Genomic DNA, 56,539 nt, shown 5'->3' with positions numbered 1-56,539 from the left:
GTATAGCGGCAACGCCCGCGGGGCTTGCCGGAGGGCCTGCCGACTGGCCGATAAATGGGGGCGGGGGGTAACCGATTCCAGCCAATGCTGGTTCATCTACATGGCGCAATATTGCAGCCGTGACACCAACGAGCCTTGGAGCCGCCATGAAACCGATCCGTCTGATTGCCCTTGCCCTGACGTCCGTGTTGGCGCTGGGCGCCGTAGCGCCTGCCGCGATGGCCGACGGTCGCGGCCATGGCTGGGACCGCGGCTGGGATCGCGGCGACCGCGACTACGACCGCCACGACCGTCATGACCGCCGGGATCGCTACGACCGTTACGAGCGCTACCAGGGGCGCCGCGACGCCTACTACCGCGGTTACTACGACGGCCGCCGCGACGACCGCTACTACCGGCCGGCGCCGGTGTACCGCGCAGGCCCCCCGTACGGCTGGGCCGTGGGCCGCCGCTACTACGATTCCTACCGCGGCCCGATCTACGTGGTGGACGACTACCCGCGCTACTACCTGCGCCGCCCGCCCCGCGGCTACCACTGGGTCCGCGACGACACGGGCAACTTCCTGATGGTGGCCATCGCCACCGGCATCATCGCCGACCTGGTGCTCAACCACTGACCGGCCCGCCGCAGGCGACGGGAGAAGGGCGCACGGCGACGTGCGCCCTTTTTCGTGGGCCCGCGCGGGCGGCGCCGGCTTTTTGCGGACCGCGTACCGGTATGGGGGTCCCCGGCGGGCGCGAATTGGTCACAAGCCCGCATGGGGCTTACAATTTCCGGCTCCAACCGCCCCCTTCAGCTGCCCCGGAGAGCCGATGTTCCCGCGCGACGCCCGTATCGAAACCTACGATCCCGAACTGGCCAAGGCCATCGCCGACGAGGCCCGCCGCCAGGAGGATCACGTCGAGCTGATCGCCAGCGAGAACTACGCCAGCCCGCGCGTGATGGAGGCGCAGGGCAGCCAGCTGACCAACAAGTACGCCGAAGGCTACCCGGGCAAGCGCTACTACGGCGGCTGCGAGTACGTGGACGTCGCCGAGCAGCTGGCGATCGACCGGGTCAAGCAGCTGTTCGGCGCCGACTACGCCAACGTGCAGCCGCACAGCGGCTCGCAGGCCAACCAGGCGGTGTACTTCGCGCTGCTGCAGCCGGGCGACACCATCCTGGGCATGAGCCTGGCGCATGGCGGCCACCTGACCCACGGCGCCAAGGTCAACGCTTCCGGCAAGCTGTTCAACGCCGTGCAGTACGGGGTGAACGACCAGGGCCTGATCGACTACGACGAGGTCGAGCGGCTGGCGCTGGAGCACAAGCCGAAGATGGTGGTGGCCGGCTTCTCGGCCTACTCGCAGCAGATCGACTGGGCGCGCTTCCGCGCCATCGCCGACAAGGTCGGCGCCTATCTCTTCGTCGACATGGCGCACGTGGCCGGCCTGGTCGCGGCCGGGGTCTACCCGAACCCGCTGCCGCACGCGCACGTGGTCACCTCGACCACCCACAAGACCCTGCGCGGCCCGCGTGGCGGCATCATCCTGGCCAAGGGCGCCGGCGAGGAGCTGATCAAGAAGCTGCAGTCGATCGTGTTCCCGGGCATCCAGGGCGGCCCGCTGATGCACGTGATCGCGGCCAAGGCGGTGGCCTTCAAGGAGGCGCTGGAGCCGGAGTTCAAGAGCTACCAGCAGCAGGTGGTGAAGAACGCCCAGGCGATGGCGGATACGCTGATCGCGCGCGGCTACAAGATCGTCTCCGGCGGCACCCAGAACCACCTGATGCTGGTCGACATGATCGGCAAGGACGTGTCCGGCAAGGACGCGGAGGCGGCGCTGGGCAAGGCCCACATCACCGTCAACAAGAACTCGGTGCCGAACGATCCGCGCTCGCCGTTCGTGACCTCGGGCCTGCGCCTGGGCACGCCGGCGATCACCACGCGCGGCTACCTGGAGCAGGACTGCGTGGACCTGGCCAACTGGATCGCCGACGTGCTCGATGCGCCGGCCGACGAGGCGGTCATCGCCGCGGTGCGCGAGAAGGTGACCGCGCAGTGCAGGAAGTATCCGGTGTATGGTTGAGGAGCCGGGATTCGTGATTCGTGATTGGTGATTCGGAAATGCAAGTGCACGAACCGAGTTGCCGCACGTTTTCGCGGAGCGAGGCGTTCAGCGCTTTTGCCAATCACGAATCACCAATTACCAATCACGGCCCCTGATGCACTGCCCCTTCTGCCAGCACAACGACACCCGCGTGATCGACTCGCGCGTGTCCGAAGACGGCGCCACGATCCGGCGGCGCCGCGAGTGCGAGGCTTGCGGCGAGCGTTTCAGCACGCTCGAGACGATCGAGCTCAAGCTGCCCACCGTGATCAAGAGCGACGGCGGCCGCGAGGCGTTCGACGCGCGCAAGCTGCGCACCAGTTTCGATCGCGCGCTGCAGAAGCGGCCGGTGTCGGAAGAGCAGATCGAGGCGGCGGTGCGCGCGGTGGTGCACCAGCTGCGCATGAGCGGCGAGCGCGAGGTGCCCTCGATCCGGGTCGGCGAGTACGTGATGGCCGAGCTGCGCAAGCTCGACCACGTCGGCTACGTGCGCTTCGCCTCGGTGTACCGCAGTTTCCAGGACGTGGCCGACTTCCGCGAGGAGATCGAGAAGCTGGAGCGCGAGCTGCCGGTCGGCAGCGACCAGCTGCCGTTGCTGGAAGCGGCGCTGGAGCAGGTCGGCAAGACCGGCAAGCGGTGAACGCGCCGCGCATCGTGCGTCTTGCGCAGGTGCCCGGATGCATCGGTGCGCTGGCCCGGGCGCACGTCGAGGCCTTCGGCGCGCTGCAGCCCGGCTGGAGCGTCGAGCAGGCCGCGGCCGAGTTGGCCTCCCATGGCAACGACGGCATTCCCGCCACCTGGGTGATGCTGGACGACAACGATCCGCGGGCAGGCGCTGGGCAGGCGATGGCCTGGCTGGGTTCGGTGAGCCTGCTGCACGACGACCATCCTTCGATCGGCGGCTACTCGCCGTGGCTGGCCTCGCTGTACGTGCGTCCGCGGGCGCGCGGGCGGGCGCGGGCGAAGCGCTGGTCGCGCATTGCGTCGCGGCGGCGCGGCAGTCGGGCATCGCGCGCCTGTTCCTGTACTGCGAATCGTCCTTGGTCGCGTACTACGCGCGGCTGGGCTGGTCGGTGGAGACGCGCGTCGAGCTGCCGCACCTGCCTGCCGTGGCGGTGATGGCGATCGATACCGCGGCCGGGGCCTGATGCCGCACACTGTGCCGCACCGCGTCCCACGGATACCGACGATGAGCAGCGCATCCACCGCTCCCCTTTTCAGCGGCGAAGACCATCGCTGGATGGCACTGGCGCTGCGCCTGGCCGAGCAGGGGGCGTTCACCACGCAACCGAATCCCAGGGTCGGCTGCGTGATCGTGCGCGACGGGGAGGTGGTCGGGCAGGGCTTCCACCGGCGCGCCGGCGGGCCGCACGCGGAGGTGTTCGCGCTGCGCGAGGCGGGCGAGCGGGCACGCGGCGCGACCGCCTACGTGACGCTGGAGCCGTGCGCGCACTACGGGCGCACGCCACCGTGCGCGCTGGCGCTGGTCGAGGCCGGCGTGGCGAAGGTGGTTGCGGCGATGCGCGATCCGTTCCCGCAGGTCAACGGGGGCGGTTTCGAGCGGCTGCGCGAGGCGGGGATCGAGGTCGCCTGGGGGCTGATGGAGGCCCAGGCGCGCGCGCTGAACCAGGGATTCCTGTCGAGGGTGGAGCGCGGCCGGCCCTGGCTGCGCCTGAAGTACGGCGCGAGCCTGGACGGGCGCACCGCGCTGGCCAGCGGGGAGTCGAAATGGATCACCGGCGAGGCCGCGCGCGCCGACGTGCAACGCTGGCGCGCGCGCGCTTCGGCGATCCTGACCGGCGCAGGCACGGTGCTGGCGGACGATCCGTCGTTGACCGTGCGGCTGCCGGCGCCTGCCGAGTTCGTGCCGCCGTTGCGGGTCGTGTTCGACACCCGCCTGCGCTCGCTCGGGCAGGCGAAGGTGCGCGACGGTGCGGCGCCGACGCTGTACCTGCACGCGGCCGGCCTAGTGCCGCCGGCGCTGGACGGCGTGGAGTTCGCCGGCGTGCCGTTGCGCGAGGGGCGGCTCGACCTGCATGCGGCGCTGGCGCTGCTGGGCGAGCGCGGCATCAACGAGGTGCAGGTCGAGTCCGGCGCGGAACTCGGCGGCGCGCTGCTGAAGGCCGGGCTGGTCGACGAACTGCTGCTGTACGTGGCGCCGGTGCTGCTCGGCGGCGACGCGCGTCCGCTGCTGTCGGGGCTGGGGATCGAGACGATGGCGCAGCGCTTGGCGTTCAGGCCGGCCGACGTGCGCCAGGTGGGGGATGACCTGCGCCTGTTGCTGCGCCCGGATGGCGCATGAGGCCGTCGCGGCCGCCGAGGGAGGATTGCTGTGGGAGGGACTTCAGTCCCGACAGGCTTGTGCAGATCTCCTTGCAAGGCCTTCACCTCCCCATGCGCGGGGATTCAAGTGCAAGAGCCGCCGGGACTGAAGTCCCTCCCGCAAGCTGGCGAAGAAGAAGGGCTCCTTGCGGAGCCCTTCGTTCGCGGTGCCGGTCAGAAGCTGGCGCGGACGCCGAGCGACAGCTGGGTGGTGTCGTCGATGAACTGCGCTTCGCCGACCAGGCCCCAGGTGCGGTTGAAGTTGACCTGGCCGCCGAGGTTGCCGACGAATTCGCCCTTGTCGAAGTCGCTGCCGTCCATGTAGCCGGCCTTGATCCACGCTTCGGTGCGCGGCGAGGGCTTGCCGCGCACGCCCACGGTGGCGCGGCCGGCGTTGACGTGCTCCTTGTAGCTGCCGTCGATGCCGACGACGTCGAAGTAGTCGTCGTAGCCGCTCAGCTTCACCTTGGCGTTGAGGCGCAGGTAGGCGATGTCGGCGATGAAGTCGACGCGCTCGGTCCACTCCTGGCGGAAGCCGATGCCGATCTCGGGCTGGCTCAGGGTGTACTTGTCGCGCACGCCTTCGTCGTAGTGGTAGGTCTTCTCGACCTGGGCGAACGAGGCGAAGACGTAGGCCGGCTGGGCGATCTGCCAGGAGCCGCGGATGTAGCCGCCGTTGCCGTGCTCGTTGCCGTCGCCGATGTCCACGCTCAGGCGGGTCCAGCCGGCCTCGACGTAGTTGTAGCTCAGGCCGTCGGCGGCGGAGGCGGCGAAGGGCGCGGCCGCCAGCATGGCAGCCAGGATCAGGGTGTTGCGCATCAGGGGTTTCTCTCCGAATTGATGTCCGTGTCGCCGTCCCGTTGCGGGCCGGCATGCGACAGTCCTGTCGCCGGCGCATTCTAGGTGCCGGCGCGTTCCCTGAACAGGCCGCCGACCGCGGAAAGGCGACATTCCGCCCGCGGAACGCTGCGTGGCGGCAGGCGTTCGTCCCGGGCTGGTAGAATGCCGCGGCCGGTTCGCCGGCATTCCACGAACGTCTTCAGGGCGGGGTGAGATTCCCCACCGGCGGTAGGTGCGGCGCCCTTGCGGCGAGGCACGAGCCCGCGAGCGCTTTCGATGGCATGCGATCACGCCCCGCCGCGTGGGTCCGTGCCTTGGAAGGTCAGCAGATCCGGTCAGATGCCGGAGCCGACGGTCGGCAGGGCCCGGGGCCATGCCGGAAAGTCCGGATGAAAGAAGACGGTACCTGCACGGCGTCCGCGTCGTGCGGTGCCTGTTTGCCTTGTGGCGTTTTTCGCTTACCCCAACGCGAGAAACGTATATGCAGCTCCTCCAGCAACTGCCCGCAGGCGCGGGCACTCCGATAAACGCCCTCTCCCGGGCCGCGATCGCCGCGGCCGGTTATCGGGAGGTGCGCTGATGTTCACCGGCATCATCGAGGGCGTCGGCCGGCTGGCCGCGCGCGAGCCGCGCGGCGGCGACGTCCGTTTCACGTTCGAGGTCGGCACGCTGCCGTTCGAGGACGTGCAGCTCGGCGAGAGCATCGCGGTCAACGGCGTGTGCCTGACCGTGATCGCGTTCGACTCGCGCTCGTTCCAGGCCGATGCCTCCACCGAGACGCTGGCGCTCACCACGCTCGGCAGCCTGGCCGAAGGCGCGGCGCTGAACCTGGAACGCGCGATGCGCCCCACCGACCGCCTCGGCGGCCACCTGGTCAGCGGCCATGTCGATGGCCTGGGCTCGGTGCTGTCCATCCACGACGACGCGCGCGCGCAGCGCTGGCGCATCGAAGCGCCGGCCGCGCTGCTGAAGTACGTGGCCAAGAAGGGCTCGATCTGCGTGGATGGCGTCAGCCTCACCGTCAACGAGGTGGACGAAGCGGGCTTCGAGGTCGCGCTGATCCCGCACACGGTCGCGCACACGCGCTTCGCGCACACGGCGGTCGGCGACGCGGTGAACCTGGAGATCGACCTGGTGGCCCGTTACGTCGAACGCCTGCTCGGCGAGCGGGGGCAGGCATGAACTTCGCCCCCGTTCCCGAGTTGCTGGAGGAGATCCGCGCCGGCCGCATGGTGGTGATCGTCGACGACGAGGACCGCGAGAACGAAGGCGACCTGATCATGGCCGCCGAACTGGTCAAGCCGTCGGACATCAACTTCATGGTCACCCACGGCCGCGGCCTGGTATGCCTGCCGTTGACCCGCGAGCGCGCGGGCCAGCTCGGGCTGGCGCCGATGGTGCGCGCCAATACCGCGCAGTTCCAGACCAATTTCACGGTCAGCATCGAGGCCGCCGAGGGCGTGACCACCGGCATCTCCGCCTACGACCGCGCGCATACCATCCGTACCGCGGTGAAGCCGGACGCCAAGCCGTCCGACCTGCACCAGCCCGGCCACATCTTTCCCTTGATCGCCCAGCCGGGCGGCGTGCTGACCCGCGCCGGGCATACCGAGGCGGGCGTCGACCTGGCGATGCTGGCCGGCCTGGAGCCGGCCGGCGTGCTGGTCGAGATCCTCAACCCCGACGGCACCATGGCGCGGCGGCCGGAGCTGGAGGCGTTCGCGCGCGAGCACGGGCTGAAGATGGGCTCGATCGCCGACCTGATCGCCTACCGCCTGGCGACCGAGCACACCGTCGAGCGCGTGGACGAACGCGAGATCGACACCGAGTTCGGTCCGTTCAAGCTGCTGACCTACCGCGACCGCATCGCCCACGACCTGCACTTCGCGCTGGTCAAGGGCGCCCCGGACGCGGCCACGCCGACGCTGGTGCGGGTACAGGTCGAGAACCCGCTGGCCGACCTGCTGCACTGGCGGCGCGACGACTTCGGCATCGCCGGCACCGATGCCTTGCGCGCGATCGCCGCCGAAGGGCAGGGCGTGATGGTGGTGCTGTCGGCGCCGCGCGACAGCGACGCGCTGCTGGCCCGGCTGCGCCGCGAGCCCGTGGTGCGTCCGGCCGGCAAGGACAAGGACGTGGGCCAATGGCGGCGCAACGGTGCCGGCGCGCAGATCCTGGCCGACCTCGGCCTGGGCAAGTTGCGCGTGCTCGGCACGCCGCGCCGGCAGGTCGCGCTGGCGGGGTATGGACTGGAGGTCGTGGAGTACCTGGACGGGGCCGGGACCCGGGACCCGGACGCCGGGATTCGCAAAAGCGTTCCCGATGCCCCCGTCCAATAGCGCGGCCGGCTTTCCGCCGGCCCCTTGCCTGGCCGGCGGAGGACCGCGAGTCTTTCCCGAGTCCCGAGTCCCCGCTGTTAAACTGACCCACCTTTTGGATCCCCGCCCCGCATGAGCCACTACGAAGGCGACCTCCGCCCCACCAGCGCGCGCTTCGCGATCATCGCCAGCCGCTGGAACGCCCGCATCACCGACGTGCTGGTCGCCGGTGCCCGCCAGAGCCTGGCCGGCAACGGCATTCCCGACGACGCGGTGGACGTCGTGCGCGTGCCCGGCGCCTGGGAGATCCCGATGGCCGCCAATCGCGTGGCCCAGGGCGGCCAGCACGCGGCGATCATCGCGCTGGGCTGCGTGATCCGCGGCGACACCCGCCACTACGAGCACGTCGCCGACCTGTGCGCGGAGGGCCTGATGAGCGTGCAACTGCAGACCGGCGTGCCGGTGCTGAACGGCGTGCTCGCGGTCGAGCGCGTCGAGGATGCCGAGGCGCGCGCCGGCGGCACCCACGGCAACAAGGGCGAGGAGGCCGCGATCGCGGCGCTGGAGATGGTCAACCTGCTGGAGCAACTGCCATGAACAAGCCCGGCGGCCATCACAGGCACGTCCGCCGCGACGGCATCGACCCGGTGCTGCGTTCGCGCGCGCGCCGCCGCGCATTGCAGGCGGTCTACGCCTGGCAGATTTCCGGCGGCAACGCCAAGCAGGTGATCGCGCAGTTCGCCCACGAGCAGGCGCACGAAGTGGCCGACCTGGGCTATTTCGAGAACCTGGTCGAGGGCGTGCTGGCGCATCACGCCGAGCTGGACGAGGCGCTGGCGCCGTACCTGGACCGCAGCGTGGCCGAGGTCGACGCGATCGAGCGCGCGGTGCTGCGCCTGGCCGCCTACGAGCTGCTGTATCGCCAGGACGTGCCGTATCGCGTCGTGATCAACGAGGCGATCGAGACTGCCAAGCGCTTCGGTTCCGAGCACGGCCACACCTACGTCAACGGCGTGCTGGACCGCGCCGCGCTGGTCTGGCGCAAGGTCGAGTCGGGCGGCGGCGCGTAGCGCCGGCGCGGAATTGGGGATTCGGGATCGGGGATTCGCAAAAGCGCCCCTGCTTCTCACGAATCTCCGATCCCGAATCCCCAATCCCGCCTTATGCACGAATTCGCCCTGATCGACCATCTCCGTGCCCGCAGCCGCGGGCGCGGCGATATCGCGCTCGGCATCGGCGACGACGCCGCGCTGCTGCGGGTGCCGCCGGGCGAGGAACTGGTGGTGACGATGGACACGCTCAACGACGGCGTGCATTTCCCGCCGGAGAGCGCGCCGTTCGACATCGGCTGGAAGACGCTGGCGGTGAACCTGTCCGACCTGGCCGCGATGGGCGCGCAGCCGGCCTGGTGCACGTTGTCGCTGTCGTTGCCGCAGGTGGACGCGCGTTGGCTGGACGGCTTCGCCGAAGGTTTCTTCGCGCTGGCCGATCGCCATGGCGTCGCGCTGATTGGCGGCGATACCACGCGCGGGCCGCTGTCGCTGTCGGTCACGGCGATGGGGCGGGTGGCGGCCGGCAGCGCGTTGCGCCGCGATGCGGCGCGGGCCGGCGACGATATCTGGGTGACCGGTTCGCTCGGCGATGCGGCGGCCGCCCTGAGGCTTTGGCAGGCCGGCACGCTGGCGGTGGCCGGCGCGGCCGATGCGGCGATCGAGCCGTTGCGGCAGCGCCTGCAGCGGCCGGCGCCGCGGGTGCAGGCCGGGTTGCGGCTGGTGGGCCTGGCGCATGCGGCGATCGACGTATCCGATGGCCTGCTGGCCGATCTCGGCCATGTCTGCGCGCGCAGCCGGGTCGGCGCGCAGGTGTACCTGGAGGCCCTCCCCGCATCCGCGGCGTTGCGCGCTGCGTTCGAGGGCGATGAGCGGTACGCGCTGCAGTGCGCGGGCGGCGACGATTACGAATTGTGCTTCACGGCGCCGCGCCAGCATCGCGACGCGGTGGAGCAGGCGATGCTGTTCGCGGACGTGCCGGTGGCGCGGGTCGGGCGGATCGTCGAGGGGGAGGGGGTGGTGGTGTTGGATCCGGCGGGGCGGGCTTGGGTGCCGCCGAGGACCGGATACCAGCACTTCGCGGGATAGCGGAGGACCTGCCCGAGCGCGTCGTGGGCGTTCGCGCAGCATCACCTTCTTGTCGTCCCCGCGCAAGGCGGGGACCCAGGGACTTCCAAACGATGTCCCCGATCCGCGGCTCCCCAGGCTTGGCTGTAACCATACTTGATGGTACGGTCTGGCCGCTGGCTCCCCCGTCGGGTTCCACCTTGTCGTGCCTTCCGCCGGTCCATCCCGGTCCGGCGGGTTTGCCTGGGAGGAGCCGTTACATGAGCAGGATCGTCGCCCGCTGGCTCGCGCTGGTCGCGTTGCTGGCCTTTTCCGCCGCTGCGTCCGCGGCCGGTTTCAGCAAGACCTATCAACGCATACCGGGCTGGGACGGCACCCCCCTCGGCGCCCTGGTGCTGGTGCCGCAAGGGCAGGGCGACGGGCCCTTCCCGCTGGTGGTGATGCCGGCCAGCTGGTCGCTGCCGAACCTGGAATACCTCGGCCGCGCGACCCAGCTCGCCGGCAGCGGCTACGTGGTGGTCAGCTACACCTCGCGCGGGTTCTGGGATTCGGCCGGGCTGATCGACATCGCCGGCGCGCCGACCGTGGAGGACGTCAGCGCGGTGATCGACTGGGCGCTGGCGAACACCCCGGCCGACCCGGATGCGATCGGCGCCTCCGGCATTTCCTACGGCGCCGGCACCAGCCTGCTCGCGGCCGCGCGCGACCCGCGTATCAAGGTGGTCGCCGCGCTGAGCGGCTGGGCCGACCTGGAAGCCTCGCTGTACGCGAACCGGACCGTCAGCCAGCAGGGCGTGGCGCTGCTGGTGGCGGCCGGCGCGCTGACCGGCCGCCCCGGCCCGGAGCTGGCGCAGATCACCGCAAAGGTCGCGCTCGGCGACTACGACGGCGCGGTGCAAGGCTTCCTGCCGCAGGCCGCCAGCCGCGGGGTGGTGCACGAGGCCGACGCGCTCAACCGCAACGGGACCGCGGTGCTGCTGGCCAATGCGTTCAACGACGGGCTGTTCCCGCCCAACCAGTACGTCGACTTCTACCAGCGCCTGCACGGGCCCAAGCAGTTGCTGCTCAGCCAGGGCGACCACGCCACCGCCGAGCTGCCCGGTGCGCTGGGCCTGCCGAACGCGGTCTACGACGCGGCGGTGCGCTGGTTCGACCGCTACCTCAAGGGCGCCGCGAACGGGGTCGAGGACGAACCGGCGGTGCGGCTGGCGACGCTGGACGGGCAGTGGCTCGACTACCCGGACTGGAGCGCGGTGCAGGCCGCGCCCACGACCTACGGGCTGGACAAGCCGGCCGGGCTGCTGCTGCCGACCGGGCGTTTGCTGGCCGGCGACGCCACCGGCTGGTCGCACCGCATCGTCACCGCGGTGCCGACCGTGGCCGATTCGGGCGTGGTGCTGGTCAGCGGACTGCTGCAGGGCCTGGGCCAGCCGGCGGTCGCCTCGATCCCGCTGGTCGCGCGCGCCGGCGCCGGGGTGTGGATGGGTCCGGTGTATTCCAGCGAGCACACGCTGGCCGGATCGCCGACGCTGCGGATCACGGTGACGCCGAGCCAGCCGGACGTGTCGCTTTTCGCTTACCTCTACAGCGTCGATGCGCTGGGGGTCGGCCAACTGCTCAGCCACAAGCCCTACAGCCTGCGCGGGGCGACGCCGGGCGCGGCGCGGACCGTGAACATCGTGCTGGAGGCGAGCGCGGCCAGGATCGCGGCCGGCCGCCGGCTGGTGTTGGTCGTCGACACCCTCGACCCGCGTTATGCCGACGCGACCACCGCCGGCGGTACGGTCACGTTCGGCTCGCCGACGGCGGCGCCATCGCGGTTGAGCGTGCCGCTGCACTGAGCCGGTGACGGCGGCGCCGGTCAGGCGCCGCCGTCCGATCGAAGTTACGCAGAATTTATGGTCTCTCGCAGCGTCCGCCATGGAGACTTTATGGGGGGCAGGAACAGACTGGCTGCGTCGGCGGAGGGGTTCCGCCCATGGATCGTGTTTCATGAAATTGCAGTCTGGTCTTCCGTCGTGCCTGCCGGGTGCGATGTTCCTGGGCCTGTGCACGGCGATGCCGTCCGCGCAGGCCGTTACGTTCGGCGGCAGCGCCGCGTTCACCAGCGACTATGTCTGGCGAGGCTCCAGCCAGAACCAGGGCAACGCCGCGGTGCAGGGCGGGTTGAAGGCTTCGGCCGACAACGGCCTCTACGGTTCGCTGTGGGGTTCGTCGGTCGATTTCGGCGATGCGGCCGGCGCCAGTACCGAAGTGGACTTCGTCGCCGGCTGGAGCGGCAGCCTGGCGCCGGACTGGGCGCTGGACGTCAACTTCACCCGCTACCAGTACCCGGGCAGCAAGGCCGACCTCGACTGGAACGAGGTCGGCGCCACCGTGACCTGGAAGCGGAATTACTGGCTGCAGCTGGCCGTGTCCGACGATGCGCTCGCCAGCGGCCGCGCCGGCAGCTACGCGCAAATCGGCGCGCGCCTGCCGGTGAACGATGCGCTGCGCTTCGAAGCGCTGGCGGGGCGTTACTGGCTCGACAGCGCCTATTCCGACGACTACACGCACGGGCAGGTCAGCGCGGTATGGGCCTTCGCCCGGCCGTGCGAGCTGCGCGTGAGCGGCCATTTCACCGATGACGCCGCGCGCCGCCTGTTCCCCGGGCAGGCCGGCTCGCGGCTGGAAGTCGCACTGCAAGCGTCCTTTTGACAGGAGAGAGCAATGAGCGGCTGGCTTTCGTTCGTCTGCGGTGTCGCCGTGCTGGTCGCGGCGGCCTACCTGCTGTACGTGGTCCTGCGCCCGGAAGAGTTCTGAGGACGCCGACATGACCGAAACCTTTCTCGTCTACGCGCTGGCGATCGTGCTGGCATGGCCGCTCGGCCGCTACCTGGCGGCCGTGATGCGCGGTGCGCCGATGCGCGGCGACGCGCTGTTCGGCTGGGTCGAGCGGCCGCTGTACGCGCTGCTCGGCGTGCGGCCGCGGCACGGCATGTCCTGGCGCGGCTACGTGCGCGCGTTCCTGGCCAGCAACCTCGTGGTGGGTCTGCTGGTCTGGGCGGTGTTCATGACCCAGGCCTGGCTGCCGTTCAATCCGGACGGCATCGCCAACCTGCGCTGGGATACCGCGCTGCACACGATGGTGTCGTTCCTGACCAACACCAACCAGCAGCATTACTCCGGGCAGGCGCAGCTGTCGTACCTGTCGCAGATGACCGGCATCGTGGGTTTGCAGGTGGCCACGCCGATGATGGGCCTGGCGCTGGTGGTGGCGACGTTGCGGGCTTTGTTCGGTGGGCGGGCGGTCGCGCCTCCGGCCGATGCCCTGCCGGCACCGGCCGCGACCGGGCCATACGATCGGGATGCGGCCATGCTGCCCCAGGAACGGTCGCGCGATGTCGCCGGGGAAGGCCGCGCGGATGCGGTCGATGTCGGCAACTACTGGGCCGACGTGATCCGCCCGAGCGTGCGCTTCCTGCTGCCGCTGTGCCTGCTGTGGACGCTGCTGCTGGGCTGGCAGGGCGTTCCCTCGACGCTGCACGGCGCCGCCGTCGCGCATCCGCTGGATGCGAGTGCCGGGATGGCCGAGCAGAAGATCCCGGTGGGCCCGGTCGCGGCGATGGTCGCGGTCAAGCAGCTGGGCACGAACGGCGGCGGCTGGTACGGGCCCAACAGCACGGTGGCGCTGGAGAACCCGACGCCGCTGGCGAACCTGCTGGAGACGCTGGCGCTGGTGCTGATCCCGGTCTCGGTGGTGTTCATGGTCGGCTTCTTCACCGGACGCAAGCGGCTGGCCGCGCTGGTGTTCGGCACGATGCTGCTGATGTCGGCCGCCTCCACCTCGCTGCTGCTGTGGTCCGAGGCGCATTCGGCCAGTGCCGCCTCGGCGGCGCTGATGGAAGGCAAGGAGGTGCGCATCGGCGCCGACGCGTCCGCGCTGTGGGCGGCGTTGACCACGCAGACGTCCAACGGCTCGGTCAACGCGATGCACGATTCGCTCGCGCCGCTGAGCGGGCTGGTGACGCTGGTGGACATGCTGATCAACGCGATCTGGGGCGGCATCGGCTGCGGCCTGCAGCAGTTCATCGTCTACCTGATGCTGGGCGTGTTCCTGGCCGGGCTGATGACCGGGCGCACGCCGGAGCTGTTCGGGCGCAAGATCGAGGCGCGCGAAGTGCAACTGCTGGCGCTGCTGATCCTGCTGCAGCCGCTGGTGCTGCTGGGGCTGACCGCGTTGGCGCTGGCGCTGCCGCAGTTCACCGGCAACTCCAATCCGGGCTTCCACGGCATCAGCCAGGTGTTCTACGAGTACACCTCGGCCTTCGCCAACAACGGTTCCGGCTTCGAGGGACTGGGCGACGGCACCTACTGGTGGAACCTGAGCTGCGCATTGGTGCTGGCGCTAGGCCGCTATCCGGCGCTGGTCGTGCCGCTGGTCGTCGCCGCGCGCCTGGCCGCCAAGCGCCGCGCGCCGGAATCGGCCGGCAGCCTGCAGATCGAAACCCCGACTTTCGCGCTGACGCTGGTCGCGGTGATCGTGGTCCTCACCGTGCTGCAGTTCATGCCGGCGCTGGTGCTGGGACCGATCGCCGAACACCTGGCAATGCACTGAGGATCACCCCATGAATGCTCCTGTTTCCACGGAAAAGCGCATCCGCACGCAGCCGCGCCTGTTCGATGGCGCGGCGCTCGCCGCGGCCAGCCGCGATGCCTTCCTCAAGCTCTCCCCGCGCCACCTGCTGCGCAGCCCGGTGATGGCGGTGGTGATGGCCGGCACGCTGCTGGCCGCGTTGATCGCCGCCACCGGCCAGGCTTCGCCAGGCTTCGCCTGGGCGGTCACCGCGATCCTGTTCGTCACCGTGCTGTTCGGCAACTTCGCCGAGGCGATCGCCGAAGCGCGCGGGCGCGGCCAGGCCGCCTCGTTGCGGCGCGCGCGCAAGGACCTGGTCGCCCGCCGCCTCGGCGGCGAGCACGACGCGCGCGAGACCCGCGTGCCGGCGGTCGAGCTGCGCCCGGGCGACTACGTGGTCGTGTCCGAGGGCGAGTTCATCCCGGCCGACGGCGAGATCGTGCGCGGCCTGGCGACCATCAACGAGGCCGCCGTGACCGGCGAATCCGCGCCGGTGCTGCGCGAGGCCGGCACCGATCGCAGCGGCGTGATCGGCGGCACCCGCGTGCTGTCCGACGAGATCGTGTTCAAGGTCACCGCCGAGCCGGGGCAGAGCTTCCTCGACCGCATGATCGCGCTGGTCGAGGGCGCCAACCGCCAGAAGACGCCCAACGAGATCGCGCTGACGTTGCTGCTGGCGGCGATGACGCTGACCTTCCTGATCGTGGTGGCGACGCTGCCGGCGATCGCCGGCTTCGTCGGCGTCAAGCTCGATCCGCTGCTGCTGATCGCGCTGCTGGTGTGCCTGATCCCGACCACCATCGGCGGCCTGCTGCCGGCGATCGGCATCGCCGGCATGAACCGCGCGCTGGCCGCCAACGTGCTGGCCAAGTCCGGCAAGGCGGTGGAAGTGGCCGGCGACGTGGACGTGCTGCTGCTCGACAAGACCGGCACCATCACCCACGGCGACCGCCAGGCCACCGCGTTCCATCCGCTGGCCGGGATAGACCGCGGCCAGTTGCGCGACGCCGCGATGCTGGCCTCGCTGGCCGACCCGACCCCGGAAGGCAAGTCGATCGTGAAGCTGGCGCGCGAACAGGGCGCGGCGATGCGGGAGCCGGACGACGCGCATTTCATCGCCTTCACCGCGCAGACGCGCATGTCCGGCGTGGACGTGGACGGCCGCAGCATCCGCAAGGGCGCCGGCGACGCGATCACCGCCTGGGTGCAGGCGCAGGGCGGCGTGGCGTCGCCGGAACTGGCCGGCCGCATCGAGCAGGTCGCGCGCGGCGGCGCCACGCCGCTGGTGGTGGCCGAAGGCAAGCACGTGCTCGGCGTGGTCGAGCTGAGCGACGTGGTCAAGCACGGCATCAAGGAGAAGTTCGCGCAGTTGCGCGCGATGGGCATCAAGACGGTGATGATCACCGGCGACAACCCGCTCACCGCCGCCGCCATCGCCGCCGAGGCCGGCGTCGACGACTACATCGCGCAGGCGCGCCCGGAGGACAAGCTGGCGCGCATCCGCAGCGAGCAGGCCGGAGGCCGGCTGGTGGCGATGGTCGGCGACGGCACCAACGACGCGCCGGCGCTGGCGCAGGCCGACGTGGGCCTGGCGATGAACTCCGGCACGCAGGCGGCCAAGGAGGCCGGCAACATGGTCGACCTGGATTCGGACCCAGCCAAGCTGCTGGCGGTGGTGGAAGTGGGCAAGCAGCAGCTGATCACCCGCGGCGCGCTGACCACCTTCTCGCTGGCCAACGACGTGTCCAAGTACTTCGCGATCCTGCCGGCGCTGTTCGCCGCGGCGATTCCCTCGATGGCGGCGCTGAACGTGATGCAGCTGTCGAGCCCGCGCAACGCGGTGCTGGCGGCGCTGGTGTTCAACGCGCTGATCATCCCCGCGCTGATCCCGCTCGCCCTGCGCGGCGTGCGCTTCCGTCCGGCCGGGGCGACCGCGCTGTTGCGCCGGAACATGCTGGCCTACGGCGTCGGCGGCGTACTGCTGCCGTTCGCCGGCATCAAACTGATCGACATGGCGCTGGCCGCGCTGGTCGGCGCCTGAGGAGAATCCCATGCCTGTTTCCGATGTTTCTTCCGGTTCCCGGCCGCTGCGCGACACGGGCGCCTGGCGTGCCTCGCTGGCGATGGCACTGGTCATACTGCTCGGCTTCGGCCTGGCGTATTCGCTGGTCGCCACGGGCATCGTCGGGGCTGCGTTCCCGCGGCAGGCCACCGGTTCGCTGATCGAGCGCGATGGCCGGGTGGTCGGCTCGGCGCTGGTGGCGCAGCCGTTCGCCGACGCCAAGTATTTCCAGCCTAGGCCCTCGGCCGCCAAGTACGACCCGATGTCCGCGGCCGGCAGCAACCAGGCGCGTTCCAATCCCGAACTGGTCCAGCGCATCGCCGATACCCGCAAGGCCGTGGCCGCACGCGACGGCGTCGCCGAGGCCGAGGTCGCGACGGACCTGCTGACCCAGTCCGGCAGCGGCCTGGACCCGCACATCTCGGTGGCCGCCGCGCGCCAGCAGGTGGCGAGGGTGGCGCGGGCGCGCGGCTGGCCCGAGGCGCGCGTGCGCGCGCTGCTCGACGCACAGGCCGAGCAGCGCCAGTTCGGTGTGCTCGGCCAGCCGCGGGTCAACGTGCTGGCGCTGAACCTGGCGCTGGACGCGGTACGGTGAGTCCCTTTCCCTCACCCCCGCCCCCTCTCCCGCATGCGGGAGAGGGGAGATGCCCAGCGCCTCTCCCGCGGGCGGGAGGGGTGAGGCGTCCACTGCCTCTCCCGCGGGCAGGAGGGGAGAGGCGCTCATGCCTTCTCCCGCTTGCGGGAGAAGGTGCCCGCAGGGCGGATGAGGGCAGCCTCTCCAGCGTTCGGCGACAATCCATCTCATGACCGATGCCCGCACCCAACAGGCCGATGCGCTGATCGGCGAACTGCAACGCGAACGCGGCGGCCGGCTGACCGTGTTCCTCGGCGCGGCGCCGGGCGTGGGCAAGACCTACGCGATGCTGTCGCGCGCGCGCGAGCGCATGCGCCAGGGCGTGGACGTGGTGGCCGGGATCGTCGAGACCCATGGCCGCGCCGAGACCGCCGCGCTGCTCGAAGGGCTGGCGCTGCTGCCGCGCAAGCGCGTGAGCTACCAGGGGCGCACGCTCGAGGAACTGGACCTCGACGCCCTGCTCGCGCGCAAGCCGCAGCTGGCCCTGGTCGACGAACTGGCCCACCGCAACGTGCCGGGCAGCCGCCACGAGCGGCGCTGGCAGGACGTGGACGAACTGCTCGACGCCGGCATCGACGTCTACACCACGGTCAACATCCAGCACCTGGAGAGCCTCAACGACCTGGTCCATCGCATCACCGGCGTGCGCGTGTCCGAGACCGTGCCGGACGCGGTGTTCGACCGCCTGCGCGACATCGTGCTGGTCGACCTGCCGCCGCGCGAGCTGATCGAACGTCTGCAGCAGGGCAAGGTCTACCTGCCCGAACAGGCGGCGCAGGCGTTGCAGGCGTTCTTCTCGCCGTCGAACCTGGCGGCGCTGCGCGAACTGGCGATGCAGACCGCCGCCGACCGCGTCGACAGCGACCTGCGCGATGCCCAGGCCGCGCGCGGCCTGCCCGGCACCGCGGCGCTGCGCCGCCGCGTGCTGGTGGCGATCGACGGGCGAGGCGGTTCCGAGTACCTGGTGCGGGTGGCGCGCCGCCTGTCCGAGCGCCGCGACGCGCCTTGGACCGTGGTGACCGTGCAGACGCGCACCGTCGCCGAGGACGACTGGCAGCTGGAGATCGACCGCGCGTTCGCGCTGGCGCGCCGGCTCGGCGGCGACACCGCGCTGCTGCACGGCACCGGCATCGCCGATGCGCTGCTGGACTTCGCCGCGCAGAACGGCGTGTCCACGCTGGTGCTCGGGCGCACCCGCGAACGGCCGTTGGCGCGGATGTTCAACCGCACCTTGACCCAGCAGCTGCTGCAGCGCGGCGCGCACTACGAACTGGTGATCGTCAGTTCCGCCGATGCGCGCGCGCGCGCGCGCCGGCGCTGGCGGCGCCCGGGGCAATGGCTGCGCCGCTACGACCTGGCCTATGCCGCGCTCGCCGCGGCCGGTGCGGTCGGCGTGGCCTGGCTGCTGCAGCGCTGGACCGACATCGACGACCTGTCGATGGTGTTCATCGTCGCGGTGGTGCTGGTGGCCGCGCGCACGCGCATGGCGGCGGCGGTGCTGGCGGCCTTGCTGAGCTTCGTCGCCTACAACTTCTTCTTCATCGAGCCGCGCTTCACCCTCAACATCAGCGCGCGCCAGGGCGTGGTCACGGTATGCCTGTTCCTGATCGCCGCACTGGTCGCCGGCCGCCTGGCCTCGCGCCTGCGCGGCCAGGTGCTGGCGCTGCGCGCGGCCAACGCGCACGCCAATGCACTGCAGGCGCTGGGCCGCCGGCTCGGCGCCGCGGCCGACCTGGGGCAGGTGCTGGATGCCGGCCGACGCGCCTTGTCCAGCGCGCTTGGCGCCGAGGCCTGGCTGCGGCTGGAGCAGCGCGAGAGCGACCCCGGCGCCGGATTGGCCGCGCTGGACCGCGATGCCGCGGATTGGGCGCAGCGCCACGGCCAGCCGGCCGGGCGCTATACCGATACGCTGGCCGGGGCGAGCTGGTGGTGCCTGCCGGTGCGCGCCGAGCAGGGCACGCTGGGCGTGGCCGCGCTGCGCTTCGACGCGCGCCAGGCGCGCCCGACCCTGGAGCAGCGCCGCCTGGCCGAAGCCATGGTCGAGGACATCGGCCAGGCCGCATTGCGCACGCGCCTGGTCGCCGACCTGGAGAGCGCGCGCGTGACCGGCGAGACCGAGCGCCTGCGTTCGGCGTTGCTGTCGTCGGTCTCGCACGACCTGCGCTCGCCGCTGGCCTCGATGATCGGTTCGGCCAGCAGCCTGGCCAGCTACGGCGACCGCATGGACGCCGCCGACCGCCGCAGCCTGCTGGAAACCATCCAGCTGGAAGGCGAGCGCCTGGACCGCTACATCCAGAACCTGCTCGACATGACCCGGCTCGGCCACACCGGCCTGACCTTGAACCGCGACTGGATCGGCGTGGACGAACTGCTCGGCTCGGCGCGGCGGCGCCTGCAGCGCTACCAGCCGCAGGCCAGGGTCGAGCTGGCGCTGGCGCCCGGCCTGCCGCCGATCTGGGTGCATCCGGCGCTGGTGGAGCAGGCGGTGTTCAACGTGCTGGAGAACGCCGCCAAGTTCTCCCCGCCGGACGAGGCGGTGACGATGAGCGCATCGCTGCACGACGGCGCGCTGCGCATCGACGTCGCCGACCGCGGCCCGGGCATACCCGAGGACGAGCGCGCGCGCATCTTCGACATGTTCTACAGCGTCGAGCGCGGCGACCGCGGCCGCCACGGCACCGGGCTCGGCCTGACCATCTGCCAGGGCATGATCGGCGCGCATGGCGGCAGCGTGGAGGCGCTGGCCGGCCCGGACGGGCGCGGCACCGTGATCCGCATTACCCTTCCGCTGTTGCAACCCGCCCCCTCCGCGCGTGCCGATGACGACTGACCCCGCCTCCGCGATTCCGGCCCCGCGCGTGCTCGTGGTCGACGACGAGCCGCAGATCCGCCGCTTCCTCGACATCAGCCTGCGCGCGCAGGGCTACCGCGTGCTGCAGGCCGCCACCGGCGAGGAAGGGTTGGCGACGCTGGCCGCACAGGGCGCGGAGCTGGTGGTGCTCGACATCGGCCTGCCCGACCGCGACGGCCACGAGGTGCTGCGCGCGATCCGCGAATGGTCGGCGGTGCCGGTGATCATGCTGACGGTGCGCGCCGGCGAGGCCGAGAAGGTGGCCGCGCTCGACGCCGGGGCCAACGACTACGTCACCAAGCCGTTCGGCGTGCAGGAACTGATGGCGCGCATCCGCGTGCTGCTGCGCCAGGCCGGCGCGGCGGCGGCGAGCATGGAGGAGGTGGTGTTCGACGACGGCCACCTGCACGTGCACCTGGGCCTGCGCGAGGTGGCGCTCGATGGCGAGCCGCTGGCGTTGAGCCGCAAGGAATACGCCTTGCTGGCGCTGTTGCTGCGCCATGCCGGCCGCGTGGTGACGCAGCCGCAACTGCTGCGCGAGCTGTGGGGACCGACCCACGAAGGCGATACGCACTACCTGCGCATCCTGGTCGGCAAGCTGCGCCAGAAGCTGCACGACGATGCCGCGGCGCCGCGCTACATCGTGACCGAGCCGGGGGTGGGGTTGCGCTTCATCGGGGTGCAGCGGGCGGGGTGATGCGGTGCTTTTGTTGGCGTGAGGTTTGATGCGCCATGGGTGGTTGAGGTCGTAGCAATCCCTCCTCGTCGTCTCCGCGTAGGCACCAGCGACTTTTCCGCCATCTATCTGCTCTTGTTGTTCGTCCTCGGCTATCCATCTACCGTCATCCCCGCGAAGGCGGGATCCAGGAACGTTGCTTTGCCTTTTCTGTTTGGAGCAACAGCAAAAAGCTTTCGCCTTACGGCGAGTCACTTTTCTTTGCTTGCGCAAAGAAAAGTGACCAAAAGAAGCGCTTCACAGCAGCCGAATGGCTGATCAAGCACACCCCGCCTGCGCGCCCGCAGCCTTGCTGCGGGTTCGCGGAGCCGGCGAAAAACGGCGCACATCCTTGTGCGCCGCCCTTCGGGTTTTACCCGCCGTCGCCGCCGCTACGGAGGGGCCCCGGTAAGTCAAAGTCAAAGGCGGGAAGCCGAAGCGAAATCACGAGCAACGGCAACGGCAACGGCAATGGCAATGGCAATGGCAACAAGTACTCCTTGCTGCTTCATCCTGACCAGTCGGTCGATGCACCGTAGGAGCGGCTTCAGCCGCGAGGGCCTTTCATGCGGTCTCTCCGCAAAAGCCAACATCACGGTGCGGGAGCGCGACGAAGCAAGGCTTGCCGAGGCTCATGCCGCTCCTGCAAAGGCCGCGTTTGCTACGCCGGCAGCACTTTCCCCGGGTTGAGGATGCCGTCCGGGTCCAGCGCGGCCTTGATCGCGCGCATCGCCGCGAGCGTCTCGGGCGAGAACGCCTGCGCCATGTAGTCGCGCTTGGCCACGCCGATGCCGTGTTCTCCCGAGAGCGTGCCTTCCAGGGCCAGCACCAGCGCGAACACGCGCGGCAACGCCGCCTGCGCGCGCGCGGTTTCGGCGGCGTCGCCGTCGTCGTACATGATGTTGACGTGCAGGTTGCCGTTGCCGGCATGGCCGAACGCCACGATCGGCAGGTCGAACTCGGCGGCCAGCGCCTCCACGCCGGCCACCAGGTCGGGAATGCGCGATACCGGCACCACCACGTCCTCGTTGATCTTGCCCGGCTTGATCGTGCGCAGCGCCGGCGACAGCGCCTTGCGCGCCGCCCACAACCGGTCGCGCGCGGCACCGTCGGCGGCGACGTCGAGCGATACGAGGCCGTCGCCCTCGGCGGCATCGGCCAGCGCCTGCAGCGCATAGGGGAGCGTGTCGTGGTCGCCGTCGGCCTCGATCAGCAACATCGCCCCGGCGTCGGGCACGTCGCTGCCGTTGCGCCGCAGCAGCGCGATCGCGCTGCGGTCCATGAACTCCAGCATCGCCGGCGTCGCCGGCCGCGCCATGATCCGCGATACCGCGGCCGCCGCGCTGGCCGCGTCGCGGTAGAACGCGCGCAGCCCGGCCTGCGCCTGCGGGCGCGGCGCCAGCTTCAGCGTCGCCTCGACGATGATCGCGAGCGTGCCCTCGCTGCCGACGATCAGGTGGGCGAGGTCGTAGCCGGTCGCATCCTTGGTGTAGGCGCCGCCGCAGCGGATCACCTCGCCGGCGCCGGTCACCGCGACCAGTCCGAGCACGTTGTCGCGGGTCGCTCCGTACTTCACCGCGCGCGGTCCGCCCGCGTTCGTGGCGAGATTGCCGCCGATGCTGCACAGCGCCGCGCTCGACGGATCCGGCGGCCAGAACAGCCCGTGCGGCGCCAGTGCGTGCTGCAGCGCCTCGTTGAGCACGCCCGGCTCGACGATCGCACAGCGATCGGCCGGGCGCAGCGCGACGATCCGGTTCATGCGCGCCAGCGACAGCACGACGCCGCCGTCGAACGGCACCGATGCCGCGGTGGTCGCGGTCCCCGCGCCGCGCGCGATCAGCGGCACCTTGTGCGCGCGGCAGGCACGCACGACCGCGACCACCTCGTCGACCGTCCGGGGCAGGGCGACGGCGTCGGCCAGCGCCCAGCGCCGCGAATCGTCCTCGCCGTAGCGGCGGCGGCTGTCGGCGTCGGTGAGCCAGCCGTCGGGGCCGAGCCGTTGCGCCAGGGTTTGCTGCAGGTCGAAGGGAAGGTCGCGCATCGCCGCATTATCGCGCGGGCCCGGCCGCTCGGGCCGGATCCGGTTCAGACTTCGTCCGCGCGGAAGGCGTCGCGGATCCACTGCAACTGCGGCGGGTCGCCGTGCGCGTCGACCACGTCGAAACGGCAGGGGGCCTGCGCCAGCGCCGGATGCGAGGCGAGGAACATCTGCGCGGCCAGCGCCAGCTTGCGGCGCTTGCGCAGGTCCACCGAGGCCGCGCCGCCGCCGAACGCGGCATCGCGGCGATAGCGCACCTCGACGAACACGACGCTGTCGCCGTCGCGCATCACCAGGTCGAGTTCGCCGCCGCGGTAGCGCGCGTTGCCGGCCAGCGTGCGCAGGCCGGCGCGTTCCAGCAAGCGGCGCGCGGCCGCCTCGACCGCGTCGCCGCGCGCGCGCCGGTCGTCCACCCTCAGCGGTCGGACGACACCGGCGTCGGCACGCCGGACTGGAAGGTCGACCACGCCGGCGTGCGCATCACGTTGCCGAAGCCGTCCAGGTGCAGCGTGCCGGTGGCGCCGGCCAGGCCGCCGCCGGTGCCGGTGGCGAGCTTCTCCAGGTAGGCGGTGATCGTCCAGGCGTCGTAGCCGAACGCGAACAGGCGCGAGGCCGGCCCGCGCGCGGTCGGCAGCAGGTTGGCGGTGCTCGACGCCGACGGCAGGCCGGCCACGCCGCGCGCACTCCAGGCCTCGGTCGGGAACACGATGCCGTCCAGCGACACGTCGTCCTCGGCCTTGCCGGTGCCGAGCATCAATTGCGAGGTGCCCACCCGGCTCTTGCCGGCGAACCCGGCCAGCGCGAGCTGCGGGGCCAGGGCGCGCGCGGTGTTGCCGCGCACGGCGAGGAACACCGCGTCGGCGGTGCCGTGGTTGCGCAGCTGCGCGCCGATGTCGCCCGGCGCCTCGGCGACGCTGATCACGCCGGCCACCTGGCCGCCGCGCTCGGTGAAGCGCTGCCGGAACGCATCCACCGCGCGCCGGCCGTTGTCGTCGCTGCTGCCGATCACCAGCACGTTGCGGCGCTCGCGCGCGAGCAGGTATTCGGCGGCGATGATGCCGTCGTCCTCCGGCGCCAGCGAGAACCCGGCGCTGCCCGGCGGCGGGGCCTTGCCGTCGGCGGGACGGTTGAGCGCCAGCACCGGCACCTTCAGTTCCTGCCGCGCGAACAGCGCGCTGACCTCGTCGCGGCCGAGCGGGCCGACCACGAAATCGGCACCGGCATCGACGGCCCGGTCGTAGGCCGCCTTCGCGCCGGCCGCCGTGCCGGCGGTATCGAAGAAGTCGATCTCGGGGCGGCGCCGGTGCTCGGCGTAGTAGCCGGCGAGCAGGCCGTCGCGGACCGGCGCGGCGGCGGTGGCGAGATTGCCGGTCAACGGCAGCAGCACCGCCAGCTTGACCGGCGGCCGGTAGCCGTCGCGATCGGCGGGCGGGCGCTTGCTGGTGTCCAGCCCCCACTGCGCGTCGCGGTCGAACGGGCGCGGCAGCGGCAGGCCGCGGCTGATCAATGCGCGGCCGGCGAAGTTGTAGAGCGGGTCGCCGGCGGCCAGCGCGGCGGTGCGGCTGGCGAGGGTGGCATCGTCGAGCGAGGCGAGCAGGCGGGCGATCGCGCGCTGGTTGTCGCTGCGCGCCGCGCCGCTCAACGCGATGTCGGCGCTGGCGCGGTCGCCGGCCGCGCCGAACGCGTCGCCGGTGGCCTCGCGGCCCTGCGCCCGCGCCAGGTGCCAGCGCGCCTGCAGGTCCTGCGGCAGGCCCTGCGAGGATTCGCCCAGCGCCGCCAGCGCCTGCGCCGGCTGCTTGTCGACGATCGCCAGTTCCGCGTTCAGCAGGCCGAAGCGGGCCCGGGTCTCGCCGCCGAGATGGCGCGGGTTGACCTGCGGGATCAGGCTGCGCGCGCGCGCGTCGTCCTTGGCCTCGTGCCAGGCGAAGGCGGCATCGGCCAGCAATCGGCTGCGCTGTGCGCCGCTGGCGGTGGCGGCCTGCGCCTCGAGCTGCTGCGCGGCATCGCGCGGCTTGCCCTGGGCGAGCAAGGCAAGGGCGGCCGACTGCTCCGGCGTATTGGTCTGGGTGAGGCTGCCGGTGGCGCACCCGGCAGCCAGCAGCACGACGAGCGACAGGGCGGAAATCCTTGCGAAGCGCTGGTTCATTCTCAGGTCCATTCGGCGGACGTGCCGGTGAAAACGCTACGATTCTACCCTTGACCCCGGAATGCCCGCTGATGACCGTCCCTGGAATCCTGCACGTGGTTGCCACCCCGATCGGCAACCTTGCCGACCTGTCGCCGCGCGCCCAGGAGGTGCTGCGCGGCGTGGACGCGGTCTGCGCCGAGGACACCCGCCACAGCAAGCAACTGCTGGCGCACTTCGGCATCGAGCGGCCGCTGCTGGCGCTGCACGAGCACAACGAGGACGCCATCGCGCAGAAGATCGTCGCGCGCCTGCTGGACGGGCAGGCGCTGGCGCTGGTGTCCGACGCCGGCACCCCGCTGGTCAGCGATCCGGGTTTCCGGCTGGTGCGCGCGGCGCGTGCGGCGGGCGTGAAGGTGAGCCCGGTGCCGGGGCCGAGCGCGGCGATCGCCGCGCTCAGCGTGGCCGGCCTGCCGAGCGACCGCTTCGCCTTCGAGGGCTTCCTGCCGGCCAAGGCGTCGGCGCGGCGCGAGCGGCTGGCGCGCCTGGCCGGCGAGGCGCGCACGCTGGTGTTCTACGAATCCTCGCACCGCATCGCCGAGTCGCTGGCCGACCTGGGCGAGGCGTTCGGCACGGACCGTCCGGCGGTGGTCGCGCGCGAGCTGACCAAGCTGTTCGAGACCGTGCTCGACGGCACACTGGGCGAACTGCGGGCGCGGGTCGAGGCCGATCCGGACCAGCGCAAGGGCGAGTTCGTGGTGATGGTGCAGGGAGCTGGCGAGGACGAATCGGCCAAGATCGCCGAGGGCCGCCGCGTCTACGCCTTGCTCAACGCGCACCTGCCCCCCTCGGCGGCCGCCAAGCTGGCCGCGGAGATCACCGGCGCGCCGCGCAAGGCGCTGTATGGGCAGCCGGGCTGAAGGACCGCCGCGCGCGCGCGGGCCGGGCGCCTGGGAGGTGTTCCGGGTGTTCCTGCGGCTGGGATTGACCAGCTTCGGCGGCCCGATCGCGCACCTGGGGTACTTCCGCGAGGAACTGGTGCTGCGCCGGCGCTGGCTGGACGAGCCGGCCTACGCCGGGCTGGTCGCGCTGTGCCAGTTCCTGCCGGGGCCGGCCAGCAGCCAGGTCGGGATGGCGATCGGGCTGTCCCGGGCCGGCCTGCGCGGAGCGCTGGCGGCGTGGTGCGGGTTCACGCTGCCGTCCGCCGTGGCCATGATCCTCATCGCGATCACCTTGCCGGCCTGGGATCCCGGCACCCTGGACGCACTGGTGCATGGACTGAAGCTGGTCGCCGTGGCCGTGGTGGCGCATGCGGTGTGGGGCATGGCCAGGGCGTTCTGCCGCGACTGGGCGCACGCGGCGCTGGCGTTGGCGGCCGCCGCGTGCGTGCTGGTCCGCGACCAGCCCTGGGTCCAGGTCGCGGTGATCGCGGCCGCCGGGCTGGTCGCGCAGGCCTGCTTCCGGCGGCCTGCGGGCGGCGGCGGGACGGCGCTGCCGCCCGCGCCGGTCTCGCGCGCCGGCGCCTTCGCGGCGCTGGCGCTGTTCTTCGTCCTGCTGGGGGTGCTGCCGCTGCTGGCGGCCTGGTGGCCCGGGGCGGCGATCGCGGACACGTTCTACCGCACCGGCGCGCTGGTGTTCGGCGGCGGCCACGTGGTCCTGCCGCTGTTGCAGTCGGGCACGGTCGGCGCGGGCTGGATCGGGCAGGACACGTTCCTGGCCGGCTACGGCGCGGCGCAGGCGATGCCCGGGCCGTTGTTCACGTTCGCCGCCTTCCTCGGCGCCGCGATGGCGGAAGGACCGGGCGGCTGGGCGGGCGGCGCGCTGTGCCTGGCGGCGATCTTCCTGCCGTCGTTGCTGCTGGTGCTGGGCGTGTTGCCGTTCTGGAACGCGCTCCAACAACGGCCGCGCATCCAGGCCGCGCTCGGCGGCATCAACGCCGCGGTGGTCGGCCTGCTCGCGGCGGCCCTGTACCGGCCGGCGTGGACCGGCTCGGTGCAAGGCGCCACGGACGTGCTGTGGGTGGCGTCCGGCATCGCCATGCTGGCCTGGTTCAAGTGGCCCGCCTGGCTGGTCGTGCTGGTGGTGGGCGGCGCGGGATTCCTGTCCGCGCGGTGATCGCGCGCGGCGGGCGCGAACGGCCGCGGCATGCGACAATGCGCGCGGCGGAGTCGGCCAGGCAGTCGCGTCATCCGAAAGGATGCCGAGGAAAGTCCGGGCTCCACAGGGCAAGGTGCCAGGTAACGCCTGGGCGGCGCGAGCCGACGGAAAGTGCAACAGAAAGATACCGCCTACGTTCCTTCCGAGGAGCCGGCAAGGGTGAAATGGTGCGGTAAGAGCGCACCGCGAGTCCGGTAACGGACCGGCACGGCAAACCCCACCTGGAGCAAGACCAAATAGGGATCCGATGGCGTGGCCCGCGCCGGATCCGGGTAGGTTGCTCGAGCGTCGCGGTGACGCGGCGCCTAGAAGAATGACTGTCCACGACAGAACCCGGCTTATCGGCCGGCTTCGCCGCTTTTCCGCCCTGCCGGGCGGAAAAGCCCCCAGGCCCTTGGCCTGCCGGATCCCCGCGGCTGTCGCCGCGCCCCCTTTGCCAAAGGGGCGCCTCGGGAGACCGGGAGCGATCGTATTGAAGAACGCGTCGCCACGCACCAGCCAAGGCAAACCATCGCAGAGTGCGCGTTCGGCTCGTTGCCATCTGGGCGCGTGGCGACGCGTTCAGCCATGTCCTGTGGATCCGGAGGCGCGGCTTCGCCTCCATGCCCTCACCCCAACCCCTCTCCCGGGAGGGAGAGGGGCTCAGATATCCAGCCGCGTCTCGCCCAGGAACACGCCGTCCGGGCCGAAGCGGCGTTCATGGATCCAGCCGCGGCCGTCGTGGCCGATCGCCAGGATCGTGCTGGCGCGGGTGCCGTAGTCGTGGCCACGGATGAACGCCGGCGACAGGCGCCGTTCCAGGTCCAGGCCGACGCCGGTGTCCGGCAACGCATCGTCCGGGGTGATCGTTTCGTCGGCGAGGGCGGCCCATAGCGGGTCGAGCGACGTCTCGCCGGCGGCCTGCCAGTCCGACAGCTGCCCGGCCAGCCGGCGTGTCTTGGGCCAGGGGGCGTCGAGCCGGCCGTTGGACATGCCGTGGATGCCGGGCTCCAGAGGGCGGCAGGCGGTCGGGTGGTTGCCCAGGTAGTGGCAGCGCCCGGCATCGACCAGCAGCAGGTTGAACGGCGGGTACTCGGCGGCCCGGCCGCGCATCACCTCGGCATAGGCCGCCGCGTCCGCGCTGCCGGCCAGGTAATCGGCGATGAGCTGCCCGCGCGAAGGGCCCGAGGCGCTCGCCAGCGGATCGCGGACGTTAGTCACCACCGCGGCCCGGCCCTGCCGGTTCGCGCCGACCCAGCTGCCGCCGGAGCGCAGGTCGCGCCCCGCCAATACCCCTTCGTGGGGCGTCGGCCAGGCGTGCAGCGGGGCGGTCGGGCGCCCGTGGAACTCATCGCGGTTGCCTGCCATCAGCAGGCGCCAGCGAGGGTGGGATTGCCAGGAAAGGGCGACGAGGCACATGTCGGGATTGTGGCGCGTTGCGCAATCGGCGGCGATCCCGCGCGATCGAAATCCTGAATGGGAAGCGCGGCTTAACGGCACCTCCACGGGGCTGAATTTCGGTTCAATCTCAAAATCTGAGACGAAACAGCAACTTGTGGATAAGCCTTGAACAAGTCTCTAAAGATTGCTGCAAGCCATTGATGTGCATGGCGATTTGTCCGCCGAAAAGTTGTTGACAACCCATCGCCCGCTGCTAAGGTGGGCATACGAGGGAAAACCGGGTTTTTTGTGGGTTTTCGTGGTTCAATGACCATCCGGGCGGATATCTGAGGTAGCGACGGCGTGTTCCAGGGCGAGACGGCCATCACGGTGGACGACAAGGGGCGAATGGCGGTGCCGACCGCGTATCGCGACCTGGTCGCGCGCGTGAGCGGCAATCGCCTGGTGCTGACCTACAACCCGTTCGAGTCCGGCTGCCTCTGGCTGTATGCGGAAAAGGAATGGGAGCGGGTCCGTGACGACGTCATGGCCAAGCCCAACACGCAGCGGGTCGTGCGGGTCCTCCAGCAGAAGCTGGTGGGCTCCTCGGCGGTGCTGGAACTGGACGCCAACGGTCGCATCAGCATCCCGTCGAGCCACCGCAGCGCGGTCGGCATCGAGAAGAAGGCGGTGCTGCTCGGCATGGGCGACAAGTTCGAACTCTGGAGCGAGCAGGCCCATCGCGCATTGATCCAGCAGACGCTGTCTGACGGGGATCTGGGCGATGGATTGCTCGACCTCAGGTTGTGAGCCGGGGTGCCCGGATGCGCGACGAAGCGCAGCCCGGTCACCCGGTGTCGCAGCCGCCGGCGGTGCATGTGCCGGTGCTGTACACGCAGGTCCTGGAAGGTCTGCAGGTGATCGGTGACGGAACTTACCTCGATGGCACGTTCGGGCGTGGCGGGCACGCGCGCGGGGTGCTGCAACGACTCGGCCCGGGAGGCCGGCTGCACGTGATGGACAAGGATCCCGACGCGATCGCGGTCGCCGAGCAAGCGTTCGGCGCCGATCCGCGCGTGTCGATCCACCGCGGCAGCTTCGCCACGCTGGCGCAGGTGGTCGCGCCGGCGTCGCTGGACGGCGTGCTGTTCGACCTGGGCGTGTCCTCGCCGCAGCTGGACGTGGCCGAGCGCGGCTTCTCGTTCGGCAAGGACGGCCCGCTCGACATGCGCATGGACCCGGAGTCCGGCGAGAGCGCGGCCGACTGGCTGGCGCGCGCCGACGAGCGCGAGATCGCCGACGTGCTGTGGACCTACGGCGAGGAGAGACAGAGCCGCCGCATCGCCCGCGCGATCGTCGCGCGCCGCGCCGCGCAGCCATTGGTCCGTACCGCGCAGCTGGCCGAGCTGATTGCCTCGGTGATGCCGCGCGGCAAGGACAAGATCCATCCGGCCACGCGCAGCTTCCAGGCGATCCGCATCCACGTGAACCGCGAACTGGCCGACCTCGAGGCCGGCCTGGACGCCGCGCTGGCCGCGCTCAAGCCGGGCGGCCGGCTGGCGGTGATCAGCTTCCACTCGCTGGAAGACCGCATCGTCAAGCAATTCATCAATCGCCACGCCAAGGCGCCGCCGAGCAACCGCCGGCTGCCCCAGGCGCAGGCGTTCGTGCCGGCGTTGCAGGCGATCGGCGGCGCGGTCAAGGCCGGCGACGACGAGCTGGAGGCGAACCCGCGCGCGCGCAGCGCGGTGCTGCGGGTGGCCGAGAAGCTGGGATTCGGGATTCGGGATTCGGGATGGGAGAGGGACGCTTCGCGAATCCCCAATCCCCAATCCCCAATCCCGGCACCTCCAGAAGGAGGTGCCCAATGAGTCGCATCCTGCTGATCGTGCTGCTGGCCTGCACCGTCGCTTCGGCGATCGGCGTGGTCTACATGCGCCACATGCACCGCAAGCTGTTCGTCGAGCTGTCGCGGCTGGAGCGCGAGCGTGACGAACTGAACATCGAGTTCGGCCGGTTGCAGCTGGAACAGGCCACCTGGGCCGAGAGCAACCGCATCGACCAGATCGCGCGCGAGCGGCTGGGCATGAAGTTCCCGGAAGCCAACGACATCGTGGTGGTGCGCCCATGAAGGCCGGCCGCAACCGCCCCCGCAGCAACTTCAACCTGCGCGGCCGCGTGATGCTGGTCGGCGCGGCGCTCGGGCTGTGCTCGGTCACGCTGATCGGCCGGGCCGCCTACGTGCAGCTGATCAACAGCGACTTCTACCAGCGCCAGGGCGAGGCGCGCTACCTGCGCGAGCTGCCGATCGCGACCTCGCGCGGCATGATCACCGACCGCAACGGCGAGCCGCTGGCGGTGTCCACGCCGGTCGAGTCGATCTGGGCCAACCCGCAGGAGCTGCTGCGCAATCCGGACCGCATTCCCGAGCTGGCGCGCGCGCTGGACCTGCCGGCCGACGAGCTCACCGCCCGCCTGACCCAGAAGGGCGACAAGGAGTTCATGTACCTCAAGCGCCGGATCAACCCGGACAAGGCGCACCAGGTCGTCGCGCTGAAGATCCCCGGCGTGTTCTCGCAGCGCGAATTCCGCCGCTTCTACCCGCAGGGCGAGGCGATGGCGCACGTGCTGGGCTTCACCAACATCGACGACCGCGGCCAGGAGGGGCTGGAGCTGGCCTTCGACGACTGGCTGCGCGGCAAGCCCGGCGTCAAGAAGGTGGTGCGCGACGCGCGCGGCGCGATCGTCGAGAGCGTGGACCTGGTGCGCCCGGCCGAGCCCGGCAAGGACCTGACCCTGAGCATCGACCGCCGCATCCAGTTCCTGGCCTACAAGGAGCTGCGCAAGGCGCTGGTGGAGAACAACGCCGCCGGCGGTTCGATGGTGATCATGGACGTGGCCACCGGCGAAGTGCTGGCGATGGTCAACCTGCCCACCTACAACCCGAACGCGGTGACGGGCATCAACCCGTCGGCGCGCCGCAACCGCGCGGTCACCGACCTGGTCGAGCCGGGTTCGACGATGAAGCCGCTGACCATCGCCACCGCGCTGCAGGCCGGCGTGGTGACGCCGGACACGATCATCGACACCAATCCCGGCTACATGACGCTGGGCCGCTTCACGATCCGCGACGTGCCGCGCAACAACGGCGTGCTCAACGTGACCGGCGTGATCACGCGCAGCTCCAACATCGGCGCGGCCAAGATCGGCGCCAAGCTGACGGACCAGGCCTTCTACCAGTCGATCCACAACTTCGGCTACGGCAGCGCGCCCAAGAGCGGCTTCCCGGGCGAGTCGTCCGGCGTCGTGCCGGCGCCGGGCAGCCCGAGCTGGTACGGCACCACCAAGACCACGATGTCGTACGGCTACGGCCTGTCGGTGACGCCGCTGCAGATCGCGCAGGCGTACGCGGCGCTGGGCAACGGCGGCAAGCTGATCCCGCCGACCTTCGTGAAGGGCCAGCACAACGAGCCGCGCCAGGTGGTCAGCCCGCAGGTCGCGCGCGAAGTCATCGACATGATGGAGACCGTGGTCACCCAGGGCGGCGCCAAGGGCGCAGCGATCCTGGGCTACCACGTGGCGGGCAAGACCGGCACCGCGCGCAAGAACGGCCCGCGCGGCTACGAGCGCGGCCATTACAACTCCCTGTTCGCCGGCCTGGTGCCGGCCTCCAGCCCGCGTTTCGCGACGGTGATCGTCATCAACGACCCGCAGGGCGGCAAGTACTACGGCGGCCTGGTGTCCGCGCCGGTGTTCCACGACGTGATGGAAGGCGCGCTGCGGCTGATGGACGTGCCGCCGGACGACATCCAGTCGTGGTTGGCGGCCCAGGCGAACAGCAAGAACGGCAAGCCCGTGGCCAAGCCGGCGGTGGAGCCGGACCCGGCGACGATGCCCGACGCGGCCGACGAGGTCGAGGCGGCGATCCCGGTCGCCACGGCAGGCGCGCCGGCGCCGCTGAAGGAGAGCCATCAATGAGCCGGTCGATGGCGCTTTCGCAGCTGATCCCCGACGTGCCGATGGCGCGCGACGTGGCGGTGTCCGGCCTGGTGCTGGACAGCCGCCAGGTGCGGCCGGGCTATGCCTTCGTCGCGATCGCCGGCTTCGGCGCGCACGGGCTCGGCTTCGTCGACCAGGCGCGGGCGAACGGCGCCGCGGCGATCCTGTTCGAACCGCCGGCGCCGGCCGAGCTGCCGGCACCGGCCGACGCGATCGCGGTGCCGGGCCTGCGCGCGCGCATGGGTGCGATGGCCGACCGCTTCCACGCGCATCCGTCGCAGACCATGACGATGGTCGGCGTCACCGGCACCAACGGCAAGACCTCCACGGTGCAGCTGCTCGCGCAGGCATGGAAGCTGATGGGCACCGAGAGCGGCAGCATCGGCACGCTCGGCGCCGGGCTTTACGGGCAGGTCGTGCCGACCGGTTTCACCACGCCGCTGGTGCTGCAGATGCACGAGCTGCTCGCGCAGCTGCGCGACGCCGGCGCGCAGGCGGTGGCGATGGAGGTGAGTTCGCACGCGCTCGACCAGGGCCGGGTCGATGCCGTCCACTTCGACGTGGGCGTGTTCACCAATCTCACCCGCGACCACCTCGATTACCACGGCGACATGGCCAGCTACGGCGCGGCCAAGGCGAAGCTGTTCGCGCGGCCCGGGTTGAAGGCGGCGGTGCTGAACCTGGACGATGCGTTCGGCCGCACGCTGCTGGCCGGCCTCGATCCGGCCGTGCGCGGCATCGGTGTCAGCTCGCGCGGCCAGGCCGGTGCGACGGTGCGCGCCGGCAACCTCGAACTGGACAACCGCGGCATCGGCTTCGACCTGTGGATCGACGGCCAGGCCCACCGGGTACGGTCCCCGCTGCTGGGCCGCTTCAACGTCGACAACCTGCTGGCCGTGGCCGGGGCGCTGCATGCGCTGGGCCACGCGCCGGTGCAGGTCGCCGCGGTGCTGTCGCAACTGCAGCCGATCCGCGGGCGCATGAACCGCCTCGGCGGCGACGGCAGGCATCCGCTGGTGGTGATCGACTACGCGCATACTCCCGATGCCCTGGAACAGGCGCTGGACAGCCTGCACGCGCACCTCGAAGGCCGGCTGATCTGCGTGTTCGGCTGCGGCGGCGAGCGCGATGCCGGCAAGCGCCCGCAGATGGCCGCGATCGCCGAGGCCAAGGCCGACGTGGTGATCGTCACCGACGACAACCCGCGCAACGAGGATGGCGATGCCATCGTCGCCGGCATCATGGCCGGTTTCGCCGATCCTTCCGTGGTCGCGGTGCAGCGCGACCGCGCCGCGGCGATCGCCACGGCGATCGGGCAGGCCAGGGCCGGCGACATCGTGCTGGTGGCCGGCAAGGGCCACGAGCCGTACCAGGAGATCGCCGGGACCAGGCATCCCTTCGACGACACCGAAGTGGCGCGCGCGGTGCTGGGAGGTGTCCAGTGAAGCGCACGCCCTTGTCGTTGATCGCGCACTGGGCCGGCGGCGAGCTGCACGGCGACGACGTCGCCATCGACGCCGTCACCCAGGACAGCCGCACGCTCGCGCCCGGCAGCCTGTACGTGGCGCTGCGCGGCGAACGCTTCGACGGCCACGACTTCGCCACGGATGCCGCGGCGCGCGGCGCGAGCGCGCTGCTGGTCGAGCGCGTGTTGCCCGACATCGAGTTGCCGCAGGTGCGCGTGGCCGACAGCCAGCTCGCGCTGGCGCGCATCGCGCAGGGCATGCAGCGCGGCCGCGCGACCAAGGTGTTCGCGGTCACCGGCTCCAACGGCAAGACCAGCGTGAAGTCGCTGCTGCTGGCCGTCCTGGAACATGCCGGCCGCATCGCCGGCACCACCGTGTACGCCAATCCCGGCAACCGCAACAACGAGATCGGCCTGCCGCTGGCGGTGATCGACGCGCCGGAGGACGCCGATTACGCGATCTACGAGATGGGCGCCGGCAAGCCCGGCGACATTGCCTACCTGACCGAGATCGTGCGGCCGGATTTCGCGCTGGTGAACAACATCGCGCCGGCGCACCTGGAACGCATGGGCAGCCTACTCGGCGTGGCCCTGACCAAGGGCGCGATCTATGCCGCGCTGCCGGAGGGCGGCGTCGCCGCCGTCAATGCCGACGATGCGTTCGGCGCGTGGTTCGAGCAGCATTTTTTGCGACTTCCTCGCAAGGGCACGGCACATCCCTGTGCCGGGGTCCTTTCAAGCGCGGCACCGCGCCGGCAGGTGTTGCGCTATGCGCTGGATGCCAGCGCCGACGTGCGCGCGCGCAACGTGGCGCTCGGCGAGGGCGGCTCGCGCTTCACCCTGGTCGCGCCGCAGGGCGAGGCCGAAGTGGCGCTGGCGCTGCCGGGCCGCCACAACGTGCGCAACGCGCTGGCCGTCGCCGCGCTGGCGCTCGGTGCCGGCATCCCGCTGGCGCAGGTCGCCGCGGGCCTGGCCGAGGCCAGGCCGGTCGCCGGCCGGCAAGTCCGCCACCTGCTGGCGAACGGCGCGGTGCTGATCGACGACAGCTACAACGCCAATCCCGGTTCGCTGGCTGCGGCGATCGACGCGCTGGCCATCGGCCCCGGCGAGGGTTGGCTGGTGCTCGGCGACATGCGCGAACTCGGCCCGGAAGCCGAGGCGCTGCACGCCGCCGCAGGCCGCCGCGCCCGCGCCGCCAAGCTGGCGCGCCTGTACGCGCTCGGGCCGCTGAGCGCGGCCGCCGCGGCCGCGTTCGGCGAAGGCGGCCGGGTGTTCGGGAGCCATGGCGAGCTGGCGGCGGCGCTGAGGGCGGATATCGCGCGGGTCGTCGGGACCCGGGAACAGCAGGATCAAGAGCAGGAATCGAAGCCGATGCATGAAAACACCGGCGGCAGCGCCATCGGCGGCCGCGCGCCTTCCCGGGTCCCGACCATCCTGGTCAAAGGCTCGCGCGGCAGCGCCATGGACAAGATCGTGACCGCGCTGCTGGCGCATGGGGAGGAAACCTCGGATGTTGCTTGAGTTGGCCCGCTGGCTGCAGCAACTGGAAAGCCTGTTCGGGCTTTTCAATTACCTGACGTTCCGCGGCATCCTCGCCGCGTTGACGGCGCTGTTCCTGTCGCTGTGGATGGGCCCGGCGGTGATCCGCAAGCTCGCCCAGTTCAAGGGCGGCCAGCCGATCCGCAAGGACGGCCCGCAGACGCACTTCTCCAAGGCCGGCACGCCGACCATGGGCGGCGGCCTGATCCTGATGACCGTGCTGGCCTCGGTGCTGCTGTGGGGCGACCTGCGCAACCGCTACGTGTGGCTGGTGCTGGCGGTGATGGTCTGCTTCGGCGCGATCGGCTGGTACGACGACTGGATCAAGATCGTCAAGCGCGATCCCAACGGCCTGAAGTCGCGCTGGAAGTACCTGCTGCAGTCGATCTTCGGCCTGGCCGCCGGCCTGTTCCTCTACTACACCGCCGACGTGCCGGCGGCGATCACCTTCTACATCCCGCTGTTCAAGTCGATCGCGCTGCCGCTGGCCGGCATCAGCTTCGTGGTGATCGCCTACTTCTGGATCGTCGGCTTCTCCAACGCGGTCAACCTGACCGACGGCCTGGACGGCCTGGCGATCATGCCGACCGTGCTGGTCGCCTGCGCGCTGGGCGTGTTCGCCTATGCCTCGGGCAACGCGGTGTTCTCCGGCTACCTGAAGATCCCGACGATCCCGGGCGCCGGCGAGCTGATCATCATCTGCGCGGCGATCGCCGGCGCCGGCCTGGGCTTCCTGTGGTTCAACACCTATCCGGCGATGGTGTTCATGGGCGACATCGGCGCGCTGGCGCTGGGCGCGGTGCTCGGCACCATCGCGGTGATCGTGCGCCAGGAGCTGGTGCTGGTCGTGATGGGCGGCGTGTTCGTGATCGAGACGCTGTCGGTGATGATCCAGGTCGCCAGCTTCAAGCTCACCGGCAAGCGGGTGTTCCGGATGGCGCCGATCCACCACCACTTCGAGCTGAAAGGCTGGCCGGAGCCGCGCGTGATCGTGCGCTTCTGGATCATCTCGGTGGTGCTGGTGCTCATCGGCCTGGCCACGTTGAAGGTGCGCTGATGAACGACCTGTCGCGCCAGGCCACCCGGCTGGAATCGATCGGCGGACGCTACGATCTGTGGCTGATGGGCGCGGCGATCGCGCTCGCCTCGATCGGCGTGGTGATGGTCGCCTCCAGCTCGATCGAACTGACCGATAGCCCGTTCTACTACCTGACCCGCCACCTGCTGTTCCTCGGCGTCGGCGTCGGCCTGGCGTTCTGGGCCATGCGCACCGAGCTGAAGACCGTCGAGCAGCACAACCAGATGCTGCTGCTGGCCTGCTTCGGCCTGCTCATCCTGGTGTTCGTGCCGGGCCTGGGCAGCAGCGTCAACGGCGCGCGGCGCTGGATCAACCTGGGCATCTCCAAGTTCCAGACCGTCGAAGCGGTCAAGGTGCTCTACATCATCTGGCTGTCGAGCTACCTGGTGCGTTTCCGCGACGAGGTCAACGCGACCTGGCCGGCGATGCTCAAGCCGCTGGGCGTGGTCGGCCTGCTGATCGGCCTGCTGCTGCTGCAGCCGGACTTCGGCTCGTCCACGCTGCTGCTGGGCATCACCGCCGGCATGCTGGTGCTGGGCGGGGTCAACCTGCCGCGGATGTCGATGCCGATCGTGGTGGCGCTGCCCGCCCTGGTGGCGCTGGTCGTGTTCGAGCCGTACCGCATGCGCCGCGTCACCTCCTTCCTCGACCCATGGGCCGACCAGCTCGGTTCGGGCTACCAGCTGTCCAACGCGCTGATGGCGATCGGCCGCGGCGAATGGAGCGGGGTGGGCCTGGGCGCTTCGGTGCAGAAGCTCAACTACCTGCCGGAGTCGCACACCGACTTCATCTTCTCGGTGATCGCCGAGGAGCTGGGCTTCGTCGGCGTATGCCTGATCGTGGCGCTGTACGCGCTGCTGGTCGGGCGCGCGTTCTGGCTGGGCATGCGCTGCATCGAGATGAAGCGCCACTTCTCCGGCTACATCGCGTTCGGCATCGCGCTGTGGATCGCGATGCAGAGCTTCGTGTCGATCGGCGTGAACCTGGGCATCCTGCCGACCAAGGGCCTGACCCTGCCGTTGATCTCTTCCGGCGGTTCGTCGGTGCTGATGACCTGCGTGGCGATGGGCGTGCTGCTGCGCGTGTCCTACGAGACCGATCGCGCCGAGCGGCTGCGCAGCAAGCTGGCGCCGGGAGCGCAGCCGGTCGCCGACGCGGCGCCGGCGGAAACCGGGACCGCGGTGCCGGCGCACGCGCCGTCCGTCGCGCCGGCGTCGGCCGCGGTGCAGAGGCCGCTGTCCGAGCGCGGCACCAGCCGCATGCGCGAGCGGGTCGAGCCGACGTTCGGGAGGCTCGCATGAGCGCGGGTCCCGCGCAAAAGTCCGCGCATCCCAGTGCGGGGATCCGACAGGTGGATCCCATGCAGGGCGGAAGCCGGCCGGTGATGATCCTGGCCGGCGGCACCGGCGGTCATATCTTCCCGGGGCTGGCCGTGGCCAAGGTGCTGCGCGCGCGCGGCGTGCCGGTGGTGTGGCTCGGCGCGGTCGGCAGGATGGAGACCAAGCTGGTGCCGCAGCACGGCATCGAGATCGACGCGCTGGAGATCGGCGGGCTGCGCGGCAAGGGCAAGCTGGCCCTGCTCGGCGCGCCGCTGCGCGTGATGCGCGCGATCCGCGCCGCCGGTTTCGTGCTGCGCCGGCGCCAGCCGCGCGTGGTGGTCAGCTTCGGCGGCTTCGCGGCCGGGCCCGGCGGCATCGCCGCGCGCTTCATGCGGCTGCCGTTGATCGTGCACGAACAGAACCGCGCGCCCGGCATGACCAACAAGGTGCTCGCGCGCTTCGCGCGGCGCGTGCTGGCCGGGTTCCCGGGCAGCTTCGCCGCGCGCGAGGAAGCGGTGGGCAATCCGGTGCGCGAGGAAATCGCCGCGTTGCCGGTGCCGGCGGAGCGCTTCGCCGGCCGTGCCGGTCCGGTCCGGCTGCTGGTGCTCGGCGGCAGCCAGGGCGCACGCGTGCTCAACCAGTCGGTACCGGCCGCGCTGGCCGCGCTTGGCCGCCACGACGTGGAGGTGCGCCATCAGTGCGGCGAAGCGCTGCGCGCCGAGGCCGAGGCGGCCTACGCGCAGGCCGGCGTGCGCGCCAGCGTCGAACCGTTCATCGCCGACATGGCCGGCGCCTACGCCTGGGCCGACCTGGTGGTGTGCCGCGCCGGTGCCTCCACGCTGGCCGAACTGTGCGCCGCGGGCGTGGGCAGCGTGCTGGTGCCGTTCGCGGCCGCCGTCGACGACCACCAGACCCGCAATGCCGAGTACCTGGTCCAGGCCGGCGCCGCCGTGCTGCTCAGACAGGACGACGCGCTCGCCGCCAACCTGCAGTCGGTGCTGCCGGCGCTGCTCGACGACGCCGGTCGCCGCCTGGCCATGGCGCAAGCGGCGCGCGGCCTGGCCAGGCCGGACGCGGCCGAGCGCATCGCGGACATCGTTCTGGAAGAAGCCGTGATTCGTGATTCGGGATTCGTGATTCGTAAAGAGCAAGAACAAGAGCAGAAGCACATGCAAGACAGCCCGCATGACGAGTCGCAGGGACCATCGGCTACAAGCGAGCCCTCGAATCACGAATCACGAATCACCAATCACGGCACCTCCGACGGAGGTGCCCCATGATCCGTCGCCTGCACGACACCGGCGACCTGGTCCGCGCGTTCCCGCGCGTGCATTTCGTCGGCATCGGCGGCACCGGCATGAGCGGCATCGCCGAAGTGATGCTGACGCTCGGCTACGAGGTCTCCGGCTCGGACAATGCCGACAACGCCGCCACGCGCCGCCTGGCGCAGCTCGGCGCGCGGGTGATGCGCGGCCATTCCGCGGCGAACGTGCTCGGCACCGATTGCGTGGTGGTCTCCAGCGCGATCCGCGACGACAACCCGGAATTGATGGAGGCGCGCAGCCAGCGCATCCCGATCATGCCGCGCGCGGCGATGCTCGCCGAGCTGATGCGTTTCCGCCGCGGCATCGCGGTGGCCGGCACGCACGGCAAGACCACCACCACCAGCCTGACCGCGGCGGTGCTGAGCGAGGGCGGGCTCGACCCGACCTTCGTGATCGGCGGCAAGCTGCTGGCCTCCGGCGCCAACGCCAAGCTCGGCGGCGGCCAGTGGCTGGTGGCCGAGGCCGACGAGAGCGACGGCAGCTTCCTGCGCCTGAACCCGCTGGTGGCGGTGATCACCAACATCGACGCCGACCACCTGGAGAACTACGGCAACGACTTCGCGCGGGTGCAGGCCGCCTTCGCCGAGTTCCTGCAGCGCCTGCCGTTCTACGGCCTGGCGCTGCTGTGCATCGACGACCCGGAAGTCGCCGCGCTGGCGGCGAAGACGCCGCGCCACGTGATGAGCTACGGCATGAGCGGCAACGCCGACGTGCGCGCCGAGGACGTGGTGCAGGACGGCCCGCGCATGCGCTTCACGCTGCGCCTGCCGGAAGGTACCACCACGCCGGTGACGCTGGCCCTGCCGGGCCGCCACAACGTGCTCAACGCCCTGGCCGCAGCCGCGGTGGGCTGGCAGCTGGGCGTGCCGCCGGAGACGATCGCGCACGCGCTGGAGAACTTCGCCGGCATCGGCCGTCGTTTCAACGACCTGGGCGAGGTGACCACCGCCGGCGGCGCGCGCGTGCGCATCATCGACGACTACGGGCATCACCCGCGCGAGCTGGAGGCGGTGTTCGCCGCCGCCCGCGGGGGCTGGCCGGACCGCCGGCTGGTGGTGGCGTTCCAGCCGCACCGCTTCAGCCGCACCCGCGACCAGTTCGATGCCTTCGCGGCGGTGCTCAGCACCGTCGATGCGCTGGTGCTGAGCGAGGTCTACCCGGCAGGGGAGGCGCCGATTCCCGGTGCCGATTCCAAGGCGCTGGCGCGCGCGATCCGTGCGCGCGGCCGCAGCGAGCCGGTGGTGGTGCCGCAGGTGGCCGAGCTGGCGTCGGTGCTGCCCGACGTGCTGCAGGACGGCGACCTGCTGTTGATGATGGGGGCCGGCGACATCGGCTACGTGGCCCAGCAGATCGCCGGCGAAGGCTTCCAGGGAGGCAAGGCATGAGCGCGTTGCCCGCCCTCCGCCATTCCGATCCGGCGGTGTTCGGCCGCGTGGCGGTGCTGCTCGGCGGCACCTCCTCCGAGCGCGAGGTGTCGCTGGACTCCGGCCGCAACGTGCTGGAGGCGCTGCGCGCGCGCGGCGTCGACGCGCATGCGGTCGATGGCATCCCGGCGCTCGCGCAGGCGCTGGTCGAGAAGAAGTTCGACCGGGTATTCAACGTCCTGCACGGCCACAACGGCGGCGGCGAGGACGGCATCGTGCAAGGCCTGATGGAGGCCTTCGGCGTGCCGTACACCGGCTCAGACGTGCTCGGTTCGGCGTTGAGCATGGACAAGGTGCGCACCAAGCAGGTGTGGCTGTCGCTGGGCCTGCCGACGCCGCGCTACACGGCGCTGGCCGCGGGCGCGAGCCCGGAGGAAGTGCGTTCGGCCGCCGCCGGCCTCGGCCTGCCGGTGATCGTCAAGCCGGCCAACGAGGGCTCCAGCGTCGGCGTGAGCCGCGTGTTCGACGGCGCCCAGCTCGGCGAGGCCGTCGCGCTGGCCGCGCGCTACGACGGCGAGCTGCTGATGGAGCAACTGGTCGAAGGCGACGAGCTGACCGTCGCCATCCTCGGCGACCTCGCGCTGCCGTCGATCCGGATTGTGCCCAAGGGCCAGTGGTACGACTACAACGCCAAGTACATCGCCGAGGACACCCAATACCTGTGTCCCGGCCTCGATGGCGCGGCCGAAGCCGAGATCGGCCGCATCGCGCTGGCCGCGTTCCGCGCCGCCGGCTGCCGTGGCTGGGGCCGCGTCGACGTGATGCGCGACCGCGCCAGCGGCGCGTTCTACCTGCTGGAGGTCAACACCGCGCCGGGCATGACCAGCCACTCGCTGGTGCCCAAGGCCGCGCGCCAGCTCGGCGTGTCGTTCGAGGAACTGGTCTGGCGCGTGCTGGAGATGACGCTGGAGGACGCGGCCTGATGCTCAACGCCTCGCTGCGCATCCTGGCATGGCTGCTCGCGGTGGCGCTGGTCGCGCTGCCGGTGGTGGCCGTGCTCAACGGCTGGGTCGGCGCCGAGCGCTGGCCGTTGAGCCGCTTGCGCGTGACCGGGGATTTCAAGCGCATCTCGCCGGAGCAGCTGCGCGCCGTGGTGCTGCCGTATGCGAAGTCGGGCTTCTTCGCGGTTAAGCTGCAGGACGCGCAGGACGCGATCGAGCGCTTGCCGTGGGTGGAGAGCGCGCAGGTGCGCAAGAGCTGGCCGGACGTGCTGGAAGTGCGCGTGGTCGAGCACAAGCCTTTCGCGCGCTGGGGCGCCGACCGGATGCTGTCCGAGCAGGGGCGGCTGTTCCCGGTGCCGCCGCGCCTGAAGGACCTCGAGCTGCCGCAGCTGGACGGACCGGACGGCAAGACCGCCGAGGTGGTCGCGCTCTACAACGAATCGCGCGCGCTGTTCGCGCCGGCGGGCCTCGACGTGAAGCGGCTGGCGCTGGACGCGCGCGGCAGCTGGTCGCTCGGCCTGAGCAACGACGTGCAGGTGGTGGTCGGGCGCGACGACGCCAAGGCGCGCCTGCAGCGCTTCGCGCGCGTGCTGCCGCAACTGGCCGATCCGGCCCAGCCGATCGTGCGCGCCGACCTCCGCTACACCAACGGCTTCACGGTGGAGAGGCAGGCAGTGGGGGCTCGGGATTCGGGATCGGAAAAGGCGACGCCCCGAAGCGCCGCGTCCTACGGCCCGGTCCCCGCCATCGGCAATCCACTCCTCGCGAATCCCCAATCCAGAATCCCGAATCCCGGCTCCAGAACATGAACCGCAAAGGCGACAAATCCCTCATCGTCGGACTCGACATCGGCACCTCCAAGGTGACCGCGCTGGTCGGCGAGTACTCGCCGGGCAATCCGATCGAGGTGATCGGCATCGGCACGCACGAATCGCGCGGCCTCAAGCGCGGCGTGGTCGTGGACATCGAGTCCACCGTGCAATCGATCCAGCGCGCGGTCGAGGAAGCCGAACTGATGGCCGGCTGCGAGATCCGCTCGGTCTACGCCTCGATCTCCGGCAACCACGTGCAGTGCCGCAACTCGCAGGGCATCCAGCCGATCCGCGACGGCGAGGTCACCTGGAACGACCTGGAGCGCGTGCTGGAGGCCGCCAAGGCGGTGGCGATCCCGGCCGACCAGCGCATCCTGCACGCGATCCCGCGCGAGTACGTGCTGGACGACTCGCAGGAAGGCATCCGCAACCCGGTCGGCATGACCGGCGTGCGCCTGGAAGTGCACGCGCACCTGGTGACCTGCGCGCAGTCGGCGGCGGCCAACATCAGCAAGTGCGTGCAGAAGTGCGGCCTGCAGGTCGACGACCTGGTGCTGTCCTCGCTGGCGTCCTCGGTGGCGGTGCTGACCGCCGACGAGCGCGAGCTGGGCGTGGTGCTGGTCGACATCGGCGCCGGCACCACCGACATCACCGTGTACGTGCAGGGCGCGATCAGCCATACCGCCTCGCTGCCGATCGCCGGCGACCACGTCACCAACGACATCGCGCACATGCTGCGCACGCCCACGCCGGAAGCCGAGCAGATCAAGGTGCGCTACGCCTGCGCGCTGGCGCAGCTGGCCACCGCGGAGGAAAGCATCCAGGTGCCGTCGGTCGGCGACCGGCCGCCGCGGCGGATGCCGCGCGCCTCGCTCGCGCAGGCGGTGCAGGGGCGTTACGAGGAGATCTTCGAGATGGTGCAGGCCGAACTGCGCCGCTCGGGCTTCGAGGAACTGGTGCGCGCCGGCATGGTGCTCACCGGCGGCGCCTCGAAGATGGAAGGCGTGGTCGAGCTGGCCGAGGAAATGCTGCAGATGCCGGTGCGCGTGGGCATCCCGCAGCACGTCACCGGCTTGGGCGAAGTGGTCGGCAACCCGGTCCACGCCACCGGCGTCGGCCTGCTGCTGATGGGCAGCCAGATCGAGCACCCGCGCCGCCCGTCGATCCCGACCGGGCGCGCCGGCAGTTTGTTCAAGAAGTTGCGGAACTGGTATCGCGGCGAGTTCTGAGGGCCGGGATTCGTGATTGGTGATTCGTAAGGGCAAAAGCAAGAGCAAGAGCAGGGCAAGCGTTGTAGCAGGGCAGTAGAACAACCAACAAGAGAACGCCGGAATTTGTGGTGGTGCCGAAGTGATTCATCGAATCGCCAATCGCCAATCACGAATCACGGCTCCACCATAAAGAGGACAACGGACATGGCACATTTCGAACTGATCGAGAAGATGGCACCGAACGCGGTGATCAAGGTCGTCGGCGTCGGCGGCGGCGGCGGCAACGCCGTGGCGCACATGGTCAACAGCAGCGTGGAGGGCGTGGAGTTCATCACCGCCAACACCGACTCGCAGGCGATCAAGAACTGCGGCGCCAAGCTGCAGCTGCAGCTCGGCAGCAATGTCACCAAGGGCCTGGGCGCGGGCGCCAATCCGGAAGTCGGCCGCCAGGCCGCGCTGGAGGACCGCGAGCGCATCATGGACGCGCTGCAGGGCGCCGACATGGTGTTCATCACCGCCGGCATGGGCGGCGGCACCGGCACCGGCGCCGCGCCGGTGGTGGCGCAGCTGGCCAAGGAGATGGGCATCCTGACCGTGGCGGTGGTGACCAAGCCGTTCCCGTTCGAGGGCCGTCGCCGCATGCAGGTCGCGCTGAAGGGCATCGAGGAGCTGAGCCAGCACTGCGACTCGCTGATCACGATCCCGAACGAGAAGCTGATCACCGTGCTCGGCCGCAACGCCACGATGATCCAGGCGTTCCGCGCCGCCAACGACGTGCTGCAGGGCGCCGTGCAGGGCATCGCCGACCTGATCGTGCGCCCGGGCCTGATCAACGTGGACTTCGCCGACGTGCGCACCGTGATGAGCGAGATGGGCCTGGCGATGATGGGCACCGGCTCGGCGCGCGGCGACGACCGCGCCCAGGCCGCGGCCGAGGCGGCGATCCAGAACCCGCTGCTGGACGACGTCAACCTGGCCGGCGCCAACGGCATCCTGGTCAACATCACCGCCGGCCCGGACTTCACCATGGCCGAGTTCGACGAGATCGGCCGCACCGTCGAGGGCTTCGCCTCCGAGGACGCGACCGTGGTGGTCGGCACCGTGCTGGACCCGGACATGCAGGACGAGGTCCGCGTGACCGTGGTCGCCACCGGCCTGAACCGCGCGGTGTCGCGCCAGTCGCAGCGCCCGGGCGAGCGCGCCCCGATCAAGCTGGTGCGCAACGCCACCACCGGCCAGGCCGAGTTCGGCGACTACGACAACGGCGGCGACGCGGTTTCGCGCGCGGTGGGCGGTTCGATGGGCCTGGGCCTGCGCCGTCCGAGCAGCGACACGGCGGCCGCCTCGTCGTCCTCGCTGGCCTCGACCGTGCCGACCGCGGAACTGCCGAGCGACTACCTGGACATCCCTGCCTTCCTGCGCCGCCAGGCCGACTGAGGCCATCCATGGCGATGCATGGCGACTTCGGAGCGTCCGGCCTGGCCGTCCCCGGTCGGGCGCCCACCGCCGCGCGAAGCAGTCCTTCGCAGGCGCGGCGGCGGGTCCTGCGCCGCCAGGCCGACTGAGCGGACTCTTCCTCCCATGGGGAGGAGGAGGACGCGAAGCGTTGGAGGGGGTACGGGCGTGGCCTTGCGCGGTTGGATGGCGCAAGGGCTTGTCCGGGCCCCCGACCCCGCCCCTCTCCGGGGAGGGGGCTTGAACGTGGTGTGGGGCCTTGTCCACCCCGCGCCGCGGCACCATCATCTTGTGAGTCCCTCACAAGAGCCGGCCCTCGTGCCGGGTCCTCTTTCTGCCGGGCCCCAAAGGGCCCGGCAGGTTTTGCCGACCGCGCCACGACGAGTGATACGGCAGCAATCCGGACCTGCTAAATGTTAAGATTCGGCTAATTCGGCGCCCTCGCACCCGGTTCAGCTCCCGTCTGCACCTGTCCTTCACACTCCCGGTCATGACCCAGCAACGCACCCTGAAGAACACGATTCGTGCCACCGGCATCGGCCTGCACAGCGGCAACAAGGTCTACATGACCCTGCGACCTGCGCCGGCCAACCATGGCATCGTGTTCCGCCGCGTCGACCTGGATCCGGTGGTGGAGGTCCCCGCGAGCGGCGAGCTGGTGACCGAGGTGACCCTGTGCACCGGCCTGACCTGCAACGGCGCCAAGATCCAGACCGTCGAGCACCTGATGTCGGCCTTCGCCGGCCTCGGCATCGACAACGCGATCGTGGAGCTGTCCTCGGCCGAGTTGCCGATCATGGACGGGTCTTCCGGGCCGTTCGTGTTCCTGCTGCAGTCCGCCGGCATCGTCGAGCAGGACGCGGCCAAGCGCTTCATCCGCATCAAGCAGCCGATCGAAGTGCGCGACGGCGACAAGATCGCCCGTTTCGAGCCTTACGACGGCTACAAGCTCGGTTTCACCATCGAGTTCGACCACCCGATGATCCCGGCGCGCCAGTCGCGCCAGGAGATCGAGTTCTCCACCGCGGCCTACATCAAGGAAATCTCGCGCGCCCGCACCTTCGGCTTCATGCGCGACCTGGAGTACATGCGCGAGCGCAACCTCGGCCTGGGCGGCTCGATGGACAACGCGATCGTGCTCGACGAGTTCCGCGTGCTCAACGAGGACGGCCTGCGCTACGCCGACGAATTCGTGCGCCACAAGATCCTCGACGCGATCGGCGACCTGTACCTCGCCGGCGGCCCGATCCTGGGGCACTACGAGGGCTTCAAGTCCGGCCACGCGCTCAACAACAAGCTGGTGCGGGCGCTGCTGGCCGAGCAGTCGGCCTGGGAGTGGGTGAGCTTCCCCGAGGGTTCGGCGCCGCCGCCGGTGGTCTACGCCTCGCCCGCCTACGCCTGAGTCGCCCGGCGGGAGGGGCGCCGTCCCGAAACGTGAACCCCGTCGGCCCCATAGGCTGAATTTAACGTTTTCTTAATTTTCATCTAACGATTGCCCGCGCCAAGGCGGCTAGGATGCGTCCGGTCGCGTGCGGGCTTTTTGCATTCCCTTCACGCGCGAAGCCGGCTCCCGGAGCCGGGGACGTCAGCGCTTCTTGGCGAGTCCTTCGCGAGAGCCCGCACTTCCACGTGCGGGGGACTCCCGGGTCGGCGCGACATCCTGCAAGGAAGCCAATGCGTCGCGCAGTCCTCTCTGCGTGGCCTCGGAAATCGGTTGTGACCGGTGTGGATCCTGTTGCGTTGGGGAACGCAGCGCAGCGGTCGCGGTCTTGATGGTCACTCGCGTGACCTTCAGCCCGATGGAGTGGGCGGCATCGATGAGCTGGTGTTCGGCGAGCCGCAACTTGGCGTGCCAGACCGGGGATTCGACGAGAAAAACGAGCTGTCCGTCCTTCACGTTGGCCAGCCGGCAACGATTGGCGAGCGAAGGCGGCAGATGGGGGCGCAACTGCCGATCCAGCGCATCAAGCCACAGGGCTCTGCGCAGGGGATCGCCAGACTTTTCCGCCAGCGCGGCCTCGAGGGCCGGCCGGGGGGGAGAGTTGGGTGTGCTGGAGTTCGGCTTTGACATGACAACGCAGATGGCTTTGAAGAAGATCGTAATCAAATCCAGGGAAACCGGTGGGCAGCGCCTCGTGCGGCGGCTCCAGGGTTTCGCCGAGAACCGCCCGCTCGTGGTGCTGGGCACCGTGCTGGGCGTGGGCCTGCTGGCCGGGATCGGCAGCAGTGTCGCAGTGGGCATGGTGGACAATTCCCGCCTGCAGGCCAAGGTCGAGCAGCAACAGGCCGAGCTGGCGAAGGTGCGGCGCGAGTCGCAGGCCGAGGTCAACGCGCTCGCCGCGCGGCTCGGCGAGCTGCAGGCCCAGGCCAACCGCCTCAACGCGCTGGGCCAGCGCCTGACCGAGATGGGCCAGCTCAAGGACGGCGAGTTCGACTTCGAGGATCCGGTCGGCGTCGGTGGCGGCGACGAGCCGATGCAGGACATGCCGGCCCAGGACCTCAAGCAGTCTCTAGGGCAACTCGAGCAGCAGTTCTCCACCTCGGGCAAGCAACTGAACGTGCTGGCGTCGCTGATGTTCGACCACCAGCTGGAGCAGAACGCGGTACCGTCGCGCACGCCGATCAAGAACAGCTACATCACCTCCGGCTTCGGCCGGCGCGCCGATCCGTTCAGCGGCGGCGCGGCCGAGCACAAGGGCATCGACTTCCACGCCAACGTCGGCGACCCGGTGCTGGCGGTGGCCGATGGCGTGGTCAGCTTTTCCGGCGTCCGCAGCGGCTACGGCAACGTGGTCGAGGTCGATCACGGCAATGGCTACGTGACCCGCTACGCGCACAATTCGCGGCTGGTGGTGAAGGTCGGCGACCTGGTGCGCGCCGGCCAGCAGATCGCCAAGGCCGGGTCGACCGGCCGTTCCACCGGCGCGCACGTGCATTTCGAGGTATGGAAGGACGGGCGGGTGATGAACCCGCGCAAGTTCCTGGGCGACAGCACCACGCCGGTCGGGCGCAGCGGCCGCGGCTGAGCCTCGTCCCGCCCGGCGACGGGCCCGGCGCTCCCGGGATCGCCGGTGATGCGGGCTTGAATCACCCGGGGCCGCCCCAAGCTACAATGAGGCGTTGCCAGAGACAGGGCGCATTGCGCCCTGTTTCGTTTACGGCGCTCGGGTCCAGGGGAGCCGGCGCCGGTCGAACCGTTCCTTTTCAACCGGTTTATTCAATGATCAACAGCCTGCTTACCCGCGTCTTCGGCAGTCGCAACGAACGCCTGCTCCGCCAGCTCAACCGGATCGTCGCCAAGATCAATGCCCTCGAGCCGGAGCTGGAGAAGCTCTCCGATGCGGAGTTGCAGGCCAAGACCCCCGAGTTCAGGCAGCGCATCGCCGGCGGCGAGACCTTGGACAAGGTGCTGCCCGAGGCCTTCGCGGTCTGCCGCGAGGCCAGCAAGCGCGTGCTCGGCATGCGCCACTACGACGTGCAGCTGATCGGCGGCATGGTGCTGCACCTGGGCAAGATCGCCGAAATGCGCACCGGCGAGGGCAAGACCCTGGTGGCGACGCTGCCGGTGTACCTCAACGCCCTGGAAGACAAGGGCGTGCACGTGGTCACCGTCAACGACTACCTGGCCCGCCGCGACGCCGCGCAGATGGGCAAGCTGTACAACTGGCTGGGCCTGAGCGTGGGCGTGGTCTACCCGGGCATGCCGCACAGCGACAAGCATGCCGCCTACGCGGCCGACATCACCTACGGCACCAACAACGAGTTCGGCTTCGACTACCTGCGCGACAACATGGCGCTGTCCAAGGCCGACCGCTACCAGCGCGGCCTGCACTACGCCATCGTCGACGAGGTGGACTCGATCCTGATCGACGAGGCGCGCACCCCGCTGATCATCTCCGGCCCGGCCGACGAATCGCCGGAGCTGTACATCCGCGTCAACCGGATCGTGCCGCAACTGACCCGCCAGGCCGAGGAAGAAGGCGAGGGCGACTACTGGGTGGACGAGAAGTCCAAGCAGGTGCACCTGTCGGAAGCCGGCATGGAGCGCGCCGAGGAGCTGCTGCGCCAGGCCGGCATCATCGGCGGCGACGCCGAGGGGCTGTACGCGGCGCAGAACCTGAGCGTGGTCCACCACCTCAACGCGGCGCTGCGTGCCCATGCGATCTACCAGCGCGACGTGGACTACATCGTGCGCGACGGCGAGGTGGTGATCGTCGACGAGTTCACCGGCCGCACGCTGCCGGGCCGGCGCTGGTCCGACGGCCTGCACCAGGCCGTGGAGGCGAAGGAAGGCGTGCCCGTGCAGCGCGAGAACCAGACGCTGGCGAGCATCACCTTCCAGAACCTGTTCCGCATGTACAAGAAGCTGTCCGGCATGACCGGCACGGCCGACACGGAAGCCTACGAGTTCCAGAGCATCTACGGCCTGGAAGTGGTGGTGATCCCGACCAACAAGCCGACCATCCGCAAGGACTATCCGGACCAGGTGTTCCTCAACCGCAAGGGCAAGTTCAACGCGGTGCTGGCGGACATCGAGGATTGCGCCAAGCGCGGCCAGCCCGTGCTGGTCGGCACCACCTCGATCGAGACCTCGGAGATGCTGTCCGAGCACCTGCGCAAGGCCGGCGTGAAGCACGAGGTGCTCAACGCCAAGCAGCACGAGCGCGAGGCGACCATCGTCGCCAACGCCGGCCTGCCCGGCGCGGTGACGATCGCCACCAACATGGCCGGCCGCGGTACCGACATCGTGCTCGGCGGTTCACTGGAAGCGGAGCTGCAGGCGCTGGGCCCGGACGCCAACGAGGACCAGCGCTTCCGCGCCAAGACCGAATGGCAGCGCCGCCACGAAGCGGTCAAGGCCGCCGGCGGCCTGCACATCGTGGGTACCGAGCGGCACGAGTCGCGGCGCATCGACAACCAGCTGCGCGGCCGTTCCGGCCGCCAGGGCGACCCGGGTTCGTCGCGCTTCTACCTGTCGCTGGAAGACAACCTGATGCGCATCTTCGCCTCCGACTGGGTGCAGAAGGCGATGCGCATGATGGGCATGAAGGAAGACGACGTCATCGAGGACCGCCTGGTCAGCCGCCAGATCGAGAAGGCCCAGCGCAAGGTCGAGGCGCACAACTTCGACATCCGCAAGAACCTGCTCGACTTCGACGATGTCAACAACGACCAGCGCAAGGTGATCTACGCCCAGCGCGACGAACTGCTGGACGCCGAGTCGGTCAAGGAGAACATCGACGGCATCCGCACCGACGTGGTCTACGACCTGGTCGCGCGTTTCGTGCCGCCGAACTCGGTGGACGAGCAGTGGGACCTGCCGGGCCTGGAGGCCACGCTGGAGGCGGAACTGGGCGTGCAGATGCCGCTGGTGAAGATCGCCGCGGAGCACGAGGAACTGGACGCCGAGCAGATCGCCGAGAAGGTGCAGGAAGCGGTGGCCAGCCACTTCGCCGAGAAGGAGGCCGCGGTCGGCGCCGAGACCATGCGCGCGCTGGAGAAGCACGTGATGCTGACCGTGCTCGACCAGGGCTGGAAGGAACACCTGGCCAAGATGGACTACCTGCGCCAGGGCATCTACCTGCGCGGCTACGCGCAGAAGCAGCCCAAGCAGGAGTACAAGAAGGAAGCCTTCGAGCTGTTCTCGGAGATGCTGGAGAACGTCAAGCGCGAGGTGGTGAACCTGCTGGCGCGCGTGCGCATCCGCAGCGAGGAGGAGGTGGCCGCGCTGGAGGAGCAGGAGCGTCGCCAGGCCGAGGCGCGCCTGCTGGCCTCGCAGTTCCAGCACCAGGAGGCGGGTGGCTACGGCGCCGACGAGGAGGCCGCCGAGGTGGCCGGCCGCGGTCCCGGTGCGGGCGCGGTCGCCCAGGTCGTCCGCGAGGCGCCGAAGGTCGGCCGCAACGATCCGTGCCCGTGCGGCAGCGGCAAGAAGTACAAGCACTGCCACGGCCAGCTCAGCTGACGCTGAGCTGACCGTGGCGCAGCCCGTGAAACGGGCTGCGCACCCGGAATCCGCTACGCGGATTCCGGGCTCGCGGTCTTACCTCCGATCCCCCGCGGCTGTCGCCGCGCCCCCTTACCAAGGGGGCTCTCCTCCAGATGTATCTACTCGTCATCCTCGCGCAGACGGGGGTGAGGACGGGCTGCTTGCGAGCCACTGGCTCGCGCCCGGCCGAACGCCCTCGCACTGTGCGCGAGGGCCGGGGATCGCAGATCCAGGGACTTTCGTGCCAGCCACGGCTTCTGCCCGCGGGATCGGCATGGGCCCGCTGTCCGCCGGTCCGAACCGGAACGAAACGGTCGGCTATTGCCCGCCGGCGCCCCGGCACGGCAAAGTCCATGCATGCCTGAACCTCTCAGATCGATCCATGTCGTGGCCGGCGTCATCCAGGACGCGCGCGGCCGCATCCTGCTGGCACGCCGTACCGAGACCCGGGACATGCCGGGGCTGTGGGAATTCCCCGGCGGCAAGCGCGAGCCGGGCGAGAGCTCGGAAGATGCGCTGGTGCGCGAACTGCAGGAGGAACTGGGCATCGAGGCCCAGGTCGGCGAGTGGCTGATGGAAGTGCCGCAACTGTATCCGGACAAGCGCCTGCGCCTGGAAGTGCGGCGCATCGACGGCTGGAAGGGCCAGCCGCGCGGGCGCGAAGGGCAGGCGCTGACCTGGGTGAGCCCGGAGAAGCTCGAGCGCTACTCGATGCCGCCGGCGGACCTGCCTGTGGTCGCGATGCTGCGCCAGCCGGAGCACTACCTGGTCACGCCCGAACCCGGCGCGGACGAGGAGCGCTGGCTAGAGCGCGTCGGGCAGTTGCTGCGCGCGGGCGTCCGGCGCATGCACCTGTGCACGCGCGGGCGCGATCACGCGCGCCGGGCGCATCTGGTCGAGCGGGTGTTGGCGCAGCGGGGGCGCAACCCGGTGCAGCTCCTGCTCGAGGGCGACATCGCGCTGGCCCGCGAGCTGGGGATCGGCGTGCATCTCGATGCCATGCAGCTGGGGGCCCTCGACGGACGGCCGCTGCCGGCCGGACAGCCGGTCGCCGCGTCCTGCCACGATTTGCCCAGCCTGCAGCAGGCGCAGCGGATCGGGTGCGACTTCGCGGTGTTGGGGCCGGTGCTTTCCAGCGTGTCCGCGCCGGCGGCGCCGTTCGGCTGGGAAGCGTTCGAGGCGATGCGGGAGAAGGTGTCGCTGCCGATCTACGCGGGCGGCGGATTGCATCCGTCGCACCTGGCCGAGGCGCGGCGGCATGGGGCGCAGGGGATTGCGGCGCTGCGGTCGCTCTGGGCGGGGTGAGGGATGGAGCGGCCGGGCTGGCGAGGCCGATGGGCAACCGTCCAGGCCGCCCGGGCAAGGCGACCGCGTGAGGCGTCGGCCGTCATCCGTATGGCGCGATCCTCCTAGGCCGAGAATCCATGCGGTGCGGCCGCGAAGCCCACGGCGACCGCGCCCTTGCCGACGTTGACCATGCCGGTCAGGCTCATCACGCTCTCGAACAGTTCGACCTCCTTTTCCGCGCAGGCGTCGCGCAATGCGGCGTAGCCGGGCAGGGCGCGCAGTTCTTGGAGTTCGCCGCCATAGCCGACGCATACGGTCGGCGTCATCAGGCCCTCGCGTACCTTGCGGGCGGTGAACTCGAACATCTTCTGCACCGAAGGTTCGAAGCCTTTCAGCTTGGCCACCGGTTCGGTCACGCCGCGGTACGCGCGCAGCACCGGCTTGATGTCCAGCGCGCTGCCGAGCGCGGCGCTGATCAGGCCGACGCTGCGGTCGCCCTTGGCGCGGGCCCGCGCGCGCAGGTAGTACAGGTCGCGCGGGATCATGTAGCCATAGGTGTTCTCGGCCAACTGCTCGATGCGCGTGCGGATCTGCGCGACGCTGGCGTCCTGCGCGCGCAGGCGCGCCGCTTCCACGGCGGTGACGCCCTGGCCGGCGAACAGGTTGAGCGTGTCGATCACCCGCAACGCGAACGGCGAGTTGTAGCCGGCCGACTGCCGCACCGGCTTGTAGTCGTTGAGGATCGCGAAGCTGGCCTGGGTCGCGTTGTCGAAGATCTGGCTGCGCAGCTTGGAGATGGTCAGGCAGAACACGTGGTCGTAGTCGATGACCAGCCGCTCCAGGAACAGGTCGCGGATCTGGCTGACCGAGAACGGCGTGGTTTCGGCTTCGTGGCCGCGCTCGGCGACGTGGGCGCGCAGGAACTCCAGCGTGGCCTCCTCGTCGCGATGGTCGGCCAGTACCGCCTCGCCGATCCGCACGGTGATCGGCAGGACGACGATGTTGTTCTTCTGGATGAAGTCCTGTGGCAGATCGCAGGCAGAATCCACCACGATTCCGATACGCATCGTTGCCCCCTCCGGCTGCTGCGTCCCAATTCGAGTGTGAAAGCTATCGCAAAAATGCCGGGCCGCGTAGCGGCTTGGCCTATCCTCCGCGGCGGATGCCCTCCGGCAGCGTGGCCAGCCTCGCCATCGGCTCGCGCGCCAGGTACTCGGGATCGGCCAGCACCGTCTCGATCAGGCCGTGCGCGTCGTTGCCCCAGAACAGCTCCCCGCCGATGGCCAGGGTGGGCACGCCGAACACGCCGGCGGCGAGGGCGGCCTCGGTATTGGCGCGCAGTTGCGCCTTCACCTCCGGCGCGGCGATCGCCGCTTCCGGGTCGGTGACCCCCAGCACCTCGGCCACCGGGGCGAGCGCGGCGGCGCTGTCGCCGGGATAGCCGTTGCGCCATATCCAGTCGAAGATCGCATCGACCGCCTGGGCGTGCCCGCCGACCGCGATGCACAGGCGCAGGGCCGGGAGCGGATTGAACGGATGCGCCGGCGGGAAGCGCAGCAGCACGTCGTCCTGCTCGGCCTGCCATTGCACGCGGCGGTAGGTGAAAAGCCGCTTGCCGGGAATCTCGGCCGGGCCCCGGATGCCGGTCGCTTCCAGCACCGCGCCGAGCAGGATCGGGACCGGCTGCACCTGGGCCGCCTGCGGCATGCGCTGCAGCTTCTGCCAATGCAGGTAGGCGAACGGCGAAACGAAGTCGAAGTACCAGGGGAGCTGCATGGTGGTCCTCCTTGGAGCTTTCGCGGCGCCGGGGACGATGGGCCGTGGTTCCCGCGCGAGCGGGCTCATGGATCCGGCCGTTGCCCGGCCTGCAAGCGATGTCCCGTTCCCGCTCCGGCGGGCACGACGAGGCAGGTGCAGGTTCCCGGAAAGGGGCGGAAACGGACGCTGGATCCTTCCCGATTATCCACGCCGCGACCCGAAGTACGAAGCCGCGCACGCAGGATGCGACGACTGTGCCTCGCTATTTCGGAACCGGCATAGGGCGCGGCGTAATCGTGATGAATGCTGCGGTGCACAGGCTGCTACGGTCGCCCACGGCTGCGGTCCGATGGCCGCGGCCGGCGGCAGGAGCCGCCCGGACCTGGGCAGGATGCCATCTCGGGAGGGCACCACATGCAACGCGCCAGTTCGAACCACGTGTCTCGCGATCGTTCCGCCGCACCGCCATCGCCGCGCCGCCGCTCGCGCGTCGTGCTGGCGCTGGCCTTGGCCGCGCTCGCGCCGGCCGCCTGGGCCGGGCCGTACAAGGTGTTCGGCAACCACTACGCCTGGGTCAACAACTTCAACGATCCCAACAACGTCATGCAAGGCTCGTTCGGTACCGGCAGCCTGCCCGAGATGACGGTGACCTTCAATTACTCCACCAACAATCTCTACGGCTACCCGGCCATCGTGCGCGGCTGGCACTACGACTGGAACCCGACCAGCGACACGCTGTTCCCGAAGCGGGTCTCGACCATCAACAGCATCCCGGTGACCTTCGGCTACCAGGCCGGCGGCACCAACCTCGGCGGCGACTTCGCCTACGACATGTTCTTCCGCTGGGACACCAACAAGGGCACGCCGCAGCTGGAGGTGATGATCTGGGGCGACCACAATTCGTGGCCGATCGGCACCCAGACCGGCACGCGCGTGATCAGCGCCGGCGGCCGCACCTTCGACCTGTGGGAGGGCTACAACAGCGGCGCCGGCTACTACGTCTATACCTTCATCCCGACCGGCACCGCCGGGCAGGCCAACCTGGCCACCAGCGGCAGCCTCAACCTGGACGTGAAGCCGTTCCTCAACTGGCTGCATGCCAACCGCTCGCAGGACGGGCGCTACAACAACTCCATGTACCTGCACGTGGTCGAGGCCGGTTTCGAGGTCGTGCGCGGCAACGGCTGGGCCTACTTCAACGCGACCATCAACGCGAACTGAGGCCGGGTGCGGCGGGCAGGGGCGATGCATCGCCTCCTGCCCGTCCGTACTCAACGCGGATACGAGCGCGGCAGCGAGCCCTGCCGGCGCAGGTAGCGGTCGCGCAGTTCGGTCTGGCGCGAGCGCATCGGGATGGCGCGGCCGCCGAGCCAGACCTGCTCGGCGTAATGGGCCACGTCGAGCGGATCGCCTTCCCACAGCACCAGGTCGGCCTGCTTGCCGACCGCGATGCTGCCGATGCGGTCGCCGACGCCGAAGATCTCCGCCGGCACCCGGGTCAGGCCGGCCAGGCCGTCGTCCCACGGCAGGCCGTTGGCGACGGCATTGCCGGCCAGCTGCCGCACCTTGCGCGCGTTGTGCGAACCGTCGCCGCCCTGGGTGAAGCTCACTTCCACGCCGGCGGCGCGCAGGCGCGCGGCGTTCTCCAGGGTCGCGCCGATCTGGTCGAAGTTGGACGGCAGGTCGGCCAGGGCTTCGACCAGTACCGGGACCTTGGCCTGGGCCAGCTGCGGGGCCAGCTTCCACGCCTCGCTGCCACCGGCGATGGCGATCCGCACCTTCTCGCGCTGCGCCCAGCGGAGGAGCTGGCGGATGTCGGCGGCGCGCTCGACCTGCACCACGATGCGGCCCTGGCCGGCGAGGTACTTCGCCAGCACCGCGCGGCCGGCCGGGGTGAGCAGGGCATGCGGCGAATCGGCCGGCACGCGGCCGCGCGCCTCGGCGACCAACTGGTCGAGCAGCATCCATTGCGCCGCGCGCGAGTTGCCGGTCAGTTCGGACGCATCCGCGCCCAGGCGCAGGAACAGCGCATGCGGGCCGATCGGATCGGCGCTGCCGTCCAGCCGCACCACGCCGCCCTGGCCGGCGATGAAGGCACCGGACGTCGTCGCGCCGAGCGCCGTGAAACCGATGCCTTCCACGCGCGCCACCGGCACCAGCACCGAATCCGGGTTGTAGGCGAGGGTGGCGTCGAACTCGGGGCGCATCGGCTGGTCGGCCAGTTTCAGGCCGCTGTCGACGGTGGCGTCCTCGCCGGAGACCTCCTCGATGCCGATCTCGGTGATGCCGCCGAACAAGGCCGGCGTCAGCGGCCGCCCCGCGGCCTCGACCACGCTGGCACCGGCCGGCGCGGCCAGGCCGTGGCCGATCGCGCGGATCGTGCCGCCCTGCACCAGCACGTCGGCATGCTGCAGCGTGCCTTGCGCGGTGGCGGTGTGCACGGTGGCGTCGCGGATCAGCACGTCTTGCGCGATAGCGTGGCCGGACCAGAACAGCGACAGCAGCAAGGCCGTTGTTCCCGCGAAGGCGGGAACCCAGCGGCCTCGCTTCTTCCGTTCTCCGGCAGGAAAACCGGGGCACGCCCCTGCATGCGAAGTCCACGGCGACGTCCCTGGGTTCCCGCCTTCGCAGGAACGACGGGCAGAAGCAATGCGGGCCAAGGCAAGGCGAGCGAAAGCAAGGCGAATCACGGCGCACCT

The 56,539-nt window shown here is 70.4% G+C and carries 47 protein-coding genes, 1 other RNA gene, 3 pseudogenes and 1 riboswitch (1 of these 52 running past the window's edge); of the genes and pseudogenes, 41 read left to right on the top strand and 10 right to left on the bottom strand.

All coding sequences use genetic code 11. The features are described from left to right. The first annotated feature begins 146 nt into the window (after window positions 1-146). The 5 genes from FD678_RS04735 to ribD all read left to right on the top strand — a co-directional run bounded on the left by FD678_RS04735 (window position 147) and on the right by ribD (window position 4,390). Window positions 147-617 carry an RcnB family protein gene (locus FD678_RS04735; RefSeq protein ID WP_140719779.1) on the top strand — a complete coding sequence of 157 codons (471 nt, stop codon included), beginning with the start codon at window positions 147-149 and terminating at the stop codon, window positions 615-617. A gap of 196 nt (window positions 618-813) precedes the next feature. Continuing rightward, window positions 814-2,067, top strand: a complete 1,254-nt coding sequence (gene glyA, locus FD678_RS04730; protein ID WP_140719777.1) for a serine hydroxymethyltransferase — start codon at window positions 814-816, stop codon at window positions 2,065-2,067. Between the two features lie 136 nt (window positions 2,068-2,203). Then, window positions 2,204-2,728 (top strand): transcriptional regulator NrdR, encoded by a 525-nt coding sequence (gene nrdR, locus FD678_RS04725; protein ID WP_140719775.1) that lies wholly within the window; start codon window positions 2,204-2,206, stop codon window positions 2,726-2,728. Between the two features lie 37 nt (window positions 2,729-2,765). Beyond that, complete coding sequence (locus FD678_RS20560) at window positions 2,766-3,236, top strand: GNAT family N-acetyltransferase (RefSeq protein WP_256661856.1); 471 nt, start codon at window positions 2,766-2,768, stop codon at window positions 3,234-3,236. Between the two features lie 41 nt (window positions 3,237-3,277). Further along, window positions 3,278-4,390: a bifunctional diaminohydroxyphosphoribosylaminopyrimidine deaminase/5-amino-6-(5-phosphoribosylamino)uracil reductase RibD gene (gene ribD, locus FD678_RS04715; RefSeq protein WP_140719773.1), complete on the top strand. Its 1,113-nt coding sequence runs from the start codon at window positions 3,278-3,280 to the stop codon at window positions 4,388-4,390. Between the two features lie 194 nt (window positions 4,391-4,584). On the opposite strand, the gene FD678_RS04710 is transcribed toward ribD, so the two are convergent. Beyond that, window positions 4,585-5,229 carry a hypothetical protein gene (locus tag FD678_RS04710; protein ID WP_140719771.1) on the bottom strand — a complete coding sequence of 215 codons (645 nt, stop codon included), beginning with the start codon at window positions 5,227-5,229 and terminating at the stop codon, window positions 4,585-4,587. Window positions 5,230-5,441: 212 nt separating this feature from the next. Then, window positions 5,442-5,655: riboswitch (FMN riboswitch) on the top strand. A 174-nt stretch (window positions 5,656-5,829) separates the two neighbouring features. Between FD678_RS04710 and FD678_RS04705 the strand changes: the two genes are divergently transcribed. From FD678_RS04705 to FD678_RS04645, 13 genes are all read left to right on the top strand, one after another. Beyond that, window positions 5,830-6,432, top strand: a complete 603-nt coding sequence (locus FD678_RS04705) for a riboflavin synthase (RefSeq protein ID WP_140719769.1) — start codon at window positions 5,830-5,832, stop codon at window positions 6,430-6,432. Beyond that, window positions 6,429-7,589 (top strand): 3,4-dihydroxy-2-butanone-4-phosphate synthase, encoded by a 1,161-nt coding sequence (ribB, locus tag FD678_RS04700; protein ID WP_140719766.1) that lies wholly within the window; start codon window positions 6,429-6,431, stop codon window positions 7,587-7,589. The genes FD678_RS04705 and ribB overlap by 4 nt, the downstream gene beginning before the upstream one ends. A gap of 111 nt (window positions 7,590-7,700) precedes the next feature. Further along, the gene (gene ribH, locus FD678_RS04695) at window positions 7,701-8,165 is read left to right on the top strand and encodes a 6,7-dimethyl-8-ribityllumazine synthase (RefSeq protein WP_140719764.1); all 465 of its coding nucleotides are present in this window, start codon (window positions 7,701-7,703) and stop codon (window positions 8,163-8,165) included. Next, window positions 8,162-8,638, top strand: coding sequence for a transcription antitermination factor NusB (gene nusB, locus FD678_RS04690; protein ID WP_140719762.1), 477 nt, complete (start codon window positions 8,162-8,164; stop codon window positions 8,636-8,638). Before ribH ends, nusB begins: the two co-directional genes overlap by 4 nt. A 93-nt stretch (window positions 8,639-8,731) precedes the next feature. Then, on the top strand, window positions 8,732-9,706 hold the full coding sequence (thiL, locus tag FD678_RS04685; protein ID WP_140719760.1) for a thiamine-phosphate kinase: 975 nt from the start codon (window positions 8,732-8,734) through the stop codon (window positions 9,704-9,706). Between the two features lie 239 nt (window positions 9,707-9,945). Beyond that, window positions 9,946-11,526: a CocE/NonD family hydrolase gene (locus FD678_RS04680; RefSeq protein WP_140719758.1), complete on the top strand. Its 1,581-nt coding sequence runs from the start codon at window positions 9,946-9,948 to the stop codon at window positions 11,524-11,526. A gap of 151 nt (window positions 11,527-11,677) precedes the next feature. Beyond that, window positions 11,678-12,382, top strand: coding sequence for a TorF family putative porin (locus FD678_RS04675; RefSeq protein WP_218569492.1), 705 nt, complete (start codon window positions 11,678-11,680; stop codon window positions 12,380-12,382). Between the two features lie 12 nt (window positions 12,383-12,394). Then, on the top strand, window positions 12,395-12,487 hold the full coding sequence (locus FD678_RS04670; protein ID WP_140719755.1) for a potassium-transporting ATPase subunit F: 93 nt from the start codon (window positions 12,395-12,397) through the stop codon (window positions 12,485-12,487). A 10-nt stretch (window positions 12,488-12,497) separates the two neighbouring features. After that, window positions 12,498-14,282, top strand: a complete 1,785-nt coding sequence (kdpA, locus tag FD678_RS04665) for a potassium-transporting ATPase subunit KdpA (RefSeq protein WP_140719753.1) — start codon at window positions 12,498-12,500, stop codon at window positions 14,280-14,282. Between the two features lie 10 nt (window positions 14,283-14,292). Continuing rightward, entirely contained in the window at window positions 14,293-16,341 is a 2,049-nt protein-coding gene (gene kdpB / locus FD678_RS04660; protein WP_140719750.1) for a potassium-transporting ATPase subunit KdpB, read from the top strand. Window positions 16,342-16,351: 10 nt separating this feature from the next. Further along, window positions 16,352-16,957 (top strand): potassium-transporting ATPase subunit KdpC, encoded by a 606-nt coding sequence (gene kdpC, locus FD678_RS04655; RefSeq protein ID WP_140719748.1) that lies wholly within the window; start codon window positions 16,352-16,354, stop codon window positions 16,955-16,957. 208 nt (window positions 16,958-17,165) lie between these two features. Beyond that, on the top strand, window positions 17,166-19,826 hold the full coding sequence (locus FD678_RS04650) for a sensor histidine kinase (protein WP_140719746.1): 2,661 nt from the start codon (window positions 17,166-17,168) through the stop codon (window positions 19,824-19,826). Next, complete coding sequence (locus FD678_RS04645) at window positions 19,816-20,544, top strand: response regulator (protein ID WP_140719744.1); 729 nt, start codon at window positions 19,816-19,818, stop codon at window positions 20,542-20,544. The genes FD678_RS04650 and FD678_RS04645 overlap by 11 nt, the downstream gene beginning before the upstream one ends. A gap of 679 nt (window positions 20,545-21,223) precedes the next feature. Here the strand turns inward: FD678_RS04645 and FD678_RS04640 are convergent. Genes FD678_RS04640 through FD678_RS04630 form a run of 3 tightly spaced genes read right to left on the bottom strand, consistent with a single transcriptional unit; the run spans window position 21,224 to window position 24,746 of the window. Continuing rightward, window positions 21,224-22,603, bottom strand: coding sequence for an FAD-binding oxidoreductase (locus FD678_RS04640; protein ID WP_140719743.1), 1,380 nt, complete (start codon window positions 22,601-22,603; stop codon window positions 21,224-21,226). A gap of 44 nt (window positions 22,604-22,647) precedes the next feature. Then, window positions 22,648-23,013, bottom strand: a complete 366-nt coding sequence (locus tag FD678_RS04635; RefSeq protein ID WP_140719740.1) for a YraN family protein — start codon at window positions 23,011-23,013, stop codon at window positions 22,648-22,650. Window positions 23,014-23,015: 2 nt separating this feature from the next. Continuing rightward, window positions 23,016-24,746, bottom strand: coding sequence for a penicillin-binding protein activator (locus FD678_RS04630; RefSeq protein WP_140719738.1), 1,731 nt, complete (start codon window positions 24,744-24,746; stop codon window positions 23,016-23,018). A 71-nt stretch (window positions 24,747-24,817) separates the two neighbouring features. Between FD678_RS04630 and rsmI the strand changes: the two genes are divergently transcribed. The 3 genes from rsmI to rnpB all read left to right on the top strand — a co-directional run bounded on the left by rsmI (window position 24,818) and on the right by rnpB (window position 27,239). Continuing rightward, window positions 24,818-25,645, top strand: coding sequence for a 16S rRNA (cytidine(1402)-2'-O)-methyltransferase (gene rsmI, locus FD678_RS04625; RefSeq protein WP_140719736.1), 828 nt, complete (start codon window positions 24,818-24,820; stop codon window positions 25,643-25,645). Next, window positions 25,629-26,840, top strand: a complete 1,212-nt coding sequence (gene chrA / locus FD678_RS04620; protein ID WP_140719734.1) for a chromate efflux transporter — start codon at window positions 25,629-25,631, stop codon at window positions 26,838-26,840. Before rsmI ends, chrA begins: the two co-directional genes overlap by 17 nt. Window positions 26,841-26,889: 49 nt before the next feature. Then, window positions 26,890-27,239, top strand: an RNA gene (gene rnpB / locus FD678_RS04615) — RNase P RNA component class A. Window positions 27,240-27,524: 285 nt separating this feature from the next. Here rnpB and FD678_RS04610 read toward each other — a convergent pair. Next, on the bottom strand, window positions 27,525-28,280 hold the full coding sequence (locus FD678_RS04610; protein ID WP_140719732.1) for an NRDE family protein: 756 nt from the start codon (window positions 28,278-28,280) through the stop codon (window positions 27,525-27,527). Window positions 28,281-28,604: 324 nt separating this feature from the next. Here FD678_RS04610 and mraZ point away from each other — a divergent pair, with 324 nt between their 5' ends. The 15 genes and pseudogenes from mraZ to lpxC all read left to right on the top strand — a co-directional run bounded on the left by mraZ (window position 28,605) and on the right by lpxC (window position 46,211). Further along, window positions 28,605-29,051, top strand: coding sequence for a division/cell wall cluster transcriptional repressor MraZ (mraZ, locus tag FD678_RS04605; protein WP_140719730.1), 447 nt, complete (start codon window positions 28,605-28,607; stop codon window positions 29,049-29,051). 14 nt (window positions 29,052-29,065) lie between these two features. Continuing rightward, a pseudogene (gene rsmH, locus FD678_RS04600) lies at window positions 29,066-30,013 on the top strand (16S rRNA (cytosine(1402)-N(4))-methyltransferase RsmH); the annotation flags it as partial. Window positions 30,014-30,108: 95 nt separating this feature from the next. After that, window positions 30,109-30,372, top strand: a complete 264-nt coding sequence (gene ftsL, locus FD678_RS04595; protein ID WP_140719726.1) for a cell division protein FtsL — start codon at window positions 30,109-30,111, stop codon at window positions 30,370-30,372. Then, window positions 30,369-32,219, top strand: a complete 1,851-nt coding sequence (locus FD678_RS04590) for a peptidoglycan D,D-transpeptidase FtsI family protein (RefSeq protein WP_140719724.1) — start codon at window positions 30,369-30,371, stop codon at window positions 32,217-32,219. Before ftsL ends, FD678_RS04590 begins: the two co-directional genes overlap by 4 nt. Further along, entirely contained in the window at window positions 32,216-33,685 is a 1,470-nt protein-coding gene (locus FD678_RS04585) for a UDP-N-acetylmuramoyl-L-alanyl-D-glutamate--2,6-diaminopimelate ligase (protein ID WP_140719722.1), read from the top strand. The genes FD678_RS04590 and FD678_RS04585 overlap by 4 nt, the downstream gene beginning before the upstream one ends. Further along, window positions 33,682-35,226, top strand: a complete 1,545-nt coding sequence (locus FD678_RS04580; RefSeq protein ID WP_140719720.1) for a UDP-N-acetylmuramoyl-tripeptide--D-alanyl-D-alanine ligase — start codon at window positions 33,682-33,684, stop codon at window positions 35,224-35,226. The genes FD678_RS04585 and FD678_RS04580 overlap by 4 nt, the downstream gene beginning before the upstream one ends. Further along, window positions 35,216-36,301, top strand: a complete 1,086-nt coding sequence (gene mraY, locus FD678_RS04575; protein WP_140719718.1) for a phospho-N-acetylmuramoyl-pentapeptide-transferase — start codon at window positions 35,216-35,218, stop codon at window positions 36,299-36,301. The genes FD678_RS04580 and mraY overlap by 11 nt, the downstream gene beginning before the upstream one ends. Next, window positions 36,301-37,623 (top strand): putative lipid II flippase FtsW, encoded by a 1,323-nt coding sequence (gene ftsW, locus FD678_RS04570; protein WP_140719715.1) that lies wholly within the window; start codon window positions 36,301-36,303, stop codon window positions 37,621-37,623. Before mraY ends, ftsW begins: the two co-directional genes overlap by 1 nt. A gap of 59 nt (window positions 37,624-37,682) precedes the next feature. Then, window positions 37,683-38,921 (top strand): undecaprenyldiphospho-muramoylpentapeptide beta-N-acetylglucosaminyltransferase, encoded by a 1,239-nt coding sequence (gene murG, locus FD678_RS04565; RefSeq protein WP_218569491.1) that lies wholly within the window; start codon window positions 37,683-37,685, stop codon window positions 38,919-38,921. Further along, complete coding sequence (gene murC, locus FD678_RS04560; protein ID WP_140719711.1) at window positions 38,918-40,351, top strand: UDP-N-acetylmuramate--L-alanine ligase; 1,434 nt, start codon at window positions 38,918-38,920, stop codon at window positions 40,349-40,351. Before murG ends, murC begins: the two co-directional genes overlap by 4 nt. Beyond that, a complete protein-coding gene (locus tag FD678_RS04555) occupies window positions 40,348-41,313 on the top strand; it encodes a D-alanine--D-alanine ligase (protein WP_140719709.1) in 966 nt (321 codons plus the stop codon). Before murC ends, FD678_RS04555 begins: the two co-directional genes overlap by 4 nt. Further along, a complete protein-coding gene (locus FD678_RS04550) occupies window positions 41,313-42,140 on the top strand; it encodes a cell division protein FtsQ/DivIB (protein WP_140719707.1) in 828 nt (275 codons plus the stop codon). The genes FD678_RS04555 and FD678_RS04550 overlap by 1 nt, the downstream gene beginning before the upstream one ends. Next, window positions 42,137-43,372, top strand: a complete 1,236-nt coding sequence (gene ftsA / locus FD678_RS04545) for a cell division protein FtsA (protein WP_140719705.1) — start codon at window positions 42,137-42,139, stop codon at window positions 43,370-43,372. The genes FD678_RS04550 and ftsA overlap by 4 nt, the downstream gene beginning before the upstream one ends. 186 nt (window positions 43,373-43,558) lie before the next feature. Beyond that, the gene (gene ftsZ, locus FD678_RS04540; protein WP_140719703.1) at window positions 43,559-44,791 is read left to right on the top strand and encodes a cell division protein FtsZ; all 1,233 of its coding nucleotides are present in this window, start codon (window positions 43,559-43,561) and stop codon (window positions 44,789-44,791) included. A gap of 508 nt (window positions 44,792-45,299) precedes the next feature. Further along, window positions 45,300-46,211: a UDP-3-O-acyl-N-acetylglucosamine deacetylase gene (lpxC, locus tag FD678_RS04535; protein WP_140719701.1), complete on the top strand. Its 912-nt coding sequence runs from the start codon at window positions 45,300-45,302 to the stop codon at window positions 46,209-46,211. 183 nt (window positions 46,212-46,394) lie between these two features. Here lpxC and FD678_RS04530 read toward each other — a convergent pair whose 3' ends face one another. Further along, a complete protein-coding gene (locus FD678_RS04530) occupies window positions 46,395-46,916 on the bottom strand; it encodes a DUF721 domain-containing protein (protein WP_218569490.1) in 522 nt (173 codons plus the stop codon). On the opposite strand from FD678_RS04530, the gene FD678_RS04525 reads away from it, so the two are divergent. The 4 genes and pseudogenes from FD678_RS04525 to FD678_RS04515 all read left to right on the top strand — a co-directional run bounded on the left by FD678_RS04525 (window position 46,897) and on the right by FD678_RS04515 (window position 52,100). Further along, a complete protein-coding gene (locus tag FD678_RS04525; protein ID WP_218569489.1) occupies window positions 46,897-47,835 on the top strand; it encodes a M23 family metallopeptidase in 939 nt (312 codons plus the stop codon). The genes FD678_RS04530 and FD678_RS04525 overlap by 20 nt on opposite strands. Next, a pseudogene (gene secA / locus FD678_RS04520) lies at window positions 47,754-50,501 on the top strand (preprotein translocase subunit SecA); the annotation flags it as partial. The gene FD678_RS04525 and the pseudogene secA, both read left to right, overlap by 82 nt. Before the next feature lie 180 nt (window positions 50,502-50,681). Then, window positions 50,682-50,771, top strand: a pseudogene (locus FD678_RS20820) (SEC-C metal-binding domain-containing protein); the annotation flags it as partial. A gap of 381 nt (window positions 50,772-51,152) precedes the next feature. Continuing rightward, window positions 51,153-52,100, top strand: a complete 948-nt coding sequence (locus FD678_RS04515; protein ID WP_140719694.1) for a Nudix family hydrolase — start codon at window positions 51,153-51,155, stop codon at window positions 52,098-52,100. A 104-nt stretch (window positions 52,101-52,204) separates the two neighbouring features. On the opposite strand, the gene FD678_RS04510 is transcribed toward FD678_RS04515, so the two are convergent. Both FD678_RS04510 and FD678_RS04505 read right to left on the bottom strand, forming a co-directional pair. Next, a complete protein-coding gene (locus FD678_RS04510; protein WP_140719692.1) occupies window positions 52,205-53,149 on the bottom strand; it encodes a DegV family protein in 945 nt (314 codons plus the stop codon). Between the two features lie 79 nt (window positions 53,150-53,228). Then, window positions 53,229-53,858 (bottom strand): 2-hydroxychromene-2-carboxylate isomerase, encoded by a 630-nt coding sequence (locus tag FD678_RS04505; RefSeq protein ID WP_140719690.1) that lies wholly within the window; start codon window positions 53,856-53,858, stop codon window positions 53,229-53,231. Between the two features lie 396 nt (window positions 53,859-54,254). Between FD678_RS04505 and FD678_RS04500 the strand changes: the two genes are divergently transcribed. Beyond that, window positions 54,255-55,061: a GH12 family glycosyl hydrolase domain-containing protein gene (locus tag FD678_RS04500; RefSeq protein WP_140719688.1), complete on the top strand. Its 807-nt coding sequence runs from the start codon at window positions 54,255-54,257 to the stop codon at window positions 55,059-55,061. Window positions 55,062-55,111: 50 nt separating this feature from the next. Here FD678_RS04500 and FD678_RS04495 read toward each other — a convergent pair whose 3' ends face one another. Beyond that, window positions 55,112-56,347 (bottom strand): amidohydrolase family protein, encoded by a 1,236-nt coding sequence (locus FD678_RS04495; protein ID WP_140719686.1) that lies wholly within the window; start codon window positions 56,345-56,347, stop codon window positions 55,112-55,114. 179 nt (window positions 56,348-56,526) lie between these two features. Beyond that, on the bottom strand, window positions 56,527-56,539 hold the final stretch of the coding sequence (locus FD678_RS04490; protein ID WP_140719684.1) for an amidohydrolase. 1,385 nt of this gene lie beyond the right edge of the window; 13 of the gene's 1,398 nt are visible here — the last part of the coding sequence; its start codon lies off the right edge, out of view; its stop codon occupies window positions 56,527-56,529.

The sequence above is a fragment of the Pseudomonas sp. Hp2 genome (genome assembly GCF_006386585.1).
GTDB classification, from domain to species: Bacteria; Pseudomonadota; Gammaproteobacteria; order Xanthomonadales; family Xanthomonadaceae; genus Pseudomonas_S; species Pseudomonas_S boreopolis.
This window is presented reverse-complemented; position numbering and strand designations above follow the sequence as displayed.

Coding starts and splice junctions, on each gene's coding strand:
- FD678_RS04735 (WP_140719779.1), top strand. CDS start 147: ATGAAACCGATCCGTCTGATTGCCCTTGCCCTGACGTCCGTGTTGGCG.
- glyA (WP_140719777.1), top strand. CDS start 814: ATGTTCCCGCGCGACGCCCGTATCGAAACCTACGATCCCGAACTGGCC.
- nrdR (WP_140719775.1), top strand. CDS start 2,204: ATGCACTGCCCCTTCTGCCAGCACAACGACACCCGCGTGATCGACTCG.
- FD678_RS20560 (WP_256661856.1), top strand. CDS start 2,766: ATGCATCGGTGCGCTGGCCCGGGCGCACGTCGAGGCCTTCGGCGCGCT.
- ribD (WP_140719773.1), top strand. CDS start 3,278: ATGAGCAGCGCATCCACCGCTCCCCTTTTCAGCGGCGAAGACCATCGC.
- FD678_RS04710 (WP_140719771.1), bottom strand. CDS start 5,229: ATGCGCAACACCCTGATCCTGGCTGCCATGCTGGCGGCCGCGCCCTTC.
- FD678_RS04705 (WP_140719769.1), top strand. CDS start 5,830: ATGTTCACCGGCATCATCGAGGGCGTCGGCCGGCTGGCCGCGCGCGAG.
- ribB (WP_140719766.1), top strand. CDS start 6,429: ATGAACTTCGCCCCCGTTCCCGAGTTGCTGGAGGAGATCCGCGCCGGC.
- ribH (WP_140719764.1), top strand. CDS start 7,701: ATGAGCCACTACGAAGGCGACCTCCGCCCCACCAGCGCGCGCTTCGCG.
- nusB (WP_140719762.1), top strand. CDS start 8,162: ATGAACAAGCCCGGCGGCCATCACAGGCACGTCCGCCGCGACGGCATC.
- thiL (WP_140719760.1), top strand. CDS start 8,732: ATGCACGAATTCGCCCTGATCGACCATCTCCGTGCCCGCAGCCGCGGG.
- FD678_RS04680 (WP_140719758.1), top strand. CDS start 9,946: ATGAGCAGGATCGTCGCCCGCTGGCTCGCGCTGGTCGCGTTGCTGGCC.
- FD678_RS04675 (WP_218569492.1), top strand. CDS start 11,678: ATGAAATTGCAGTCTGGTCTTCCGTCGTGCCTGCCGGGTGCGATGTTC.
- FD678_RS04670 (WP_140719755.1), top strand. CDS start 12,395: ATGAGCGGCTGGCTTTCGTTCGTCTGCGGTGTCGCCGTGCTGGTCGCG.
- kdpA (WP_140719753.1), top strand. CDS start 12,498: ATGACCGAAACCTTTCTCGTCTACGCGCTGGCGATCGTGCTGGCATGG.
- kdpB (WP_140719750.1), top strand. CDS start 14,293: ATGAATGCTCCTGTTTCCACGGAAAAGCGCATCCGCACGCAGCCGCGC.
- kdpC (WP_140719748.1), top strand. CDS start 16,352: ATGCCTGTTTCCGATGTTTCTTCCGGTTCCCGGCCGCTGCGCGACACG.
- FD678_RS04650 (WP_140719746.1), top strand. CDS start 17,166: ATGACCGATGCCCGCACCCAACAGGCCGATGCGCTGATCGGCGAACTG.
- FD678_RS04645 (WP_140719744.1), top strand. CDS start 19,816: ATGACGACTGACCCCGCCTCCGCGATTCCGGCCCCGCGCGTGCTCGTG.
- FD678_RS04640 (WP_140719743.1), bottom strand. CDS start 22,603: ATGCGCGACCTTCCCTTCGACCTGCAGCAAACCCTGGCGCAACGGCTC.
- FD678_RS04630 (WP_140719738.1), bottom strand. CDS start 24,746: ATGAACCAGCGCTTCGCAAGGATTTCCGCCCTGTCGCTCGTCGTGCTG.
- rsmI (WP_140719736.1), top strand. CDS start 24,818: ATGACCGTCCCTGGAATCCTGCACGTGGTTGCCACCCCGATCGGCAAC.
- chrA (WP_140719734.1), top strand. CDS start 25,629: ATGGGCAGCCGGGCTGAAGGACCGCCGCGCGCGCGCGGGCCGGGCGCC.
- FD678_RS04610 (WP_140719732.1), bottom strand. CDS start 28,280: ATGTGCCTCGTCGCCCTTTCCTGGCAATCCCACCCTCGCTGGCGCCTG.
- ftsL (WP_140719726.1), top strand. CDS start 30,109: ATGAGTCGCATCCTGCTGATCGTGCTGCTGGCCTGCACCGTCGCTTCG.
- FD678_RS04590 (WP_140719724.1), top strand. CDS start 30,369: ATGAAGGCCGGCCGCAACCGCCCCCGCAGCAACTTCAACCTGCGCGGC.
- FD678_RS04585 (WP_140719722.1), top strand. CDS start 32,216: ATGAGCCGGTCGATGGCGCTTTCGCAGCTGATCCCCGACGTGCCGATG.
- mraY (WP_140719718.1), top strand. CDS start 35,216: ATGTTGCTTGAGTTGGCCCGCTGGCTGCAGCAACTGGAAAGCCTGTTC.
- ftsW (WP_140719715.1), top strand. CDS start 36,301: ATGAACGACCTGTCGCGCCAGGCCACCCGGCTGGAATCGATCGGCGGA.
- murG (WP_218569491.1), top strand. CDS start 37,683: ATGCAGGGCGGAAGCCGGCCGGTGATGATCCTGGCCGGCGGCACCGGC.
- murC (WP_140719711.1), top strand. CDS start 38,918: ATGATCCGTCGCCTGCACGACACCGGCGACCTGGTCCGCGCGTTCCCG.
- FD678_RS04555 (WP_140719709.1), top strand. CDS start 40,348: ATGAGCGCGTTGCCCGCCCTCCGCCATTCCGATCCGGCGGTGTTCGGC.
- FD678_RS04550 (WP_140719707.1), top strand. CDS start 41,313: ATGCTCAACGCCTCGCTGCGCATCCTGGCATGGCTGCTCGCGGTGGCG.
- ftsA (WP_140719705.1), top strand. CDS start 42,137: ATGAACCGCAAAGGCGACAAATCCCTCATCGTCGGACTCGACATCGGC.
- ftsZ (WP_140719703.1), top strand. CDS start 43,559: ATGGCACATTTCGAACTGATCGAGAAGATGGCACCGAACGCGGTGATC.
- lpxC (WP_140719701.1), top strand. CDS start 45,300: ATGACCCAGCAACGCACCCTGAAGAACACGATTCGTGCCACCGGCATC.
- FD678_RS04515 (WP_140719694.1), top strand. CDS start 51,153: ATGCCTGAACCTCTCAGATCGATCCATGTCGTGGCCGGCGTCATCCAG.
- FD678_RS04510 (WP_140719692.1), bottom strand. CDS start 53,149: ATGCGTATCGGAATCGTGGTGGATTCTGCCTGCGATCTGCCACAGGAC.
- FD678_RS04505 (WP_140719690.1), bottom strand. CDS start 53,858: ATGCAGCTCCCCTGGTACTTCGACTTCGTTTCGCCGTTCGCCTACCTG.
- FD678_RS04500 (WP_140719688.1), top strand. CDS start 54,255: ATGCAACGCGCCAGTTCGAACCACGTGTCTCGCGATCGTTCCGCCGCA.